Source organism: Flaviflexus massiliensis (assembly GCF_001375495.1).
GTDB lineage: Bacteria > Actinomycetota > Actinomycetes > Actinomycetales > Actinomycetaceae > Flaviflexus > Flaviflexus massiliensis.
Map to the genome: position 1 here is coordinate 232,656 of NZ_LN831056.1, position 57,671 is coordinate 290,326.

47 protein-coding genes, 2 tRNA genes and 1 pseudogene (1 of these 50 only partly in view) are annotated in these 57,671 nt (G+C 58.5%); 34 read left to right on the forward strand and 16 right to left on the reverse strand.

The window, feature by feature from the left end; translation table 11 throughout:
- Positions 1–675, reverse strand: a 675-nt coding sequence (locus tag BN1241_RS01160) for an IS256 family transposase (protein ID WP_147599190.1), incomplete at its 3' end; no start/stop codon positions are given.
- A gap of 321 nt (positions 676–996) precedes the next feature.
- On the opposite strand from BN1241_RS01160, the gene BN1241_RS01165 reads away from it, so the two are divergent.
- The 3 genes from BN1241_RS01165 to BN1241_RS01175 all read left to right on the forward strand — a co-directional run bounded on the left by BN1241_RS01165 (position 997) and on the right by BN1241_RS01175 (position 5,473).
- Positions 997–2,811, forward strand: a complete 1,815-nt coding sequence (locus BN1241_RS01165; RefSeq protein WP_054951910.1) for an ABC transporter ATP-binding protein — start codon at positions 997–999, stop codon at positions 2,809–2,811.
- Between the two features lie 2 nt (positions 2,812–2,813).
- Entirely contained in the window at positions 2,814–4,232 is a 1,419-nt protein-coding gene (locus BN1241_RS01170) for a glycosyltransferase family 4 protein (protein ID WP_187117580.1), read from the forward strand.
- Positions 4,233–4,324: 92 nt separating this feature from the next.
- Complete coding sequence (locus BN1241_RS01175) at positions 4,325–5,473, forward strand: glycosyltransferase family protein (RefSeq protein ID WP_222704359.1); 1,149 nt, start codon at positions 4,325–4,327, stop codon at positions 5,471–5,473.
- Here BN1241_RS01175 and wecB read toward each other — a convergent pair.
- Positions 5,447–6,511, reverse strand: a complete 1,065-nt coding sequence (gene wecB, locus BN1241_RS01180) for a non-hydrolyzing UDP-N-acetylglucosamine 2-epimerase (RefSeq protein WP_054951913.1) — start codon at positions 6,509–6,511, stop codon at positions 5,447–5,449. The two genes, BN1241_RS01175 and wecB, sit on opposite strands and share 27 nt — an antisense overlap.
- 78 nt (positions 6,512–6,589) lie before the next feature.
- Between wecB and BN1241_RS01185 the strand changes: the two genes are divergently transcribed.
- The 5 genes from BN1241_RS01185 (at position 6,590) to galE (ending at position 13,180) form a co-directional block, all read left to right on the forward strand.
- Entirely contained in the window at positions 6,590–7,684 is a 1,095-nt protein-coding gene (locus BN1241_RS01185; RefSeq protein WP_054951991.1) for a glycosyltransferase family 4 protein, read from the forward strand.
- Positions 7,681–8,742, forward strand: coding sequence for a hypothetical protein (locus tag BN1241_RS12710; protein WP_077138215.1), 1,062 nt, complete (start codon positions 7,681–7,683; stop codon positions 8,740–8,742). The genes BN1241_RS01185 and BN1241_RS12710 overlap by 4 nt, the downstream gene beginning before the upstream one ends.
- 129 nt (positions 8,743–8,871) lie before the next feature.
- Positions 8,872–10,176: a nucleotide sugar dehydrogenase gene (locus BN1241_RS01200; protein WP_054951916.1), complete on the forward strand. Its 1,305-nt coding sequence runs from the start codon at positions 8,872–8,874 to the stop codon at positions 10,174–10,176.
- 14 nt (positions 10,177–10,190) lie between these two features.
- Entirely contained in the window at positions 10,191–12,143 is a 1,953-nt protein-coding gene (locus BN1241_RS01205) for a DUF6541 family protein (protein ID WP_147599172.1), read from the forward strand.
- A gap of 20 nt (positions 12,144–12,163) precedes the next feature.
- Positions 12,164–13,180, forward strand: a complete 1,017-nt coding sequence (gene galE, locus BN1241_RS01210) for a UDP-glucose 4-epimerase GalE (RefSeq protein WP_054951918.1) — start codon at positions 12,164–12,166, stop codon at positions 13,178–13,180.
- A gap of 30 nt (positions 13,181–13,210) precedes the next feature.
- Here the strand turns inward: galE and BN1241_RS01215 are convergent, their stop codons facing one another.
- The gene (locus tag BN1241_RS01215; protein WP_054951919.1) at positions 13,211–14,434 is read right to left on the reverse strand and encodes a DUF4032 domain-containing protein; all 1,224 of its coding nucleotides are present in this window, start codon (positions 14,432–14,434) and stop codon (positions 13,211–13,213) included.
- Between the two features lie 28 nt (positions 14,435–14,462).
- On the reverse strand, positions 14,463–15,593 hold the full coding sequence (locus tag BN1241_RS01220; protein ID WP_054951920.1) for an ABC transporter ATP-binding protein: 1,131 nt from the start codon (positions 15,591–15,593) through the stop codon (positions 14,463–14,465).
- Positions 15,594–15,817: 224 nt separating this feature from the next.
- On the opposite strand from BN1241_RS01220, the gene BN1241_RS01225 reads away from it, so the two are divergent.
- The 4 genes from BN1241_RS01225 (at position 15,818) to BN1241_RS01240 (ending at position 19,008) form a co-directional block, all read left to right on the forward strand.
- Complete coding sequence (locus BN1241_RS01225; RefSeq protein ID WP_054951921.1) at positions 15,818–17,605, forward strand: serine/threonine-protein kinase; 1,788 nt, start codon at positions 15,818–15,820, stop codon at positions 17,603–17,605.
- Between the two features lie 10 nt (positions 17,606–17,615).
- Positions 17,616–17,999 (forward strand): hypothetical protein, encoded by a 384-nt coding sequence (locus BN1241_RS01230; protein WP_054951922.1) that lies wholly within the window; start codon positions 17,616–17,618, stop codon positions 17,997–17,999.
- A 62-nt stretch (positions 18,000–18,061) separates the two neighbouring features.
- The gene (locus BN1241_RS01235) at positions 18,062–18,874 is read left to right on the forward strand and encodes a thioredoxin domain-containing protein (protein ID WP_054951923.1); all 813 of its coding nucleotides are present in this window, start codon (positions 18,062–18,064) and stop codon (positions 18,872–18,874) included.
- A gap of 61 nt (positions 18,875–18,935) precedes the next feature.
- A tRNA-Thr gene (locus BN1241_RS01240) sits at positions 18,936–19,008 on the forward strand.
- Between the two features lie 735 nt (positions 19,009–19,743).
- On the opposite strand, the gene ppc is transcribed toward BN1241_RS01240, so the two are convergent.
- Positions 19,744–22,536, reverse strand: coding sequence for a phosphoenolpyruvate carboxylase (gene ppc / locus BN1241_RS01245; protein WP_230198222.1), 2,793 nt, complete (start codon positions 22,534–22,536; stop codon positions 19,744–19,746).
- Between the two features lie 167 nt (positions 22,537–22,703).
- On the opposite strand from ppc, the gene BN1241_RS01250 reads away from it, so the two are divergent.
- From BN1241_RS01250 to BN1241_RS01260, 3 genes are read left to right on the forward strand one after another with little or no spacing between them, the layout of a single operon-like run.
- Positions 22,704–22,913: a heavy-metal-associated domain-containing protein gene (locus tag BN1241_RS01250; protein ID WP_054951924.1), complete on the forward strand. Its 210-nt coding sequence runs from the start codon at positions 22,704–22,706 to the stop codon at positions 22,911–22,913.
- 58 nt (positions 22,914–22,971) lie between these two features.
- A complete protein-coding gene (locus BN1241_RS01255) occupies positions 22,972–25,239 on the forward strand; it encodes a heavy metal translocating P-type ATPase (RefSeq protein ID WP_054951925.1) in 2,268 nt (755 codons plus the stop codon).
- Positions 25,240–25,277: 38 nt separating this feature from the next.
- Entirely contained in the window at positions 25,278–25,616 is a 339-nt protein-coding gene (locus BN1241_RS01260) for a metal-sensitive transcriptional regulator (RefSeq protein WP_054951993.1), read from the forward strand.
- 168 nt (positions 25,617–25,784) lie between these two features.
- Here the strand turns inward: BN1241_RS01260 and BN1241_RS01265 are convergent, their stop codons facing one another.
- Positions 25,785–26,714, reverse strand: a complete 930-nt coding sequence (locus BN1241_RS01265) for an Fpg/Nei family DNA glycosylase (RefSeq protein WP_054951926.1) — start codon at positions 26,712–26,714, stop codon at positions 25,785–25,787.
- A 131-nt stretch (positions 26,715–26,845) separates the two neighbouring features.
- Between BN1241_RS01265 and BN1241_RS01270 the strand changes: the two genes are divergently transcribed.
- Entirely contained in the window at positions 26,846–27,523 is a 678-nt protein-coding gene (locus BN1241_RS01270; RefSeq protein WP_054951927.1) for a helix-turn-helix transcriptional regulator, read from the forward strand.
- Positions 27,524–27,538: 15 nt separating this feature from the next.
- Here BN1241_RS01270 and BN1241_RS01275 read toward each other — a convergent pair whose 3' ends face one another.
- Positions 27,539–28,213: a uracil-DNA glycosylase gene (locus tag BN1241_RS01275; RefSeq protein ID WP_054951928.1), complete on the reverse strand. Its 675-nt coding sequence runs from the start codon at positions 28,211–28,213 to the stop codon at positions 27,539–27,541.
- 33 nt (positions 28,214–28,246) lie between these two features.
- On the opposite strand from BN1241_RS01275, the gene BN1241_RS01280 reads away from it, so the two are divergent.
- The 3 genes from BN1241_RS01280 (at position 28,247) to groL (ending at position 30,997) form a co-directional block, all read left to right on the forward strand.
- On the forward strand, positions 28,247–28,501 hold the full coding sequence (locus tag BN1241_RS01280; protein WP_054951929.1) for a DUF3263 domain-containing protein: 255 nt from the start codon (positions 28,247–28,249) through the stop codon (positions 28,499–28,501).
- An 18-nt stretch (positions 28,502–28,519) separates the two neighbouring features.
- Complete coding sequence (locus tag BN1241_RS01285; protein ID WP_147599174.1) at positions 28,520–29,191, forward strand: LytR C-terminal domain-containing protein; 672 nt, start codon at positions 28,520–28,522, stop codon at positions 29,189–29,191.
- Positions 29,192–29,374: 183 nt separating this feature from the next.
- Positions 29,375–30,997, forward strand: a complete 1,623-nt coding sequence (gene groL, locus BN1241_RS01290; protein ID WP_054951931.1) for a chaperonin GroEL — start codon at positions 29,375–29,377, stop codon at positions 30,995–30,997.
- A 320-nt stretch (positions 30,998–31,317) separates the two neighbouring features.
- Here groL and BN1241_RS01295 read toward each other — a convergent pair whose 3' ends face one another.
- Both BN1241_RS01295 and BN1241_RS12715 read right to left on the reverse strand, forming a co-directional pair.
- Entirely contained in the window at positions 31,318–33,333 is a 2,016-nt protein-coding gene (locus tag BN1241_RS01295) for a M3 family metallopeptidase (RefSeq protein WP_077138216.1), read from the reverse strand.
- A 94-nt stretch (positions 33,334–33,427) separates the two neighbouring features.
- The gene (locus BN1241_RS12715) at positions 33,428–34,783 is read right to left on the reverse strand and encodes an HD domain-containing protein (protein ID WP_054951933.1); all 1,356 of its coding nucleotides are present in this window, start codon (positions 34,781–34,783) and stop codon (positions 33,428–33,430) included.
- A gap of 131 nt (positions 34,784–34,914) precedes the next feature.
- On the opposite strand from BN1241_RS12715, the gene BN1241_RS01305 reads away from it, so the two are divergent.
- Entirely contained in the window at positions 34,915–35,709 is a 795-nt protein-coding gene (locus BN1241_RS01305; protein WP_054951934.1) for an SDR family NAD(P)-dependent oxidoreductase, read from the forward strand.
- Complete coding sequence (locus BN1241_RS01310; protein ID WP_054951935.1) at positions 35,706–36,455, forward strand: lysophospholipid acyltransferase family protein; 750 nt, start codon at positions 35,706–35,708, stop codon at positions 36,453–36,455. The genes BN1241_RS01305 and BN1241_RS01310 overlap by 4 nt, the downstream gene beginning before the upstream one ends.
- Before the next feature lie 271 nt (positions 36,456–36,726).
- Here the strand turns inward: BN1241_RS01310 and BN1241_RS01315 are convergent, their stop codons facing one another.
- The 4 genes from BN1241_RS01315 to BN1241_RS12490 all read right to left on the reverse strand — a co-directional run bounded on the left by BN1241_RS01315 (position 36,727) and on the right by BN1241_RS12490 (position 41,915).
- Positions 36,727–38,214, reverse strand: a complete 1,488-nt coding sequence (locus BN1241_RS01315; RefSeq protein ID WP_054951936.1) for a sensor histidine kinase — start codon at positions 38,212–38,214, stop codon at positions 36,727–36,729.
- A gap of 2 nt (positions 38,215–38,216) precedes the next feature.
- Entirely contained in the window at positions 38,217–38,927 is a 711-nt protein-coding gene (locus tag BN1241_RS01320; RefSeq protein ID WP_054951937.1) for a response regulator transcription factor, read from the reverse strand.
- 261 nt (positions 38,928–39,188) lie between these two features.
- Entirely contained in the window at positions 39,189–39,947 is a 759-nt protein-coding gene (locus BN1241_RS01325) for a PspA/IM30 family protein (RefSeq protein ID WP_054951938.1), read from the reverse strand.
- Between the two features lie 108 nt (positions 39,948–40,055).
- The gene (locus BN1241_RS12490) at positions 40,056–41,915 is read right to left on the reverse strand and encodes a TPM domain-containing protein (protein WP_054951939.1); all 1,860 of its coding nucleotides are present in this window, start codon (positions 41,913–41,915) and stop codon (positions 40,056–40,058) included.
- A 235-nt stretch (positions 41,916–42,150) separates the two neighbouring features.
- Between BN1241_RS12490 and BN1241_RS01335 the strand changes: the two genes are divergently transcribed.
- From BN1241_RS01335 to BN1241_RS01360, 6 genes are all read left to right on the forward strand, one after another.
- Positions 42,151–42,525, forward strand: coding sequence for a cold-shock protein (locus tag BN1241_RS01335; RefSeq protein ID WP_054951940.1), 375 nt, complete (start codon positions 42,151–42,153; stop codon positions 42,523–42,525).
- A complete protein-coding gene (locus BN1241_RS01340) occupies positions 42,522–43,289 on the forward strand; it encodes a DUF3027 domain-containing protein (protein WP_054951941.1) in 768 nt (255 codons plus the stop codon). The genes BN1241_RS01335 and BN1241_RS01340 overlap by 4 nt, the downstream gene beginning before the upstream one ends.
- A complete protein-coding gene (gene manA, locus BN1241_RS01345; RefSeq protein WP_054951942.1) occupies positions 43,289–44,509 on the forward strand; it encodes a mannose-6-phosphate isomerase, class I in 1,221 nt (406 codons plus the stop codon). The genes BN1241_RS01340 and manA overlap by 1 nt, the downstream gene beginning before the upstream one ends.
- Before the next feature lie 86 nt (positions 44,510–44,595).
- Positions 44,596–46,032: an NCS2 family permease gene (locus BN1241_RS01350; RefSeq protein WP_230198223.1), complete on the forward strand. Its 1,437-nt coding sequence runs from the start codon at positions 44,596–44,598 to the stop codon at positions 46,030–46,032.
- Between the two features lie 272 nt (positions 46,033–46,304).
- Entirely contained in the window at positions 46,305–46,643 is a 339-nt protein-coding gene (locus BN1241_RS01355; protein WP_054951943.1) for a MarR family winged helix-turn-helix transcriptional regulator, read from the forward strand.
- Positions 46,640–48,049, forward strand: a complete 1,410-nt coding sequence (locus BN1241_RS01360) for an MFS transporter (RefSeq protein ID WP_077138217.1) — start codon at positions 46,640–46,642, stop codon at positions 48,047–48,049. Before BN1241_RS01355 ends, BN1241_RS01360 begins: the two co-directional genes overlap by 4 nt.
- Here BN1241_RS01360 and serC read toward each other — a convergent pair.
- Positions 47,994–49,082 carry a phosphoserine transaminase gene (gene serC, locus BN1241_RS01365; RefSeq protein ID WP_054951944.1) on the reverse strand — a complete coding sequence of 363 codons (1,089 nt, stop codon included), beginning with the start codon at positions 49,080–49,082 and terminating at the stop codon, positions 47,994–47,996. The two genes, BN1241_RS01360 and serC, sit on opposite strands and share 56 nt — an antisense overlap.
- Before the next feature lie 78 nt (positions 49,083–49,160).
- Between serC and BN1241_RS01370 the strand changes: the two genes are divergently transcribed.
- The 6 genes and pseudogenes from BN1241_RS01370 to BN1241_RS01390 all read left to right on the forward strand — a co-directional run bounded on the left by BN1241_RS01370 (position 49,161) and on the right by BN1241_RS01390 (position 53,667).
- Entirely contained in the window at positions 49,161–49,841 is a 681-nt protein-coding gene (locus tag BN1241_RS01370; protein WP_054951945.1) for a metal-dependent transcriptional regulator, read from the forward strand.
- A gap of 84 nt (positions 49,842–49,925) precedes the next feature.
- Complete coding sequence (locus BN1241_RS01375) at positions 49,926–50,726, forward strand: C40 family peptidase (protein ID WP_054951946.1); 801 nt, start codon at positions 49,926–49,928, stop codon at positions 50,724–50,726.
- A gap of 1,302 nt (positions 50,727–52,028) precedes the next feature.
- A pseudogene (locus BN1241_RS13540) lies at positions 52,029–52,181 on the forward strand (NlpC/P60 family protein); the annotation flags it as partial.
- Positions 52,182–52,307: a hypothetical protein gene (locus tag BN1241_RS13390; protein ID WP_261795451.1), complete on the forward strand. Its 126-nt coding sequence runs from the start codon at positions 52,182–52,184 to the stop codon at positions 52,305–52,307.
- Positions 52,308–52,472: 165 nt separating this feature from the next.
- Positions 52,473–53,396, forward strand: a complete 924-nt coding sequence (locus BN1241_RS01385; protein ID WP_054951948.1) for a universal stress protein — start codon at positions 52,473–52,475, stop codon at positions 53,394–53,396.
- A 199-nt stretch (positions 53,397–53,595) separates the two neighbouring features.
- A tRNA-Arg gene (locus BN1241_RS01390) sits at positions 53,596–53,667 on the forward strand.
- A gap of 874 nt (positions 53,668–54,541) precedes the next feature.
- Here the strand turns inward: BN1241_RS01390 and BN1241_RS01400 are convergent.
- Entirely contained in the window at positions 54,542–55,786 is a 1,245-nt protein-coding gene (locus BN1241_RS01400) for an IS256 family transposase (protein ID WP_054951995.1), read from the reverse strand.
- Between the two features lie 867 nt (positions 55,787–56,653).
- Here BN1241_RS01400 and BN1241_RS01405 point away from each other — a divergent pair.
- A complete protein-coding gene (locus BN1241_RS01405) occupies positions 56,654–57,115 on the forward strand; it encodes a hypothetical protein (protein WP_054951950.1) in 462 nt (153 codons plus the stop codon).
- A gap of 256 nt (positions 57,116–57,371) precedes the next feature.
- Here the strand turns inward: BN1241_RS01405 and BN1241_RS01410 are convergent, their stop codons facing one another.
- Positions 57,372–57,671 carry the 3' portion of a recombinase family protein gene (locus BN1241_RS01410; RefSeq protein WP_082418149.1) on the reverse strand. Its footprint extends 279 nt past the window's final position, so 300 of the gene's 579 nt are visible here — the last part of the coding sequence; its start codon lies off the right edge, out of view; the stop codon is at positions 57,372–57,374.

A 57,671-nucleotide genomic window follows, 5' to 3' on the forward strand; every position in this document is an offset into this window, starting at 1 on the left:
AAGTCCGCGGGCTTTTAAGTCCTGGAAGAAGCCTTTCCACGATGCGTTGGATTCCGCAGTGGCGACATGTATGCCGAGCATTTCGCGGTAGCCGTCAGCGTTAACACCGGTGGCCAAAAGTACGGAGCATTTGACCACCCGGCCGCCTTCGCGCACTTTGATCGTCAATGCGTCGCAGGACAGGTAGGCGTACCCGCCGGGATCGAGTGGGCGGTTTTTGAAGTCTGCGACCATCTCGTCGAGTTCTTCCGACATGCGCGATACTTGGGATTTCGACATGTTGGAAATCCCAAGTGTTGCCACCAGGTCATTCATCCTACGGGTGGAAACCCCTTTGAGGTAGCAGGTCGCGATCACAGTCGATAAGGCTCGTTCGGCCCGTGAACGTCGCTCTAACAGCCAGTCCGGGAAGAACGCGCCGTGGCGCAGCTTCGGTACCGCCACATCGATCGTGCCGACCCGGGTGTCGAGGTCTCGGTGACGGTACCCGTTACGGTGGTTGACCCGCTCAGCAGAAGCGACGCCGTATTCAGCCCCGCAGACGGTATCAGCCTGGGCGGAGAGGATCTGGTTGATAAACCCTTGCAGCATCTGACGCATCAGATCCGGGGAAGCCTGTGCCAGCAGATCGTCCAGATAGGTTGCAGGGTCGATAGAATGCGGAGCAGCGGTCATCGTTACGTGCCTTTCGGTGAGATGTGGTAGTTGAGTCGAAAGGTTACTGACGGTGGCCGCCCCAATATTTCCCAAGGCCCACCATCAGAAAGCGTTACACCACACTAAGGGACGCAACCTTCTGAAATCTGATTTTGAGTACTTTCTGAATTAACTACGGTTCTCTCGTCGGGGTAAAAACGTGGAGCCCCGATGAAACGGAACATGATTTGCCTACATGCTCAGCTCGGTTGTGAGTAATCGTTACTGAACTCTCGTTAGGGAAGTATTGAGATTCTGATGAGTACAATGACCTCAGTCGCAAAATAGCAAGGATCACGCGTGAAAAAGCTTCTTCGAGTCGTCAATAAGTTACTGGACTCTTTGCCAGATGGTTCCCGCCGTTTTATTCGCACCATTGCATCTGCACAATCGGCACTGGCTCTGTTGGATATTGCGGCGCTCGGGATGCTCGCTCTCCTCATTTCTCCTATGCTCTCGGGATCAAGTGTGACGGTCCCGGTAATTGGCTGGACGCTTTCGGAGCCGGGCGACTTCGGGATTGCGTTGGGGTTCATCTGCGGACTCATTTTGTTGAAAGACCTGCTCGGTATCTTGGTTCAGAGACTCTCGACCCAGCGATTTGCAAGATTTGAACAAGAGCTGGGCGCCAGATTGCTGGACTCGTTCTTTTTTGCTCCCTGGCTCGATCGACTGTCACGGAACTCGACAGATCTAGTTCGGTCCACTGATGTTGGCGTTGCCACAACGGTTTCTGGAATCCTTATTCCATATACGCAGTTAATGGGCGAGATTGCTACGGTTACCGCAGTTCTTGTTGTCCTCCTTGTTGCAACGCCGGCAATGGCAATAGGCGCCATAGTGTATTTCTCATTTGTTGGATTTTTCCTTGCGCGCTGGGTGCTGGCTCGGTCAGTGAAAGCCGGTCAGGATAACAGAGAGTATTCGACACGTTCCGTGCGCCTGATTTCAGAGATGGTGCAATCTCTGAAAGAGGTAACTCTTCGTAGCAAGGCCGATGAAATTGAGGACGTTGTCCTTGGAATTAGGCAAAAGGCTTCCTTAGCAAGAGCGAACCAAACATTCCTCGGATCAGTGCCGCGATACATCCTGGAGATGGCACTAATTGGTGGATTAGCTCTTGCCGCACTTTACGGTTACAGCACATCTGGTATGGGGGGTGCCGTCTCACAGCTTGCACTCTTTGGAGTTGCGGGTTTCCGTCTGGTTCCTGCGGTTACGAGATTCCAAACGATCATGTCGCAGACAGCGTCAGCAATGCCGTTCGCGGAACGGGTTCTAAATGAGATTGAACTAGGCAAGAAACATCGTGCTGCTTACACCGTGAAACAGAGCGGAACAGTACTTGATGAACAGATTGAGAATCTGCGACTTGAAAAGGTGACTTTCCGATATCCAACCGCTAACGCCGATGCTGTGAAGGACGTGAATATTACGCTCCCGTTTGGATCATCATTGGCACTGGTCGGCGAATCTGGATCTGGAAAATCTACGCTTGTCGATATTATTCTTGGCCTGCTTGAACCAACTGAAGGCGCGCTCTACTTGGATGATGTTCCAATGTCTGAAGCAATGGCATCGTGGCAAGCTCGAGTTGGTTATGTTCCCCAGCAGGTTGCTATTTTCGACAATAGTGTCGCTCACAATGTTGCCTTGTCTTGGCGGGAAGACAATATTGACGAGGACAAAGTTCGCCGTGCTCTCGAACGTGCCCAGTTGCTAGATGTAATTGAAGCACGTCCCGAAGGTATCTGGGGACGAGTAGGTGAAGGCGGCATTAGCCTGTCAGGTGGTCAACGACAGCGCCTTGGAATAGCTCGTGCTTTGTACACGGAACCGGAAGTTTTAGTCATGGATGAAGCTACCTCCGCTCTCGATACAAATACTGAAGCGGCGGTCACTGAGGCCGTGAAAGTGTTGTCGGGTCAAGTGACAACCATTGTTGTTGCCCATAGGTTGGCCACAATCAGGCACTCAGATCAAGTCTGCTTTATGAAGGATGGTCGAGTGACTGCTAGTGGTACATTCGACGAAGTTGTGGAGAAGGAGCCTGAGTTCGCGCGTCAAGCGATTCTTGCAGGTCTGGCAGGTACGGAAGATGAGGTTGGACTATGACATTGAGTAATGACGAGGCCGGCAAAAATACAAAGCTATGGAAGCAGGGACGGCCCGCGCAAATCGCTCAGCTCGTTGCGCACGAGGTATTTAACGATTCTAGAGTCCTTAAAGAAGCGACATCAGTGATTGATGCTGGTGGCAAAGTACAGATCATTGGTCGTGCGCTTCCGAGTACAAATATGGCTGAAAGGTATTTGCAGGTCGAAGGGAAGTCCGTTATCCGAATTCCCGGCTATTCTATGTACTCGATATTGCCTGAGAAAGCCTTGAATAAGCTGAGAAAAGCATCTGGCATGGATGCTAATTCAATTGCCATTCTTAGTCAGAACAGTCAACCAGATGGACAGTCGATTAATGCGGCAAATGAAACACCTGAAGCAAAGGGGAAGTCTTCATCAAGACGAACGTCCTCGCAACGAATTTTTAAGCTCGTCAAAGATGGCGGTTACCGAGTTGCAAATCTCATTGATGCACCCGTAGGCCTGGCATCTTGGTGGCTCAGAGTCGTTTCGGAGTTGCGGAAATCGAAGCCGGACCTGATTCACTGCAATGATGCGAACACATTGATTCCCGGGTATCTTGCGTCGAAGGCCTTGAAAGTACCTTTTGTTTATGACTCGCATGAGCTTTGGCGCCATCGAGCAACCCGCGAGAATAGAATTATTGCTCCTCATGTTGAGGCCCTGATTGAGACCTTCGCTGCGCCTCGTGCTGCCGGAATAATTACTGTTTCGCAGTCGATCGCAGAGTGGCTCGAATTAGAGTATAAGCTCCCAGAGATGCCAACCCTCGTACGGAATGTTCCAGAGACTATGGAAACCGAAGTCCCAGGAAGTCTACGAGAAATGGCCGGACTGGGTACTGACGACAGAATTTTCTCGTATTCGGGAAGCATAAATCCCACGCGAGGTATCGAAATTGCAGTTCAGGCACTTTCTATGCTCCCGAACAAGGTCCATTTCGTCATGCTGGGCTATGGGTCTGCTGACTACTCCAAATCATTGAATGACCTTGCGGTATCATTGGGGGTCGAAGATCGGATTCATATAGTTGGGCCAGTGCGAGCAGATGAAGTTGCTGGCACCTTATCTGATTCTGATGTTGCATACATTTACCTAAAATCAGACATCCTGAGTCACAGATTTGCACTCCCGAATAAGCTCTTCGAAGCTATTGCTGGCGGACTTCCCGTGGTTGTATCCAACCGTCCGGAAGCCGCGAATCTTGTTTCTGAGCTTGGAATTGGCAGGATCCTTGAAAGCGACGAGCCTGGGGTACTCGCGAGTGCTGTCCAAGCTGTACTTGATGATGGTGCGCAATATCGTCACGCAACGTCTGAGGCGCGCAAGGGCATTAGTTGGGGAAATGAAGCGGCGCGAATGATTGATCTTTATGCCAAAGTTCTTCATGGGCGCTAACCAGATAGAGTTTACGATTCGTTGTCGCTAGTGCGAACTAATCCAAATGGTGTTGAATGTTCTGTCAAACTATTCGGGAAGATGGAGAAGAATTGAATTCTAAGAAGCGGCCGTCCCTCTTGATAATTTCATATTCTCCAATTGTCTCTGATGCTAGGGTTTTCAAGCAGGTGCGACTCTTTTCGGACAGATATGACATTACGACTTGTGGTTATGGTCCGGCGCCCGAGGGTGTGGTTCGGCATATTCAGATTCCGGATGAGTTGATCTATTGGAGAAAAGATCGGAAACTCCTCATGGCGCGTCAATACAAGTCTGTTGTGAAACGGCAAGAAGTTAATAGCTTTGTACTTCCGCAGCTCTTGGATAAGAAATTTGATGTTATCCTGGTTGATGACCTCGATCCCGTGCCGGTGGCCCTGAAGCTGATACCAAATGGTGGGGTGCATGTTGACTTGCATGAGTACTCACCAGGACAGAAGCAGGATGATTTGAAGTGGCGAGCCTTTGTTGCGCCCTACGTTTCGTGGGTGGTTCGGAATTACGTCACCAAGGCAGATTCTGTGACCACGGTTTGTGAGGGTATTGCAAACGAATATAGGGAGCAGTTCGGTGTTGAAGCGAGTGTTGTTGTAAACGCAACTGCGCTACATGATCTTCAGCCACAAGCTCCGAGTGAGCCACTAAGGCTTGTCCATTCCGGCGCCTGCCTTCGAAATCGCAACCTGCACGTGATGATTGATGCCATGGAAAAGGTGGAATCTGACCAATTTACTCTCGACTTCTATCTCACTCCAAACGATCCGGGTTATCTTGAGGAACTAAAACAACGAGCTTCGCAGGTCAAGGGTGTGACCATTACTGATCCGGTTCCTATGGAAGAGCTCGTTCCTCGACTCAATGAGTACGACATTGGAGTGTTCTTGCTCCCGCCCGTTAATTTCAATTACAAGTTTGCGCTCCCAAACAAGTTTTTCGACTTTGTGCAGTCCAGATTGGGGATTGTAATCGGGCCGAGCCCAGAAATGGAAAGGCTGGTGCACCGCTACGATCTTGGCGCGGTGACGGAGGAGTTTACTGCGGAGTCGCTTGCGCAAACTCTGTCCACTATCACTAAGCAGGACGTGGAGAAATGGAAGATTAATTCTGACCGTGCAACTGCGGAACTTTCCGCAGAGCGCCAGTCTGAGGCATGGGTTGAAGCTATTGATCGGTTAGCGGCCCGAGCTCGAAAGAACTGAAACAACTCGGTCAGCAGCGTGACCATCACCGTAGGGCGTTGCATCCGTTGATTGCGGCTTTTCTCGGGTAGCTGCCTGAATGATCCCATCTGGTTCAACGAGTTCATTCCAGCCAAGCTCTACTGTCTCGACCCACTCGGTTTGTGGGCGAACGGTCGTAGTCAGTACTCGAAGGAGGAAAGCTTCTTTCTGGAGGCCACCGGAGTCCGTAATAACTCCGCGCGCCCTGCGAGCTGAGGCGAGAAGGTTCGCGTAGGAGAGTGGTTCATGCAAATACAATGAACCACCACTGAGGTCTAAGCCCTGATCCTTTGCCTTTGCGACTGTTCTCGGGTGCGCGAGGAGGACGACGGGGTGGTCCAAATTCTGCAAGCTCTGGACGATAGCAGCCAAGCGGGTGGGATCATCTGTGTTTTCGGCGCGGTGGATGGTTGCAAGGGAGTAGCTACCATCTGTAAATCCAAGTTCCTCAGCAACCGGCGATGGGGTATCCCCAAGGTTTGCGGCCTCTGACATGAGCACATCCGTCATGACGTCGCCAACGATGACGGTCTTGTCTGCGAGACCTTCGCTGGCAAGATGATCGGCTGCCACCTGCGTGGGAGCCAGGAGGAGATCGGACGCATGGTCGGTCAGGATCCGGTTGATCTCTTCGGGCATGGCGCGATTGAATGATCGCAAGCCAGCCTCGAGGTGGGCAACGGGAAAGTGTAGTTTTACGGCAGAAAGAGCTGCCGCGATTGTTGAGTTCGTGTCACCGTAGGTTAGGACCCAGTCGGGCTGCAGATCAGTGAAGACCTCATCGAGCTTTGCAAGCATCGCTCCGGTCTGAACGCCATGGCTACCCGAGCCGACACCGAGGTGCCGATCAGGAGCCGGGATACCGAGCTGTTCAAAGAAAACGTCGGACAACATCGGGTCATAGTGCTGACCCGTATGAACGATCTTGTGGTCTATACCCGCTCGTGCGGCCGCGTGGGCAATCGGAGCAAGTTTGACGAATTGGGGTCGTGCGCCGACCACGCTTACGATCTGCATGCGTTTGATTCTATGGCATCAAGTGACGGGCCTTCGGGAATGTGCTGGTGTCACATTCTCGACGGTACTATGTGGGGTATGCGTGTCTTAGTGGTAACGACGTGGTTCCCGTCGAGAAAGGCTCCCAGCTCGGGTGCTTTTGTCGTGAAGGATGTTCAAGCGATACGGGCCGAGGGAGTCGATGTTCGCCTTATTCACCTGGTCAACCCGAAATTCGATGATGGTGATAGGCAATTTGTGTATGAAGGGATTCCGGTTATTCGGATTCCATACAGCCCGCTGAACCCACTTCATGCCATGAAGGCAGCAGACATCATTCGCCAATATTCGGCGGGTGCAGATCTAGTGCACTCTATGGCGATCTCTTCCCTACCTGCCACGATGAGGGTGAAGAAGCCATGGGTCCACACGGAACATTGGTCGGGTTTGACCAATCCTGATACCCGATCGTCAACGCTCAATGCGGTGATGCCGATTGTTCGGTCGGTGTTGAAGAAACCGGACTTCGTAACCGCTGTTTGTGAATATTTAGCACAACCTATTCGCGAGATTCGTGGTGAGCGTGCCGTAGGAATTGTTCCCTGTATTGTCCCCGCAGCCGACGAGATTGTTGAACCAGTTTCCGTTGAGGAGGCCGGAGAACTCCGCATGGTCACAGTCGGGGGATTGATCAAACGTAAGAATCCGATGATGGCATTGGACGTGACAGAAGAACTTCTCCGCAGAGGAGTCAATGCTCGGATGATTTTTGTTGGTGAAGGACCGCTACGAGAAGAAATTGAGAAGAGAGCCTCACAAGGTACTCTCCGGGGTCATGTCACCTTGACCGGGAATCTTAACCGAGCCGGAGTGGTTGAGTCCCTGAACGATAGCCATGTATTCCTCGGCCCCACCAATGGTGACAACTTCTTTGTTTCCTGCGCAGAATCCATTGCCCAGGGAAGGCCTGTTGTCGTTTCTGACAAGGGAGGACAAGGAGAATATGTGCGACCTGTAGCCGGCAGGGTCCTATCAGATGCAACCGCACAGGAGTACGCCGATGCGGTTCAAGAAGTAGTTGGATCTGCGTCTGCGCAGCAGATTGCCGATTCGATTGGTGATGCTTTCCATCCCCACTCGGTTGGTCGAGGATATCGGGAAGTCTACGAGTCCCTTGTGGGTGGACTCGTATGACCGCCAGAGTCGACTTCGTTATTGCCTGTCATTCACCAAAGAGGCCCATTGGCAGAGCTGTAGCTTCCGTTCTTGACGGGAATGCTGAGGATGTTAACCTCATTGTCGTTTGCCACAACGTTGCCGTTGAGGAAATTAAGAATGTGATTGATGAGCGGTATCGTTCGAGCATTATGTTCCTTCACCTTGAGGATGGCATCAGATCTGCTAGTGGACCATTTGAGCATGGAATGAACAGCGGAAGTGCCGAGTTTGTTTCCATCATGGGATCCGATGACACGTTGGAACCGGGTGCTATTGCACATTGGTTAGATCTTGCTGATTCAACTGGTGCGGAAGTGGTAATTACCCGGCTCAAGCTCGAAGGTAATCCAGTACATACCCCGCCGACGCGCCCCACCTATTCAGGACTTGCTGACCCGGTGCGAGATCGGCTTTCATATCGCAGTGCACCTTTAGGGCTTGTCTCAGTTGAGGCTAGAAGGCGATTGGGTGCACAACTGGTGTCTGACATGCAGGTCGGGGGTGACGTGCCTTATGTGACGAACCTGTGGTTCAACACGAAGGTTGCGGTACAACGTAATGGTCCCGCCTATGTTATCGGAGAATCAGCGGCCGACCGAGTGACGTACGTGTCGCGATCAATCGGGGATGAGTTCAGATTCATTCAGCACCTGCTTGATGCAGGCTGGTTCGCAAGACTGACTTACCGGGAACGGGTTGCTGTTTGTGCGAAACTCCTGCGAATTCACATCTTTGGTGTAGTTCTCAATAGGGCAACTGATTGGTGGACGGATACCGAACGGAAGAATCTAGCAACCGTGACGGAGCGAATCCTTGAAGCGGCTCCGGGGGTTGGAGATAGACTTTCGATTGCTGACAATCGCCTACTTACCGCGATCAGGTCACGATCGATTAGTCATGAGGAAATGCTCCGGCGAGCACATCAGCGCAGGCGGCACGGCATGCCATCAACACTTGTACCTGCTAACCCTGCCATGCTTTTCGCGAGAGAGGCACCTTTGCGTTTCATGGTGGCGTCCTTTTTAACGAGATAGGTAGACAAGCAAGGCTATTGTTACGTGCGTTTCACCAAGAAATTCGTGTAACGGGTAAGCGTATACTGTTTTCAGTTCTAAACTTACGCATCTGCAGGGTGAGGTGCGTTCTTAATTTGAGGAGCATTCATGCGTATTGCAGTCGTTGCGTTGGGAAAGATTGGGCTGCCGCTGGCAGCCCAGTTCGCAGATGCTGGACATGAAGTCATCGGTGTCGATGTTTCGCAAAAGGTTGTTGACTCGGTCAACTCTGCGAAGGAACCTTTCCCCGGCGAAGCGCACCTGCAGGAGTACCTTGAACGCCTCGTCCCTGCCGGCAAGTTGAAAGCAACCACAAACTACGCAGAAGCCATTCCTGGTGCGGATGCCATTGTTCTCGTTGTTCCACTCTTTGTTAATGACGAAACTTGGGAACCCGACTTTGCGTGGATGGATGCTGCAACGAAGTCGCTCGCTGAGCACCTGACCCCTGGCACCTTGATCTCGTACGAAACAACCTTGCCTGTGGGAACCACCCGCAACCGGTGGAAGCCGATGATTGAGGAGATCTCCGGCCTCACCGAGGGCGAAGACTTTGATTTGGTCTTCTCCCCGGAACGTGTTCTGACCGGCCGAGTCTTTGAAGATCTGCGACGCTACCCCAAGCTCGTGGGTGGACTCACCGAGTCCGGAACCGAGAAGGCTGTGAAGTTCTACGAGTCGGTTCTGACTTTTGATGAGCGTCCTGACCTTAAACAGCCGAATGGCGTGTGGAACATGGGTAGTGCTGAGGCGGCTGAGATGGCGAAGCTCGCGGAAACCACCTACCGTGACGTCAACATTGGGCTAGCCAACCAGTTCGCGGTCTATGCGGATAAGGAAGGCATCGATGTTGACCTGGTTATTGATGCCTGCAACTCCCAGCCTTACTCGCATATTCACCGTCCCGGTATTGCCGTTGGTGGTCACTGCATCCCCGTATACCCGCGCCTGTACCTGTCCACAGACCCGGATGCCTCGATCGTCCGTACCGCCCGCACGTTCAACGCCGGCATGCCCAACTACGTCGTGTCCCGGGTTGAGGAACTGATCGGTAGTCTCGAGGGACTCAAGGTTGTTGTTCTCGGTGCTTCCTACCGTGGTAAGGTGAAGGAAACAGCTTTCTCCGGTGTGTTCGCAACTGTCGATGAACTACGCCAGCGCGGTGCGCAGGTTGTTGTGCATGACCCGATGTACTCCGATGAAGAGCTTGGCGGCTTCGGGTGGGATGCTTACCACCTTGGTGAGGATGTTGACGTGGCGATCGTTCAGGCCGATCACGAAGAGTACAAGACTCTTAAGTCTTCCGATCTTCCCGGTGTTCGCCTGCTTGCCGATGGTCGTCGCGTCACAGACCCGGATCTGTGGAAGGGCGTTGTCCGGGTCGTCATTGGTGACGCTGCGAACGACTCGTAGGCATAAGCTCAATAATGGAGCTGGCAAGCTGGACACTGGTAGCCCTTAGCCTGCTTATTCTTGTGGGCCCGGGCTATGTCGTAGCCCGGGGGCTACGGTTACCGCCAGCAGTTGCGATTGGGGCGGCCCCGCTCGTCGCCGTTGGTGTGGTCACGGCGCTGTCGCTCGTGCTTCCCGCGAACTTGGGGAGCGGGCAGCCGTGGAGTGTCACGCTGTTTGTGACACTGCTTGTCCTGACCATCGGTGGGGCTTTCTTCTGGTGGAAGCACCGCGAGACTGTTGAACGTGAACACAGTTGGGTTCTTACAGTAGCGGTTATCGGTTCCACCATGATTGCCCTGTTGATCACGGGATGGCAGATCAGGAATGGCATGGGGGACTTGTCAGTCCCTCTGCAGCGACGTGATGCTCTGTTCCACTACAACGCCATCGCCGGGATCCTTAACGGTTGGGGAACCGTTGACCCGCTTCATTCCACCGGCTGGATGTTCGGTCGCGAGGGATCGGCCGGATACTATCCGAGCGCCTACTACGGACTTGCCGCCGTACTGCCGGGATCGAGTGGCGTCTTGGCTGGGAATGCCACGGCAATTGCGGCTGTCTTTGTCTGGATCATTGGAATGGTCTCGCTCGCACGTGTGGTCTTGCCAAAGCTACCCGGTGCTTGGATCGCAACACCACTTCTGACAGTAGTTGCCATTTCATTCCCGCTAGTACCGTTCTTTAGGCACGGTCAGTGGCCATTCGCGCTCTCGCTGGCCCTGCTGCCCGGGCTTATTGCCGTTTCGCTCCATGTATTGTCGACAAAGTCTCGACTCGGACTTGTTGGTATCGCTTTCGGATTCGTTGCTATCGCGGGAGCGCACCCTTCAGGACTGGTCCTCCCGGGAATCCTCGCACTTGTCGTAGTTGCCCTTCAAGTTCTGACGGCGCTGGTGGCAATCGCACGAAAGCAAAAGAGTGTTCAGGAGATTGCCGTCCCCCTTGCACTGTCCGCTTCTTTCTTGGCAGTCGCGGCGGGAGTTATCCTTGTTGCCTCGGGGAATGAGCGGCTTCTGGCGATGGGAGCGTATCCACGAGACCAAACACCTGCAATCGTTCTCTTGAAGTCATTGCTTGGGTGGGGGCACGTTGATCCCTTCGAGCCTTACCCCGTCTTCAACTCGACCCTGCTTTTCGCGATAACAATTCTTGGTTTTATTGTTCTCGCCTACTTCACCCTGTCTCGGTATCTCCTCATTACAGGCCTGATCCTAACCGGAATCCTAGTTCTCACCTCGTCCACCTCCTCACTGGCGGACTTCTTGGGAGCTGTTTGGTACGGCGATCCGGAACGGATCACGGCAACCATTGCTCCCATCATTATTCTTGCTGGGGCTGCGGCCATCGGGGCAGCCGGGGCAGTTCTTGCTCGATACATTTCCGCAAGAGAGGACTTGCTGACTGCCGCAACAGCTGCAGTGCTAGTTGCCCTCGTCGTAGTGCCGGTGTGGGTGCACCGTACCGATGTTCGAACGAACATTGTCCTCGCGGAAAACTATTATCCGAACACGGCGAACAAATACATGATCGGTGGCCCGGTCTGGACTGAGGCTGATGTGGATATCTGGAATGAATGGGCTCGGATCGTTGGTGATGACACCGTCTTCGGTGACCCAGCCACAGGTAGCGTTTTCTTGCCAGCATTGAAGAATATTCGCACCGTACCGGCGACGAGCAGTATGGAGGACTTGCCTCCAGAGGGGCTGGAAGCAGCTCGAGGGATTCGGGGTGAGGCGGACCTGTCTGAGGGTAGTCCCGGATGCCAGTTCATCATCGAGAATAATATTCATTGGGTTGTTGTTGAACCATCGATGGGGACGCGCTTCCGCAATAGGTTCTTCACACAAGCTTTTGTTGCCCGAACATCGGAAAAGGTTGCTGGCGAGGGCGAAATGGGACTGTGGCATGTCACTGAGTGCTGGTAAGTAAGGGGAAAGAGTAACAGGTGAAGGTACTGGTCACCGGCGGAGCCGGATACATTGGGTCGCACACGGTTGCGCAGCTGATTGAGTCGGGGCATGAGCCGGTTATTGTCGATAACTTCTCTAACTCTTCACCGGGAGTCCTGCTAAGGATCAACGAGATCACCGGACGAGAGATTGAGTTCCACGAAGTTGATCTGACCGATACAGAAAAGACACTGCAGGTCTTTCAAGAAGTGCAGCCCGAGGCTGTTATTCACTTCGCGAGCCACAAGGCGGTGGGAGAATCAGTAGAGAAGCCGCTACACTACTACCGCAATAACTTCGACTCATCGCTCTCGGTCGTTGAGGCGATGTTGGCGGTGGGATGTAGAAATATCATCTTCTCCTCCTCAGCCACCGTCTACGGTGATGGGGATGTTCCCATGCAGGAGACCCAGGAATACCTGCGGTCGGGGAGCCCGTACGGCCGTACGAAGATCATGATTGAACAGATGCTTGGCGACATTGCCGAGGCTCACCCCATCAGGGTCGCTCTGCTGCGCTACTTCAATCCCGTTGGGGCCCATCATTCCGGTCTTATTGGTGAAGACCCCCTGGGTATTCCGAATAACCTCATGCCCTACATCTCCCAAGTCGCAACCGGCCGCAGGGAAAAGCTGACCGTTTTCGGCGGAGACTATGACACTCCCGATGGGACGTGCCTGCGGGACTACATTCACGTGGTTGATCTTGCTGAGGGGCATGTCAAGGCGCTTGAACTTATCGCTCGAGGAGATGTCGCGGTCCGCGCATGGAATCTTGGTCGCGGTGAAGCAGTCTCCGTTCTTGAGCTAGTCAACGCCTTCCAGGAGGTGTCCGGTAGGGAGATCCCCTACGTTATTGGTCCTCGCAGGGCAGGGGATTTGCCGTCCGTGTGGGCGGACTCCAGCAGGGCTCGTGACGAGCTGGGGTGGAGTGCCGAACGGACCGTTGTGGACATGTGCGCCGATACGTGGCGTTGGCAGTCAATGAACCCTGACGGGTATAGGGCATCCTAGCGCCGGGCTCCCAGACGGACGTTGAGCTGTTTACTCGGTGACTTGTCCGAGCAGTGCTCGTTCATCGGGCCGGTGAACGAGGATGGATTCGATGTAGGAGCGGGTCGAATAGGCCATGGATACGTCGTGTCCAGCTGCTTCTGACATATACCAGCGGTGCTCGAGGAGCTCGTGATAGAGCTCTGCGGGCTGGAGTCTGCCGCGAAGATTGACCGGGACGGCGTTGACTGCGGGCTGAAAGATATTAACCAGCCAGTCTCGTGCCACCACGGTCAGGTCCTGATCACCTCGGCCTCCGAGTGCCCGGTATGACTTGATGTCGTTAAGGAGGCGGCGGGCCTGGTTCTCTTCGACATTCATGCCCGTCAAGCGCATGATTTGACGGTTGTAATGCCCAGCATCCACCACCTTGGGTTGGATGGAGACGGAGCTGCCCGAAGAGTCGGAGCTCATCGCGAGCTCGCCCACGTCAAACCCGAGCGAGTTGAGGCGGTTGATGCGGTCGTCCACTCGCCACCGTTCCGTGCTGGCAAAGGAGTCCACTCGAGTCAGTTCACCCCAGAGGGTGTTGTAGCGTTCTTGGAGTCGATTCCCGAGCCCCACAACATCCGCATCCTCGTCGAGCATCTCACCCGACTGCAGGTCCATGAGCTCACCAATAATGTTGGTGCGAGCAACGTCAATGTCGTAGGCGCGTTTACCGGGGGAGAGGTTCTCGTGCAGCTCTCCCGTTTCAGCATCCACCAAGTAGGCAGCGAACTCCCCAGCATCCCTCCGAAAGAGCGTGTTGGAGAGTGACACGTCACCCCAGTAGAAGCCGAGCAGGTGGAGCCTGACGAGCAGAATTGATAGGGCATCGATGAGCCGGTTCGCGGTCTCGGGTTTCAGCCACTGCCCAAACAGTGCCCTGTAGGGCAGGGAGTAGGCTAGGTGCTCGGTGATGAGCGCCGCCTCGAGAGGTTTCCCATCTTCCCGAATGCGGCCCGTGACGACAGCGAGCGGAGCGACTGCGGGTGCCCCGATCCTGCCGAGGTTCCGCAGCATGTCGTATTCGCGGTGGGCTACCTTTTCGCCGATCTCTTTGATGGCGATAACCCGCCCATCAAGGTGAACGAAACGCACGATGTGGCGGGAGATGCCGCGGGGGAGTGCGGCAATGGTCTCTTTGGGCCACGCCTTGAGTGGGATGTGCCAGGGCAGGTCGAACAGTTCGGGTTCGACTGACGCGGCAGTGATTCTCAAGGACGTGGACACAAAGAGCTTTCGGGCAGGGTGCGGCTGGTTAGCCGCGGGAGATGGTATTGCCGGTGGCGTGGCTGAAGAAGTAGCCGGCACCGGGCTTGAGCTGAACGTGGACAACGGTGTCCGGCTCGGGAACGACATTGGGAGGGATGCGAATAACGACCTGGTCGGAGCCGTCACCGGAACCAAACTTGTCTGCCTCGTTCTCAGAACCCAGGATGTTGCCGTAAATGTAGGCGTCGGAGCCGAGCTCTTCGACAAGGGTGACCTTGACCGGGATGGTGAACTCGGATCCCTCACCGATGAGTTCGAGGTTCTCGGGACGGAAGCCCACAACAACCTTGCCCTGATCCTCGGAGGTGATTCCGGCACGGACGCTGTCGGGGAGGGGGATCGTGGCATCGCCGTGGGTGGCGGTGTCGCCCTTCACGGTCCAGGTGCCGATGTTCATGGCGGGGGAGCCGATGAAGCCGGCCACGAAACGGTTGGCGGGAGCGTCATACATCTCCCTCGGTGTGCCAACCTGCTGGAGCAGGCCGTCCTTGAGGACTGCGATCCGGTCGCCCATGGTGAGCGCCTCGGTCTGGTCGTGAGTGACGTAGACGGTGGTGATGCCGAGGCGGCGCTGGAGGGACGCGATCTGGGTGCGGGTTTGGACGCGGAGCTTCGCATCGAGGTTGGAGAGCGGCTCGTCCATGAGGAACACGCGGGGCTGGCGCACGATTGCGCGGCCCATGGCAACGCGCTGGCGCTGACCGCCGGACAGTGCCTTCGGCTTGCGGTCCAGGTAATCTTCCAGGTCGAGGATGCGCGCTGCTTCCAGGACGCGTTCCTTGATCTCTTCCTTCGGGGTACCTGCGATCTTGAGGGCGAAGCCCATGTTCTGTTCCACGGTCATGTGCGGGTACAGCGCATAGTTCTGGAACACCATGGCGATGTCGCGATCCTTGGGGGTGATATCTGTAACATCCTTGTCCCCAATATAGATCCGGCCCGAATCAACCTCCTCCAGGCCCGCGAGCATCCGCAACGATGTGGATTTACCGCAGCCGGATGGGCCGACAAGGACGAGGAATTCACCGTCCTCGATTTCTAGGTTCAGCGAATCAACCGCCGGTCTTTCCGAACCGGGATAGATGCGCGTGGCATTGCTAAAAGTTACCGTGGCCATTGAAGGTCCCTTCACCGGCAGGTACGTGCCGGACGATCCGTTGTGAAGGTGTCTGCGCCGTAGTCGACACTGACACGTTCGCGAAAGGGGGTGAGCACAACATCAGTGTTTTGCTTCGTTCTTAAGCGAACTACTCAATAGTGCCGTTTTTGATCCCGCAATTTCAAGTGAGAGGTCCCCAATGAACACAACGTTCCAAGCTGAAACTCAGGTACCGTAGAAACGTGCAAGAACGTAGCGAAATTGGCGGCTACCAGCTGATACAGAAAATCGGTTTTGGTGGCATGTCAACCGTATACGAGGCGCTTGATGGTGGCGGAGATCGCGTTGCCCTCAAGCTCCTTCATCCGTCAATCGCAGCCGACCCAAATTCGCGTGACCGGTTGCGTCGAGAGGTGCGCACCCTCCGCCAGGTCACCGGCCCCTATGTTGCGCAGGTGATGGACGCGGAAACAGAAGACGAAGAAGCATTTCTCGTTACCGAACTGATTGACGGCCCGACCCTGTCCGTTGACGTGTCCGAAAACGGAGTATTTGTCGGGAAGGATTTGGCCGACCTCGCCACGGAACTTGCTGAAGCACTGCAGGCCATCCACTCCAAGGGAGTACTGCACCGTGACCTCAAACCCTCGAACGTCATGATGAGCCAGCGCGGCCCCGTCCTTATCGACTTCGGGATCGCTCAGATTGCTGAAGAGTCGAGACTGACCATGACGGGCATGCTCGCCCACACTCCCGGATACGCGGCCCCCGAAGTGCTGAACGGGGAGGATCCGACCACGGGAGCCGACTGGTGGTCCTGGGCCGCGACCCTCGCATATGCGGCAACTGGACATGCCCCTTTCGGTACGGGGCAGAGCCCGAAAGTAACCCGCAAGGTCCATACCGGTGAATGCGACCTGACCGGGGCCGACCCGGTGGTTGCCTACGCGCTCGAAGCAGCTCTTAATCCGCGTCCCGATCGGCGGCCCGCGCCCGCCGATGTCATCGGGATGCTCAACGGCACCATTGCGGTCAGCGAAGAAGACCTGGCCCTCGGCCCCGCCTACACCGGCACGTTTCCTCGGGCCCAATACATGGAGTCCCAGTCGCCCCACATTGCTGAAGCCACGGAGCATGTGGATGGGTATCAGAACCAGCCCCCGTACTACGCTCCCCAGGCCCGCCACGCGGTTCAGTACCCGCCCCACGATCAGCGGCACGGCTACCCGGTCAGCACCCCGGTTGAACAGACACAGTCTCAGTCCCAGCAGGCTCACCAGGTTGAGCAGCGTAGTGACGTGCAGCAGGCGCCGCCACCCAGCATCCCACCCCAGGGAATGAGCCAACCGAGCCCCTACGATCACTCCGGGTCCGCAGTGTTCCATCCCAGGCAGGACTCTGCCGTGGTCGCGCATGCACGCTTTGATCCGCGCTTCTCACGCAACCCAAATCCCATTCCGGATTGGTTGAAGCCCGCCCCTCGCAGGCCGTGGCTCACTCTCATGCTGTGGATCGTGTACACGGCGTGGGCGGGCGTGCTGCCCATCATCATGATTGGGCTCTTTTTCGTTTACATGCTCATCAGCTCAATCGTTGGAGTCTCCCGGCAGGCACTCATCCGATCCCGTCTCGAGCGGGGTGGGCGATTCCGGGCGGAGTCAATGACGGTGCTCGGTAGGCTACCGATCTCCATTCTCGCCGGTGGAACCCGCACCCTTGCCTCGGTCGGTTCCGGCATCGTCCTCGGTGGTGCGCTTGCCTGGCTAGGCTTCGCAGCATTCGGACTTGATGAGATTGTGTGCGTTGCGTCCGGTGCCCTGATCGGCACCTGGCTTGCCTGGGCCTACCCGACGAGCGCCCCGTCGCGGGAAACCACACGCTACCTGCTTGCAAGCATCGCCCCGTCTGCGGGTTACCGCCTGTTCTGGCTGGTGCTCGGGGTTGCGCTCCTCTCGCTCGCACTACCGATTTATACCAACGGTGGGGGACCGGACTGGGTCCCGTCATCCACCCCTTTCATTTTCAATTAGACTGAGCCGCATGACGACCCGTCTCCGACTGCTTGCCGCCACGGTGCCCACACTCGTGGCGGTTCTCATGGTGGTTGGAGCCGAGTGCACGAGTGCAACACATGCCGCCTTGCACCACCTCGGTCTCGTTCATGCGGATCCGGGATGTGCGAGCGGAACCGCTCTCGGCCCCAGCTTTTTACAACTGGCAGGTCTCGCGCTTCTTATTAGCTTCGGTGTGCTCGCGAACTCTGTCGCGGTCCAAGAAGCGGCGGGCGCCTACCTGCGCCAGCTCTTCGGTGCCGTAGAGCCGCTGGTGTTGCCCGATCCGGTGCCGGTTACGACCGGCTACATCCGGCCAGACTGCTGGCAGGGCCCGGACAGCGTCGGATCGAGGGACCCACCACTATCTTGACCCTCCCTCACATTGGGCAAGCGACCATCAGCAGTTAAGAAGAAGTTTAGAAAGAAAAAATCATGGCCAATAAGACCAAGGCAGACCGTCGGGCAGAAGCCCGCGAAAAGGCGCGTAGACTCCAGGAGCAGGAAGCTAAGCGCGCGAAGCGCAACAAGCTCATCACCATCCTCGTCATCGTCGTAGCGATTGCGCTCGTGGGTGTGGCGATCTGGTCGATCGTTTCCAATGGCAACAAGGATGATGCGAACGGCCGCCCCGACTACGATCCCGTAGCAGTCCAGGTGGAACCGGTCGTCAAGGAAAACACCGAAATCACCACCGGCTTCGCAATCATTGGCGAAAACGCTGAACTCTCGGCCGATGCGCCTCGTGTCGACATCTACTTTGACTACATGTGCACCTACTGCAACGACCTCGAGCAGTGGAACGGTGCCGACATTAATGACCTCGTTGCTGAAGCGGATGCCGAGTTCGTGTACCACCCGGTTGCGATCTTGAACAACGACTTCTCCGCCAAGGGTGCCGCGGCCTTCAAGTTCATTGCCGAGAACTCGCCCGAGCACCTGGCTGGCTTCCACAAGAATGTCTTTGAAGACACGGACGCTGTTCTCAACGGCCGGTCCTCTACCCTCCCCGACTGGGGCAATATTCGTAATGCAGCATCCGATGCTGGGGTTCCCTCTGACATCGTTGACCGCATTGAGGACGAGGCTGACCTGGAATGGGCGAACACCGTGACGACAGAGTTTCTCAAGGAATACCGTGGCACCCCCACGGTCCTCGTGAACGGTGAAGAGACAACGGCCTGGGCCAACAATGACTTCAAGGCGATGCTCGGTCTGGCCGAGCCGAAGGACTCGACTCAGGAATAGAGATCACAGCACGCGGGTTGGCATTGCCAGGCTCAAATCTGGCAGAATTGATCCGCGTCGCGCCACCTTAGCTCAGCTGGTAGAGCACCCGCCTTGTAAGCGGACGGTCGTCGGTTCGAATCCGACAGGTGGCTCTGCAAGGCCCCGGCATTCGTCACAAGCGAGATCGGGGCCTTGTTCTATTTCCCGGCCACCGTGCGCAGCTACTTCGTTACGGGACACCATTCATCAGACGTGACTGATGGTGGTGAGGAGTGAGAGTGGTTGAGCCTCTGGGGGCATTCACGATAGCTCCGAACGAAGGTGATCTGGCAGTGCAGGCAGCCTTTGTTTCTTCACCCTAAGGGTGCGTAAAATGTTCCAGATCGCAGGGCGGTGCAAGCGACGTTAGAGACTTCTCCCAATCAACGGCCTTGCAGTCGTCGGTCCCAACCTGTTTATGAGGGTTTTGGAATAGAAATGAGGGGCATCCGTTTAATGGGATGCCCCTCATAACTGGTGTGGCCTGATTAGAGAATACCTTGTTTTACCCACATATGGCTAGGAATTGTATATTCATTCGCGAAGTGTGAATTGTACTATTTTCTTTCGTGTTCGTATCGATGCGTAATATGCACATATTTACGGTCTCCTATTCAGCATTTAGGGGGTTGCCTCGCGTGGGTATTCGCCACGATCGGGATGTCTTGGGCGGATGAGGCGATAACCCAAGGAACTAAAGGAGACAAAGTAGGCTTAGGCAGATCCTGGCAGGGTCGAGCAACGCTGCTGGTTTCTCGGAGAGTTCGACAAGCTTGTTGTGAGTTGAAATGACTGCGCCCCGGGGCTCGTGATGAGTGTCCGGGGCGCAGGTTGATCGTGTGTACGGATCAGCCGGTGTTCCTCATGCCGGCGGCAATACCGTTGATCGTGGTCAGCAGAGCACGCTTGATGTCCTCTCCAGCGCCATCTTCGCCGAGTTGGCGGATGCGGGTGAGTAGGTTGACCTGCATGTAGCTAATCGGGTGGAGGTACTGGTCGCGGACCTCGAGGGTGCGCTTCAGGACCTCGTTGGAGTCGAGGAGCTCGTTCTCACCGGTGAGGAGCGCGATCTCCTCGATGGTGATCGCAAACTCTTCCTTGATGAGATCGAAGAGGTGCCAGAGGCGTTCGGGTGCGAGCGAACGCACGTAGTGGGAGGCGATGCCAAGATCGGTCTTCTTCGCGGTCATCTCCACGTTCGAAATGACGGCACGGAAGAAGTGCCAGGTCTGGTACATCTCCCGGATCTCATTCTCCTTGCCGGCCTCGCGGGCAGCCCGCAGGGCGGTGCCGACACCGAACCAGCCGGGGATGATTTGGCGGGACTGGGTCCAGCCAAACACCCAGGGGATCGCACGCAGGCCATCGAGGCCCTTGTCTGCGGTGGTGCGCTTGGAGGGGCGGGAACCGATGTTGAGCATGCCGAGCTGTTCCACCGGGGTGGTGGTCACGAAGTACTCGGGCAGGTCCGGGTCATCGATGAGGGAACGGTAGCGCTGGAAGGCGGCCTCGGACATGGTGTCCATAAGCTTGTCGCGCTTCTCCTGGACCTCGATCGCCGAGCGGGCGACGCGGTGCAGGCTGGAGCCTTCGAGGACCGCGGCAACGGTTAGTTCGAGGTTCTCGCGAGCAAGTTCAGGGTGCAGGTACTTGTCTGAAATAACCTCGCCCTGCTCGGTGAACTTGATGGCACCATCGAGCACGCCGTAAGGCTGGGACAGGATTGATTCGTAGGTGGGGCCACCACCGCGACCAACGGAACCGCCACGGCCGTGGAAGAGACGCAGGTCAACATCGTGCTTGGCGCAGATGTCACGCAGGCGGCGCTGCGCCTGGTGGATCTCCCACTGGGAAGTGAGAACGCCCGAGTCCTTGTTGGAGTCGGAGTAGCCGAGCATGACTTCCTGGATGTTGCCGCGCAGGCGAACGATCTCGCGGTAGGACGGGTCTTCGAACAGGCGCTCGAGAATGTCCCCCGCCATGCGCAGCTCACGCACCTCCTCCAGGAGGGGGACGAAACCGATATCGGCTCGGCCGGAGTTGTTGCCGTTCGGCATTTCGATGAGGCCGGCTTCGCGGGCGATCACGGCGGCGGCAAGGATGTCGTGCGCGCCGTGGGTCATGGAAACAATGTAGGTCTCGGCAATGTCCGTGCCGTAGATCTTCTGGGCCTTCGCGACCTCCGCAAAGGTCTCGTACGTGTTCTGTGCCGTATCCGTGAGACCCAGGGTGCCGTTGTGTAGGCCGGGGCCGGCTAGGGGCCGCTTGGAGGCAAGCTCTTCACCGAGAAGAACGGTGCGCTGCTCGTCCGTCATCTCCCCGTACGTCACATCCCCATCCGACAGGCGGTCGTAGAGCTGTTCGAGGAGCTCGTGGTGCTTCGCGGAGTGCTCGCGCACGTCGATTGCTGCGAGCGAGAGGCCGATGCCGCCGAGGGTGCGGCGCAAGTCTCCTGCGAGACCGTTCGCAACGAGCTGGGATCCGGTGCGTTCCAGTGCGCCAATGAGGAGCGCAAGATCGTCACGCACTTCCTGGGCGTTGGCGTAGTCGTGGCCGGGCACGTGGTCGGAGGCCTCGTTGATACGCTGGCGGGTGTTGAGGTACTTGCCCTTCATGAGCTCAATCTTGAGGCGGTAAGGCTCTTCCTTGAAGAGATCAACAACGAAGGAGGGGAACTTGGGTAGGGCCTCAAGGTCGGCCTCAATGGAGTCGAGGAGGGCCTGGTCCGGTTCGACAAGGACGGAGGAGATCGACAGGACCTGCGAGCCAGCATCCAGCTTCTCGAGGGCAAGGTCGATTGCTTCGTTGGCTTGGAGGCGGAGAATCTCCGCGGTCACGGCCGGGGTGACGAACGGGTTGCCGTCGCGGTCACCACCAATCCAGGAGAAAAGCTTGAGGGGCTCTACAGAGGGGCTGAAATCAACGCCAACTGCCTCGAGCTCGGCGGTCAGAAGCGCAACCGTGCCGGGCAGAGCATCCGTGTAGAGGGACTTGAGGTAGTAGAGGAGGTTGCGTGCCTCATCGACCGGGGTGGGCGCGGTTTGGCGGAGCTCGTCGGTCTGCCACAGGAGCTCAATGGCTTCGGCGAGGTCGCGGTCTTGACGGCGGCGTGCCGCCGTGCCCTCAACGGTGTCGATCGAGAGTACCTCGAAGAGCCTGCGGAGCTTCGTGAGGACCGCGCGGCGCGATGCTTCTGTCGGGTGCGCGGTGAAGACGAGACGAATGTCGAGGGACGCGGCAATGCGGTCGAGTTCTTCCGTACCCAGGGAGGAGGTGATGCGAGCAACGGCGCGCGAGATCCAGTCTTCGTTATCCTCGCGATTGTTGCGGCTGCGAGTGCGCTGATTCTGCTCGGCCGTGTTGGCTAGCTGGAAGTAGAGGGTGAAGGCACGCACGAGATCGGTGACCCTGTCCATGGGCACATCCCGAAGCTCCTCCTCCATCTTCTCAAAAACAGCAACCCTGTTATCTGACTGCTGGGCTTCTTTCGCGAGCTGGCGAATGCGCTCCACCTGGTTGAGCAGATCCTCGCCCTTTTGTTGGGCCAAGGTCTTACCAAGCATGCTGGTGAGGCGTCGGACGTCGGCGCGGAGGGCAGCATCTTCCCCGCCACGCTCGTCACGTTCAATATTCTCTGACACGTGTCCTCCTAGTCTTTTGGACAATCGCAACTCTAAACCACAATTCGCTACTGGTGCCCCTCTGTCCAGCCGTGCTTTAGGACATACGTCCCATTGCGACATACCCCTGCGGGGTATAACCTGGGTGTGGAATACCCGCAGGGGGTATCCGTACCGAAAGGGAAAACATGACTGCCACTGAATTTGATGTCACGGGAATGACATGCGGACACTGCGAGGCCAGCGTTCGTGAAGAAGTATCGGAAATTGCTGGTGTTGAATCCGTTGAGGTCTCGCACGTAACCGGCAAGCTCGTCGTCAACTCGTCCGCTCCGATCGCCGATGCTGACGTGATTGCTGCCGTTGACGAGGCCGGCTACACCGCGGTCCGCGCCTAAGTCGCAACCTTTGATTTGCGCTATTCAGTTTCCTTTCCGCTCCTAGATTAAGAGGGTAATGATGTCCAAGAGTCTCTCTATCGACTCGATAGAGCTTCAGGTCGGTGGCATGACGTGTGCTTCCTGTGCGAACAGGGTGGAAAGGAAGCTGAATAAGCTCGAGGGCGTTACCGCCTCGGTCAACTATGCGACCGAGAAGGCAAGCGTTGAGATCCCGCAGGGCTACGATCCTGCCCAGCTAATTGCCGAGATTGAGGCAGCCGGTTATTCCGCCACCCTTCCCGAGCCGCCGCGTGATGAAACGTCAGATTCCGGCTCCGATGAGGAGCCGATGGATGCGGAGATGCTCGGGCTGCGTCAGCGCGTCATTGGTGCCGTCATCCTCTCCGTCCCGGTCATTCTCATCTCCATGATCCCTGCCCTGCAGTTCCCGAACTGGCAGTGGCTCATGCTGACCCTCACCGCACCCGTTGTCGTGTGGTGCGGGTACCCGTTCCACAAGGCCGCCTGGACCAACATCAAGCACGGGGCGACCACGATGGATACGCTCATCTCCCTCGGCACCATCGCAGCCTTCGCTTGGTCCCTCTACGCCCTGTTCTTCGGAACTGCTGGCGAGAAGGGGATGACCCACGGTTTTGAATTAACCCCCAGCCAGGCATCCGGTGAGGGAAATATTTACCTCGAGGTTGCTGCCGGCGTCATCATGTTCGTTCTGCTCGGCCGCTACTTCGAGAAGAAGTCGAAGCGCGAGGCCGGTTCGGCCATGAGGGCGCTCATGGACATGGGTGCCAAAGACGTGTCGGTCCTGAAAAACGGCACCGAAGTGCGCATCCCCATCTCCCAGCTCGCAGTAGGCGACGAGTTCGTTGTTCGTCCCGGCGAAAAGATCGCAACCGACGGTGAAGTCATCTCGGGTGCCTCCGCCGTGGATGCTTCAATGCTCACCGGTGAATCCGTGCCCGTTGAGGTGGGCGTGGGTGACCTGGTGACCGGCGCAACGGTCAACGCCGGCGGGCGCCTCGTTGTCCGTGCCACTCGGGTTGGGTCCGATACTCAGCTGGCGCAGATGGCGAAGCTTGTGGAGGATGCGCAGTCGGGTAAGGCTGACGTGCAGCGTCTCGCTGACCGCATTTCCGGCATCTTCGTCCCCATCGTCATCGCCATCTCCCTCATCACCCTCATTGGTTGGCTTGCTACGGGCCACAGTGCGAACATGGCGTTCACCGCGGCCGTTGCGGTCCTCATTATCGCCTGTCCCTGTGCACTCGGGCTTGCGACCCCGATGGCACTCCTGGTTGGAACCGGGCGCGGAGCCCAGCTCGGCATCCTTATCAAGGGCCCCGAGGTCCTCGAACAAACGAAGGCTGTTGACACGATCGTGCTCGACAAGACCGGCACCGTCACCACCGGAATCATGACACTCGAGCAGGTCCGCGTGTCCGGAACCGATGAAGAGACTTTGCTGAGGTATGCGGGTAGCCTCGAAGATGCTTCCGAGCACCCCATTGCCAAGGCAATCGCCGACGGCGCGAAGGCCAAGCTCGGTACCCTCGCCCCGGTTGAGAATTTCCAGAACAGGGAAGGTCACGGAGTTTCCGGAACAGTTGACGGGACCACAGTTCTCGTTGGTAAACCCACCATGCTCGCAGAGTCAGGCATGCCGCTTGGTGGCCTCGAGTCTGTCTTCCACGAAGCGCAGAACGAGGGCAAGACCGTGGTTGCTGCCGGCTGGGACGGTCAGGTGCGAGGAGTCCTCGTGGTAGCCGACCAGGTCAAGCCCACCTCCCAGGAAGCCATCCAGCAGCTCAAGGATCTCGGCCTCGACACGATCCTGCTGACCGGTGACAACGACAAGGTTGCTCGCCACATCGCTGCAGGCGTGGGCATCGACAACGTGATCTCCGAAGTGCTTCCCGAAGACAAGGTTGCCGTTGTCCAAGACCTGCAAAAGCAGGGCAAGGTCGTGGCCATGGTTGGTGATGGCGTCAACGACGCCCCCGCCCTCGTCCAAGCAGACCTTGGTCTCGCCATGGGAACCGGCACCGACGTTGCGCTTGAGGCTGCCGACATTGCTCTCATTCGCGGCGACCTCCGTAGCGCAGCCGACTCGATCAGGCTCTCCCGCAAGACCCTCTCAACCATCAAGGGCAACCTGTTCTGGGCATTCGCCTACAACACTCTTGCCATCCCCTTCGCCGCCCTCGGCATGCTCAACCCCATGCTCGCCGGCGCAGCCATGGCATTCTCGTCCGTGTTCGTTGTCTCCAACTCGCTGAGGCTCCGCGGATTCAAGGCCCACGCAAGACAGGAGGTAGCGGCATGAGCCAGGACATCACAACAGACCAGGCGACCGGTGCCGGCATTGACAACCCGGAACAGGCATCTCAAGAAACTGAGACGCACTGCCACGACCACAACGGTCACGGCTACAGTGACGACAAGAAAAAATACTTGGCTCGCCTCCGCCGTATCGAAGGCCAGGCCCGCGGCATTCACCGCATGGTTGATGAGGACGTGTACTGCATCGATATCCTCACCCAGATCTCGGCACTCACGAGTGCCCTGGAGAACGTGGGTCTCTCCCTCCTGAAGGATCACCTCGACCACTGCGTGGTTGATGCTGCACGCAAGGGTGGGAAGGAAGCCGACGACAAGATCGATGAGGCCATGGCCGCCATCACGAGGCTCGTCAAGTCCTAAACAAGCAGGTACGCCTGCTCACGCAAACAATCCGGAAGACTACCGCGTAAGAAAAGTCGTCAGGTAATTCGCGTGGAAAGAGCTGAGGGCCGGTCCCAAAACGGGACCAGCCCTCAGCCATGTCTAGATCAATTCATAAAGTACAAACACCACGAGGCGCGGCTGGGTTCAACGCTGGCATCCGGGGCACCAGAACAAGCGCCTTCCTGCCATCTCCATCTCCGCAATCTTCGTCCCGCACCGCCAGCAATCCCGCCCGTTGCGCTGATAGACCGCGAATCTGGCATCCGCCTCATCCGCCGGATCCTCAGGAGTGTATTCGGGTGGGATCGTTTGGATGATGCCGTCCCGCTTCCCCTCGTTCATGGCACTCACCAGGTCATCCCACAGCAGCCCGAGACGGTGGGCGGAGACGCGGTTGCCGGGGCGAAGCGGATTGATTCCCACGCGGAACAGGCAGTCGGCCCGATAGATATTGCCCGGGCCTGCGGTCACGGCCTGGTCGAGAACCAGCTGACCAACGGGAACCCTGCGCTTGCGCACGAGCTGGATGAAGCGCTCGCGGTCACCTGGATTGTTGCGTAGCGGGTCGGGGCCTAGCCTGCGCAAAATGGTGCGAACCTCGTGGCCCTCCAGAACTCGGCACTGATTCGGTCCCGTCAGGTCCGCAATCCCGTGGGGTTGGGCGAGGCGGATGCGGACGGTGTCGCGAGGAGTAGGTGGTTCCCAGTCATACACCGGCCTCTCATCGTCACCCTCGACCGGGCGTTCGCGTTCACCGATCCGGCGGCGCGGTGCACCGATCGTGTCTTCTGCAATGAACTCGTGGTCCCCATCGAATGACCAGGAGCCGTACAGGCCGAGGTGAACGTGGAGCCAGTCGGGGCCATCCTCGCCGAGCTCCACGGTTGTTTCTTCGGGGAAGAAGGGCATAAAGAAGTGCTTTCCCCAGGCTTCTGCGGGGAGGGCGAGTTGACCGTTGAGTTTGGCTGCTCCCTGGGAAAAGCGGCCCTGCGGGGATGTGACGGTGGGCCGCTGTCCTGAGAAGAGTTCTGTCAGTGCTCCGGCGAGCCGGTGAACGGTGTGCCCCTCAGGCATGTGACTCCTTTTGCGTTTCAGCCACGGTCATGACTCCACTGATTCTCGCTCCTTGAGTCACGAGACCCAGAGATGGTTGCAGTTCGCGTGGTATTGTCAGGAAAGATCCGTAACTATTAAGGGAGGGTACCATGGTTGCGACACCGAGGCGTGGACCGCGCCCGATGGCGGAGGCTCTGAACCAGGCGGCTTTGCTCACCCGCCAACAGAGGCGTCTACTCGATGCTCTCGTCGATTTGGGTAAGCCAGCCACCGTTGTCGATTTGTCCCGTGAGGTCGATTCGCACCCGAATACGGTCCGTGAACATCTCGCAGTCCTCGAAGACCACGGTCTTGTCACGGTTGCGACCATGCCCTCCACGGGACGCGGTAGACCCAGGAAAGAATACCGGGCCACGGCCGGCAGCCAGGGTGCTCCCGCCCGCCACCTTGTTGGACTCATCAACTCCGCGCTGCGGAGCTTCCCGGCAGAGACCGCCCACCACGATGGTTATCGGTGGGGCCAAACCTGGGGCGAAAACGTGGTGGCAAGCGGCCTGCTCGACACCAAGGAAGGCACCGAGGAGGGCATTACGTCGCTCATGGCGGACATGGGCTTCGCCCCGCGCCCCTTGCAGACCCGCCCAGCATGCCTCAGCCTCACCCAGTGCCCGCTCCTGACGGAGGGTCAGGAGGTTCCCGCGGGGCTGTGCGATATTCACCAAGGCATGCTCGATCAAGTGATTGAGAAGAAGGGGCTTTCCGCCCGGGCCTTCGTCGAGCCTTTTGCGGAACCGGATGCGTGCCGCCTGACGATCACGGTCGAATAGGACTGGGCTCGGCTACTAGGCCAGCCGCCAATCAATCCCCGTTGCTCCCTGTTTTTCGAGCAGTTCGTTCGTGCGGCTGAAAGGTTTGGACCCGAAGAACCCACGCGATGCTGAGAGCGGGGAGGGGTGGGCCGAGGCAATGATTGGGGTGTCCCCCAGGAGGGGCGCGAGTTCTTGCGCCTGCCTGCCCCACAGAATCGCTACCAGTGGCTGATCTCGTTCCGCGAGCGTGCTGATTGCGTGATCCGTCACCGCTTCCCAGCCCTTGCCCCGATGGGAGGCGGCGCTGCCGGGGCGGACGGTCAGGACCCTGTTGAGAAGCATGACTCCCTCGTTCTGCCAGGGCGTGAGATCGCCCGACGGGGCGGGCGGAATCCCCAGGTCTGCTTCGAGTTCTTTGTAAATGTTGGTGAGGGAGCGGGGGAGCGGGCGAACGGCTTGCTCAACCGAGAAGGATAGGCCAACGGCATGACCCGGGGTGGGGTAGGGGTCTTGGCCAACGATCAGAACTTTCACCTGAGAAAGTGGGGTGCCGAATGCTCGAAGGACGCGGTCTCCCGCGGGCAGATACGTACGTCCCGCCGCCAGCTCAGCTCTCAAGAAGTCCCCCATGGCATGAATGTTGTCTTCGACCGGGGCGAGAGCTTCGGCCCAGTCCGGTGCCGTGAGATCCGTTAGTGAGTTCGCCATGCCATCAGGTTACGATGAAACGTTGGAGGTGGCATGACCGAGTTGAGTGAAGAAGATCTGGCGATCCTGGATCTGGAAGAAAACTGGTCAACCGAGTTTGAAACGAAGGCCGAAGCGATACGGCAGACGTTCGGATGGTCGACAACGCGTTACCATATTCGGCTCAACCTGCTCCTCGATCATCCGGATGCCATCTACTCCCGCCCCGTCACGGTCTCCCGCCTGCGGAGGCTGCGTGATGGTCGGGCTGGGGAGCGCGGTGGTACAGGTGCGCATTCTCCTCTTTAACGCGATAAAGTAGGCGGCGTGGAGCAGTATCCAAGGGATGAATTTGACGAGTTAGCGCAGTCTCGTCAGGTGCGCGGGGCACACCGGAAGAAGCGTAACCCGTGGCGCATCGCCATCCCCTTCCTCTCCGTTCTTGTTCTCGCACCGCTTGCTGGCTGGGGCCTTGTTGAATTGTGGAGCCAGGACGGCATGACCAACCCGTTCATCGAGGAAACCACAGAGGATACCGACGAGAAGACTCCCGAGGAAACCCCGGAAGAAACCCCGACAGATGGGGAGGCCACGACCGTCCCGGGTGACGAAGAAGCCACAGAGGACACGACTGGCCCCGCTGATGAAACCGGCGATGACGAGGCACCTTCCGAAGAGCCAACAGAGGAAGAAACCGAGGCAATCGAAACCCTGCCGCCGGTTGAGGGCGTGGCCTACGATTCGTCCGTGCTCGTCTACAACGGCACCGGGATCCCCGGTGGCGCAGACCAGGCCGTTGAGGCCCTACGACTAGCCGGATACACGAATATCACGGTCGAGGATTACGCGGCCGCAAACCCGGCAACCACCGCCCTCTACTTCGCGAACAACGACCTGTATACAACCGCCCAGAACGTGTCCCAAACCCTCGCGATTGACTATTGGGCGGAGTCGGGCGGCATGACCGGAGCGAACGATCTTCTCATCGTGATTCGCTGACAGATGAAACCCTCCCCCATCTTGCACTCGAGGGTTGAGAGTGCCAGAATCTTATTAGCACTCTCCAGGTGAGAGTGAAAATTTTCGGCCGATGAGGTCAGTGAAACGATCGGAAAGTCCGACTGTTTCCTGGTCGTCCGTCGCGGGCGTTGGCCGATCACCACGTGGAGGATTATCACCGCTATGGCTAAAACCATTGCTTTTAACGAGGATGCTCGTCGCGCCATGGAGCGCGGTCTCAACACCCTCGCAGACACCGTCAAGGTAACGCTTGGCCCCAAGGGCCGCAACGTCGTTCTCGACAAGAAGTGGGGCGCACCCACGATCACCAACGATGGTGTGTCCATCGCCAAGGAGATCGAACTCGAGGACCCCTACGAGCGCATCGGCGCCGAGCTGGTCAAGGAAGTTGCTAAGAAAACCGACGACATCGCAGGTGACGGCACCACCACCGCAACCGTTCTCGCCCAGGCTCTCGTCCGCGAAGGCCTCCGCAACGTTGCTGCTGGCGCCAACCCCATCGCGCTGAAGAAGGGCATCGACACCGCTGTTGCAGCGATCACCGAGCGCCTCCTCGTCAACGCCACCGAGATCGAGACCCGCGAGCAGATCGCCTCGACCGCCGCAATCTCCGCAGGCGACGCCACCATCGGTGAGCTCATCGCCGAAGCCCTCGATAAGGTCGGCAAGGAAGGCGTTGTCACCGTTGAAGAGTCGAACACCTTCGGTCTCGACCTTGAACTGACGGAAGGTATGCGCTTCGACAAGGGCTACCTCTCCCCCTACTTCGTGACCGACGCTGAGCGTCAGGAAGTTGTCCTCGAGGATGCCTACATCCTCCTCGTCGAGTCGAAGATCTCGAACGTCAAGGATCTCCTGCCCCTGCTCGAGAAGGTCATGCAGACCGGCAAGCCCCTTGTCATCATCTCCGAAGACATCGAGGGCGAAGCACTCGCAACCCTCGTCGTTAACAAGATCCGTGGAACCTTCAAGTCCGCTGCCGTCAAGGCACCCGGCTTCGGTGACCGCCGCAAGGCAATGCTCCAGGACATGGCGATCCTCACCGGTGGCCAGGTCATCTCCGAGACCGTCGGTCTCAAGCTGGAGAACGCTGACCTCGACCTGCTCGGTACCGCACGCAAGGTCGTCATGACCAAGGACGAGACCACGATCGTTGAGGGTGCTGGCACCAAGGAAGCAATCGATGGTCGCGTGGCACAGATCAAGGGCGAGATCGAGAACTCGACCTCCGACTACGACCGTGAGAAGCTCCAGGAGCGCCTCGCCAAGCTCGCCGGTGGCGTCGCCGTCATCAAGGCCGGTGCAGCTACCGAGGTTGAGCTGAAGGAACGCAAGCACCGCATTGAGGACGCAGTCCGCAACGCGAAGGCAGCCGTTGAAGAGGGTATTGTCCCCGGCGGTGGCGTGGCCCTGATCCAGGCAGCCAAGGAAGCTCTCGTTGACCTCGGTCTCGAAGGTGATGAAGAGACCGGCGCGAAGATCGTTTCCATCGCTGTCTCCGCACCGCTCAAGCAGATCGCTGAGAACGCTGGCCTCGAGGGTGGCGTCGTTGCTGAGAAGGTCGCCAACTCCGACAAGGGCATTGGCCTCAACGCTGCAACCGGCGAATACGTCGACCTGCTCAAGGCTGGCGTCAACGACCCGGTGAAGGTGACCCGCTCTGCCCTGCAGAACGCCGCCTCCATCGCATCCCTGTTCCTCACCACCGAGGCTGTTGTGGCTGACAAGCCCGAGCCCGCTGCACCTGCAGCACCCGGTGCTGACGACATGGGCGGCATGTACTAAGCAGACCCAGTTCGATAAGAACTACTGGCTGAGGGGAACGGGGAAACTCGTTCCCCTCAGCCATATCTACCGCCTGTTTCTTGTTTTCTCGTGGTTCAGACAGTTTTCTCGTGGTTCAGGATGTGGATGAACAACGGAACAACAGAATTTTCGTTATTGCCCGGACTTGTTAATAGCCGGGTGATAATCACTGACTGGTTAGAAGGGCTTAAAACTGGTTTGAGGTAGTAAAGGAGGGTGCCCCGCACAATCACAACCGTGCGGGGACACCCTCGTTTTAGCTTCAGCCTGTTCTTTTGTGGTTCTCTACAGCTGCGTGCTTAGAGGCCGCGGCGTTCGAGGAGGGCTTCGGCGCGGGGTTCGCGGCCGCGTACGGCCTTGAATGACTCCATGGGGTCGCGGGAGGAACCACGGGACAGGAGCTCGCGGCGGAGGATGGTGCCAGCCTCACGATTCAGCCCACCATCACCATCCTTTGCTCCTTCGGTCATGAACCACTGCTCAACGTCGGCCACGAGCACTTCGGCCCACATGTACGAGTAGTAACCAGCATCGTAGCCACCACCGAACGTGTGCTTGAAGTACGCGGTGCGGTAGCGGGGTGGAACGAGGGAGTGGAATACTCCGAGACGCTTGAGAGCGGTCTCTTCGAACTCTTCGATCTGGGAGGCGGGTGGCACGTCATCGGTGGTGAGGCGGTGCCAGGCCTGGTCAAGCAGAGCGGAGGCCACGAACTCGGTTGTGGCAAAGCCCTGACCGAAGGTCTTCGAGGCTGACAGGCGGGATGCGAGTTCGGCGGGAAGTGCCTCACTAGTCTCGACGTGGGTGGCATAGTTCGCGAGAACCCTCGGATGGTAGGCCCACATCTCATTCAGCTGGCTCGGCATCTCCACAAAATCACGGGGCACCGCAGTGCCCGACGTTGACGTGTAGTACGTATCGGACAGCAGGCCGTGGAGGGCGTGACCGAACTCGTGGAACACAGTTTCGACCTGATCCCACGTGAGGAGCAGTTCCGTGCCCGGGGCCGGTTCGTCGAAGTTGCAGTTGTTTTGAATAACCGGGAGGGTACCGGCACGGCGGGACTGGTGGACGAGGCTGTTCATCCACGCGCCACCGGACTTGCCCGGGCGAGCAAAGAAGTCGGCCTGGAACAAACCAATCGGGGTGCCGTCCTCGTCGAGAACCTCCCACGACTTCATCGGATCCACGTAGGTGGGGATGTCGGGGCGGAGATTGAAGGTGATCCCGTAGAGCTCTGTTGCGGCAAAGAAAATGCCCTTCTCGACAACGTTGGTGAGTGCGAGGTAGGGGGCGAGAGCGGCATCATCAACCGCCACCTGGCCGCGAATCTGCTCCTGGTAGTGAGTCCAGTCAGCAGCCGTGATCTCGTTGTCACCAGCAACGGACTTCAGTTCCTCAAGCTCCCGATCCACAGCCGCGGTGGCCCTTGCGCCAACCGTGGACAGAAGGTCGATGATTGCCTGCGAATCCTGGGCCATGCCACGCTGTGCCACAACCTGAGCGTGGTGGGGTGCGCCAAGCAACTCGGCGCGTTGCGCGCGCAGAGTGGCGATGTCATGAACGATCTGGCGAGTATCGGAAGTCTCCACTCCGCCAAGCCCGCGGCTGATCGATGCATCAAGCAGAGCCTTCCTGGTCTTTGGCGAGACGAGGTCAACGAGCTGGGGCTGGTTCGTGAAGTTGAGGAGCGGCAGGCGGTAGGTGCCGTCGCACTGTTTGAGGGAGGCGACCTGTTCGTCGGTCATGCCATCAAGTTCCTCGCGGGAGGAGACAACGAGGGCGTTGTCGGACATGGCACGCGTGGCACGCTGACTGAAGCTGATCTCGAGGCTCGACAGTGCGGCGTCGAGCTCCTTGAGTTTTTCCTGCTTCTCGGCGGGCAGATCAATCCCGTTCTGACGGAACTTCTTCAGTGTCTCGGATACGACATAGCTTGTTTCTTCGTCTGCTCCCTCGAGGTCAATCGAGTTGTAGCGGTCGTACATGCGGCGATCGAGCCAAAACAGGTTGCCGTGCGCGGACATTTCCGGACCCAGTTCTGCCTGGATCGCATCGAGTTCATCGCCACCGATGGAGGAGAAGAGGGTATAGGCGGGCATGAGAACTCGACTGAATTCATCACCGGCCTCGTCCACCGCAACGAGCGTGTTCTCGACCGTGGCGGGTTCGGGATTGCTCGCAATCTGCTCCCATGCTTCCTTCTGCCGTTTCATGGCCTCCCGGGCAGCGGGAAGTATATGGGAGGGCTTGATCTGCCCCCAATTGGGTACGCGGTAGGGAAGCTTTGATGGGATTAGAAGTGGATTCGTCATACCCCGATGCTAGTCCTTCGCCGCATTCGGATTCGAGGCGGGCCTCAAACAATCAGTGGTTGCTTATCCCGTTTCAGGCTATGAGCGATGCGGGCTAGTAGTTGGGTTCCCTCTCAAACCCAGCCCGTCCTGAGCCATCGTCTTCCTCCCAATCGGGAGTTGATGCGGAGCGCGGTGAACGCTCAGGGTGACGGTGCTCGTGGCGGGGCGGAGCAATATCGAGCTCCGGGACCTCGTCGCTGCCGGACTCCTTCTTCGCATTGCACATTTGCTGCCTGCGAATGAGCCTCTCCTGCATCTGGCGCGCAATCTCGTCACGTTCCGCCTTCTTCTTCTCAGCGGGAGTGAGTTCCCGAGGAGCCGGCCCCGGATCTGCCTCGTCGGGCAGGTCCTCCAGGGAGGATAGATTGTCGGGGCGGCGGATCGCACCCTGGGCGAGAGGACGGGGGAGCGGGTCGTGCGCCGGTGACGGCTCAACCTCCAAGTCCGACATTTTCTCAAACAGTGAATGAGGGGCTTGGGGATGCTTCTGCTCGTACTCTTCTGGAGAAAGCGCTCCGTCCTGCTCCGAGGAGGAGTCGTTACCTAGGCCAGAGTTCGCACCGGTGTCGCCGTGAGAATCGGAGGCAGAGCTTGGGGATGCCGACTCGGGTGCTGATTCGGAGCCCTCATCATCCACACCACCCGCGACAGGGTGTTCCCAGGCGGCCGGTGGCTCGGTTTCGGCGGGGATGGCGGGGGCGATCTTCGCAAGCTTCGCTTCGACCCTGTCGAGTTCAGCCATCAGGTTCTCCCGTGCGGGAACCTCCCACTGGCGGCCAAGTGGTGAAAGAAAGAGATGCTTGCGGGCAAGAAGCTTCCCAATGATCTTCTGCCGTGCACGTAGGAAGTCCTCCTCGGGAATATGCTCGTACTCGGCCTGAACCGTCTCCAAATACTTGGCGTACTTCTGAGGGCCGGCAGCGAGCCCACCAAGGTGAGCATCGCGCAGGGCCAGCTTGTCGATATCAATCGCATTGAGGGCCGTGGTTGCCGAGGGGTCGGCTTCGCTCGGTTGCTTCTTCAGCCCAATAATAAGTTCGGCAATGCGATCAACGGACTTGGTCGACAGACCAAGGGAACTCAGTTCGTTCTTTGCTACGGCAGCCGATTCAATTTCGTTCTCGCCACCGTTGCGCGTGTACGTGTCCTTCTCGGCAGTGGAAAAGACACAGCCGTGATAGAAGGCCGCAAGGCGCACCAGATCGGGATTGTGGGTCTCCGGTGCGAGTGTGGTGACACGGGACAGAACATCGCACACGTGGTGCAGATTATGGTGGTGGCGGGTGGGGCCTGCCCACATTTCCAGCAGGCGCTGCCCTGCGGCCGTGATCTCCTGCTCGGATGCCGTTGCCCCGGCTGCTCGTGCGCTACGCACGTACGTGGGGAGAAGCCACTGCGGATAGTCCATCTGGAGTGCATTGCCTTTCTGCGATCATCCGGAAGTCTAGACCCTATCGCGCGAGTTCGCGACTGACCATCGTCACGTTCTGTGCTTTCGTGCACTAACCTAGGTGGAAGATAAGAAAGGAAGGATCAGCCATGGCGACCAGCACCGAACCTCGCTTGACGGGGCGTGCTCTCATCACCGGCGGCACCTCCGGTCTTGGGCTTGAATTTGCTCGGCAACTAGCCGAGCGCGGCCTCGACCTCGTGCTGGTGGCGCGTAGCGGTGACCGGCTTGAACGGACCGCAAAGCAGCTCGAGTGGCGCTACGGTGTCGCGGTTGAGACGCTGAAGGCTGACCTCGGCGTGGAGCGTGATCGGGCACTGGTCGCGGAGCGCCTCTCGGATAGTGAGAAGCCCATCGAAGTCTTCATTAACAATGCTGGTGCTGGCCTGTACGAGCCCCTCGTGACCACGAACCTTGACATCCACAAGGAAGGGTTGACTGTCATGCTGTGGGCCGTGCTTGAGCTCGGTGCGGCCGCGAGCGTTGCCATGAAGGAACGCGGACACGGGGTCATCATCAACACGGCATCCGTCTCCGGCTTGGTGCCCATGGGCGGCTACTCCGCCATCAAATCCTGGGTGAAAACCTACTCCGAATCGCTCTACCTTCAGCTCCGCGACCACGGCGTCCATGTCACGGCCTTCATGCCTGGCTGGGTGCGGACCGAATTCCACCAGCGCACCGGCGTTAAAACCTCTTCGATTCCCGATTTCCTCTGGCTCCAGCCGGAACGGGTTGTCAGCGAATGCCTGGCGGACACCGAGCGTGGAAAAGCTATATCAATCCCCTCGAAGCGATTTAAGGTGATTGCCTTCCTGGCGCAGAGCGGACCCAAATCGGCCGTACGCTCCGTCGTCAGCAAGATCAATAAGGGGCGTCAATGAGCCAGCTGCATCCGCTACGCCAATACACGTCACGGCGTCACAGGTCCCTCCGTTCCTTTATTCGGAAGACCGTCGCCCGTCCCCTCATCACCACCATCCTCTCCACCTCCATCGAAGGGGAAGAATCGGTGGCGGGGATGGAAGGTGCCTACATTGTTGTCGGCAACCACTCGAGTCACCTCGATGCGCCGATGATGTTTACGCTCCTGCCGGAGCACATGACCGAACGACTCGCCACCGGGGCGGCAGCCGACTACTTCTATCGCCGGCGCTTTATCTCCCGCCTCACTGCGCTCTTCTTCAACACCTACCCGATTGAACGCAAGGGCAAGGTCAAGAAGGTCACGGGTAAGGGGCTGGAAATGAAGGAAGGTCCCAGCCCCGCGGCCGGCATGACCGGGCGCCTCCTTAAAGCCGGAGTCCCGATCCTGATTTTCCCCGAAGGCACCAGGTCGCGGGATGGCCGGATGGGCGAATTCAAGGCCGGTGCCGCTGCTCTCTCCCAAAAACTCTCCGTCCCGATCGTTCCCGTCGCACTGATTGGCGGACATGACGCCATGCCCGTGGGAGCAGTCTGGCCAAAGCTCGGCCGGCCCCGGGTCAAACTCGTGCTCGGCAGCCCCATGACCGCACTGCCGGGTGAAACCGTGGAACACTACAACGCCCGCATCCGCGCCTGCGTCTTCACCATGCGAGCAACCGGACACCCACACACCGGCGAAGGCGTGGACCTCGACGCCGCGTAACAAGCCTTCACAGTAAGCGCATAAGCAGCAGTGGGGTGCCCGGTCTCGATCTAAATGGATCGTCACCGGGCACCCCACTTGGTACTGGTCATGTTGGTATTCACTTGCCTGGCACTCATTAGGTTGGTGCCTATTACGCTTGTGCATACCCGAAACCTGCGACCGGCAGTAAGTACTGAATCCAGGCCTGCCGGCTGGTGATCGATCAGCAATGTGCGCTCGAGCCGGCCCGTGTGATTGATCGAGTGAGACTCTGAGCGCTCGCGGATCCCTATTCGGGCAGGTCGTCCTCACGCGGGGTGGCGGGGGAAACGATGCGTTGCCCCGAGCTGGTGCTGTTGAGGATGGGGAAGTTGAGGGACACGGTTGTGCCGCCCCCGGGAGTTTCGGAGATGTTCGCTGAACCGTGGTGGGCGGATGCAATCGAGTGAACGATGGCAAGTCCCAGTCCCGAACCACCCGAAGCTCGCGACCGTGACGTGTCGACGCGGTAGAAGCGTTCAAAAACCTTCTCACGGTTCTCGGGCGGGATGCCGGGGCCGTGATCGCGCACCTCAATAACCGCCATCGTCACCATTCCCGTTACTGCCCGCACCTGTTCCGTACCGACTGCAACATCAACCGTTGTGCCGGGTGGGGTGTGCTGAAGGACGTTGGAGAGCAGGTTCGAGATCACCTGGGTGATCTTGTCCCGATCAACGAGGGCGATCACTTCGTCCGGTTCACCACCGAACAGGCCCGTGACCTGTGCGGGATAGTTGGAGGTTCGTGCCTGGAAGTCCAGGACTGCGCTGAGGGCGAGGTCGGTGAGGTTGGCCGGAGCAATATTGAGGGGGCGGGATTCGTCGAGGCGTGCGAGCTGCAGGAGGTCTTCGACCAGCCCTCCCATGCGGCGTGCCTCGGATTCGATCCGCTCCATGGCCTGATCGACCTTGTCGGGGCCGATCCCTCCCATGCGATATAGCTCCGCATAACCCCGTACCGAGGCAAGCGGGGTGCGTAGCTCGTGGGAGGCATCGGAAACGAACTGGCGGACCTTGCTTTCGGAACGAGCACGTGCGGTCATGGCGCTTTCGATTTGGCCGAGCATGATGTTGATCGACCCAGCAAGGTGCCCCACTTCGATCCCCATGTTTTCCGTTGGCACGCGGATAGTCAGGTCGCCCTGGGTGATCTGACGGGTCGTGTGCTCGATGATGCGAAGGGGTTTGAGGGAGTGTTGAACAATGACATAGGACAGGAGCGCGCCGACGGCGACGATGACGACGGCGATGATGAGCAGGATGAGCATCATCTGCGTCTTCGTGTCCTCCAAATCCGAGAGCGGATAGGCGATCGCGACCGCGGGGAACTGTTCGGACACGGTCGGCAGGTAGATCGCCCGCCAACTCGTATGCAGCTTTGTTCCGGGTATTGTCTGCGGCTTTGACGGTTCACTGTCGAAGACGACTGTGACGTCCTGCGGGGTGCCGTAGCGCTCCTTCATGGACGGCGACATGTAGTGCCAGTCAGCGCCCGCGGAGTTCTGGACGTAAATGTAGTAGGGGGAGGGAACAACCTGAACGTTTGTCCCCGCCAACGCGTTAAAGGTCTGTTGCGCGACCGTGGCACCGGAGGACTTGAGGTCCTCGTCCACCTGGTTGGTGAGGACCTGGTTCATGACCGTCATGGTGCTGACGAACACCCCACCGAGTGCGAAGGTGAGGACCAGGACGTAGAGAGCAACAAGCCTGCCGGTCAGGCTCTTTTCGTTACGCAAGATTACTTCTCGCGCAGCACGTATCCGATAGCGCGCTTCGTGTGAATGAGAGGCGTCACCTCAACCCCGAGGGCCGCGGAAGAGTCGATCTTGCGACGCAGATAGGAAATGTAGGACTCGACAATTGAGATCTCACCATCCCAGTTGTAGTCCCACACGTGATCGATGATCTGTTCCTTCGAGACCACACGCTCCGCGTTAATCATGAGGTAGCGCAAAAGCTTGAACTCGGTCGGGGACAGTTCAATGCTGACACCTGCGCGGTGCACCTCGTACGAGTCCTCGTTCAGGACGAGATCGGCATACACAATGTTGCCTTCCTCCCGTTCATCGCTCGTGCGGCGGAGAATGGCGCGAATGCGGGCCACGACCTCCTCGAGGGAGAACGGCTTCGTCACGTAGTCGTCACCGCCCACGGACAGTCCGCGCACCTTGTCCTGAATGTCATCCTTTGCCGTGAGGAACAGGACGGGAAGATTTGGTTCGTGCTCCCGGAGCTTCTTCAGCACTTCAAAGCCGTCCATGTCCGGCAACATGATGTCGAGGACAACAAGGTCGGGGTGAACGAACGACACCTGGGAAATAGCCTCGTGCCCATCCGCAGCGATGCGCACATCGAACCCAGCGAAGGTCAGGGATGCGCTTAGGAGCTCACGGATCGACGGCTCATCGTCAACAACAAGAATCTTTGCTTCTGCACTCATAATCGTCATCTTCTTAAAGTTTGCTGGATGCCCGCTGTGAAACCGGGTCAAGTTTCCTCAATGTTCCACCCATGACTCCCCACCCCGGTAGGGGCGCTCCGTGGCTTTGCAAAAATTTCCAGTTTTCTTCGGGACTCGGTCCAGAAAGTTAAGCGAAGATTAAGTCGTTCGAATCAGACGGACAAGAATTCAGATCAGAATTCAAGTGATGAAGTGATACAGATTGGGGACCCCGACCGGGGTCCCCAATTCATTCTGCCAGGGCAGAGATTAGTAGATGGTGGTGTCGCCAGCTTCGATGCTGGGGGTTTCCTTCTTGCCGGCCTTGAGAGCGGCAAGGCGTGCCTCTACCTCGGTTGCCTGCGAAGCATCCTCGAGTTCAGCGAACTGATCAAGCAGGGAGTTGCCCTGGAGCTCAGCACGACCAGCCACGGCTGCCTCTTCGCGGCGGATTTGCTCCTCGAAACGGGAGATCTCCGAGGTCGGGTCGAGAACGTTGATGGATGCCATGGACTGCTGGACCTGTGCCTGAGCCTGCGCGGACTTCTGGCGAGCAACGAGAGTGTTGCGCTTCGACTTGAGCTCTTCCAGCTTCTGGTGCATGGTCTGCAGACCATCCTTCAGCTGATCCACGACCTGGTTCTGGGAGGTGATCATCGGCTCCGCGGAACGGGCCTCGTTCTCGGCATTGATCTGCTTCGTGATCGCAACCTTCGCAAGATCATCGAATTTCTTCGCGTTCGCATCATCACCGGCGGAGCGGAACTGTTCGGCACGATCGGAGGCGGCAATGGCCTTGCGGCCCCAGTCCTCGGCTTCGGCAAGATCTTCGGCGTGGTCTGCCTCTGCCAGGCGGAGGTTACCGATCGTGACTGCGATAGCGTCCTCTGCTTCGGAGATGGAGTTGGTGTAGTCACGCACGAGCTGGTCGAGCATCTTCTGAGGGTCTTCTGCACGATCGAGAAGCGCGTTGATGTTGGCCTTTGCGAGCTGGTTAATGCGTCCGAGGATGGATTGCTTTTCTGCCATGATGAACCTTTCGTTGGAACGATGTTGTTGGGCAAACTAGGTGGATTGACTGGAACAGGTTTGTGATTGGAACTAGGTATCGGGCTGGTGTACTTGGTGGAAAGCGAACTAGAAGTCGATGCCGCCACCGAAGCCTCCGCCACCGCCTCCTCCGCCTCCGCCGAAGCCTCCGAAGCCGCCACCACCGAAGGAGCCGGAACTGAATCCGCCACCGCGGTTGCCGCCCCCGAAACCGCCGGAGAGTATCGAGCCAATAATGAGCCCCGGGATCATGCCATCAAAGCCACGCTCGTCATGGTGGTGGCGTCGATAACCACCGTGGTAGTCGGGGCCCGAATTGAAGTCGTTCCTGGCCTGGGTTTCGGCTTGACGGGCGGAGGTTTCCGCAGCCCGGTAGAGGGAGAGCTGCTGCTGGAAGTCTCTGCTCTTCTCCGCGCGTGAGATGTTGGACATCGCGGTGGAGAGGGAGGTGCGGGCGGCGGAGCCGACGAATTGGCGGTTGGCGTTGATGAAGGAGTCGGCGCTGCGGACCGCGAGCTCGGCAGAGGCGCGTGCGCGGTCAACGCCGCTGGCGAGACGACGCTGGTTCTCTTCTTCTTCGCGGACGCCGGCGAGCGCCGCATCGATCAGCGTCTCTGCTTCCTCGAGGTCGCGGAGGGCCTTGATCGGATCCGTTTGGCTGTTTGTTGCGTAGGCGAGGGCCTGCTCGGCGTTGACCTTGCGGGCGTGGATGATCGGGTCTTCCCCACCGAGGCGCTTGGCGTCTGCCACGTCGGAGGAGAGAGAGGCGATGGCGGCCTGGAGGTCCTGCTTCGCCCTATTGAGGGTCTGATCTGCCTCGTTCACTTCCGTCAACAGTTTCGAGGCCTGCTGGACGTGGTCTTCGGCGATGCGGGCGAAGACGGAGGCTTCACTGCGCTGATTCTGCTCAACCTGAGCCTTACCCTTCGTGACAGCTTCCCGTGCCGCACCGAGCAGGCTTGTGATCTGTCCCGGGTAACCCTTGATGGTTTGGAGGGCGGCAGGCGGGAACTTGTAGGCGAGGTTGTCGATCTGGGCCTGGGCGGAAGAAATCTGGGGGCCAATCTCTGAGATTCGGACCTCGAGTTCGGCGAGCACGTCGTGAACGCGGGCGTTCATATTCCGCAACCTTGCGAACTCCTCTTCCTGCTCCCCAATGTACTGGCGGGCCTTAGCCGTGTGCTCGAGGATCCCGGTGTAATAGCGGTGCTGTTCCTGCGGTGTGTCTGGAATGTTGTCGTCCAGGAGCTTGCGGAACTCGAAGGCCTGACTGACCTCTTCACGTGCCTTGGTGAGGGCCTCGTCGAACTTGACGGTGGCCTGGACACCGAATTCGGCGCGCGCGAACTCGAGCTCGGCAGCGGATTCACGCACCCCATCGTCAGCTTCGATGAGGGCAGTGGCTGCCCGCTTGCTGAGAGCCTCGAGAGACTCGGCCTCCCGCTGCTCCTTTGCCTTGCGGTTGCGGGACTTGCGGAACATTGAAAAGCCGATGAGGGCGAGAATAGCGACAACGACAATTCCTAAGACGACACCGATGCCGGTGCCGCCACTAGAGGACTCGGCTGACAGCTCATCGGTGATGGTGGTGATGGCAGCATTCCAGTCGCCCTCACGCAAATCTGGTCGGGCCGTGATGATCGCGGCTTCAACATCGTTCGCGACATCCGGATCCAGCGCCCAGTAGCCAACTTCCGTCGTGTCGGTCGCGATCGCAATGAGCGCATCGTCCTGATCGAGGACCGAATTGCTGGACTGTGAAGCCCACTCGCTCGGTCCGAGGTTACCGAAATCGGGAACGAAGATGACGTAAACCTCGTGTCCCGTCTCGTCAGCGAGCTGGTAGAGAGCGTCCTCGGCAGCGCCCTGATCAGCAACAACACCGTCGGAATCAGTTAGCAGGTCCGTGGGGCGGAACGGCTCAACAGCGGGGAAGTCTCGCATCATCAGGCGGCCTTACAGGTCGGGGACTCACGAACAGGGGTGGTCTCGGCCGAAACGGCTGGAGAGCACTGCTGTCAGTTTAGCGGTTTTGTGGTTCCCGGCACATTGTTGAGGATTTTAGGGTGAATGTTTCGCAACCGGCTAACTTGCGGGGCAAAAACGGCCGCTCAGGCGGCGGTCAAGTTCTTGCCCTAGACGGTAGACTGGAACAGTATCTCTATAACAAGAAGGAGCTGACGTGCCTACAGGCAAGGTAAAGTTCTTTAGCCAGGACAAGGGCTTTGGTTACATCACCGGCGATGATGGCCGTGATGTGTACTTCCCGGAATCCGTCCTCCCGGTCGGAGTCCGCCCCCGCAAGGGTGCCTCCGTGGAGTACTCGGTTGCCGAGGGCCGTCGCGGCCTGCACGCCCTGTCCGTAGAGGTCAAGGAAGCACCTGTCTCGGTGGCCAAGGCGAGCCGCCGCAAGCCCGAGGACATGGTTCCCATCATTGAGGACCTGATTAAGATTCTTGATTCCGCTTCGGGACAGTTGCGCCGCGGCCGCTACCCAGAGGGCGGTCACCGCATCGCCCAAGCCCTCCGTACCCTCGCGAGTGAGTTTGACGCATGAGCCGACTTGAACCCGTCCAGTCAGTGACGAAGGAAAAAACCCTCGCTGGCGCGGTCGACATTGCGCGCACCGCGCTCATCGAGATCACGCCCGAAGAATCCATCGGCGAGCACCGCGGCGTGGTCCTCGAAGGGGAGCGGGTCCTCACCCATGCCTTCGACTGCGTCCTGCCCGGCTACACCGGCTGGTACTGGGCGGTGACTGTTGCGAGAGCCTCCCGCTCCCGCAAGGTCACGATCAACGAAATGTCGCTCAAGCCCGGCCCGAACGCCCTGCTTGCACCCGACTGGGTGCCGTGGGCAGACCGCCTCGAACCGGAAGACGTGACGGGGACCGAACCGCTCCCGTACCGTGCTGATGACTACCGGCTCGTCGAAGGATTCCAGGACACGAGCGACGATGCTGACCAGCTCCAAGAGTTTGAGCTGGGACTCGGCAGGGAACGCGTGCTCTCGATCGAGGGCCGCAAGGAAGCATTCTCCCGTTGGTACGACTCAGACCGCGGCCCCAACAATCCCTCGACCCGAGCGGCGAAGGGTAATTGCTCGACATGCGGGTTTATGATGCTCATGGCGGGCTCCGCCCGCAGCCTCTTCGGTGTGTGCGCGAACGAGTGGTCGCCAGACGATGGCAAGGTCGTGTCACTCGATCACGGCTGCGGCGCCCATTCCGAAACGGATGCGCCCCGGCAAAAGAAGCTGTGGGTTCAGACCGAGCCGGTCATTAACGAATCCGATATCGAAATCGTAGAAAGCTCGAACTAATGGAGCGGCTACGGGGAGCAATTAAGGACTACGCCTGGGGCTCTGCCGTTGCGATCCCCAAGATGTTTGATCTGCCACCAAGCCGTGGCCCGGTCGCAGAGATCTGGCTCGGCACCCACCCGCTGGGGCCGGCCGAACTCGCGGACGGCATCGTCTACAACCCGGAGGGCAAACCGGCCGAGCAGAACCTTCTTGATTACATTGATCGGGACCCGGAAGGTTGTCTCGGAGCCACCCTGTCGCGCGTGGGCAGCTCCCTGCCCTACCTCCTGAAACTCATTGCCCCCGACCAACCGCTTTCCCTCCAGGTGCACCCCTCCCGCGCCCAGGCGCGCAGGCGCTTCGACGATGAAGAAGCGGCGGGCGTCGACATTGCCGATCCGGAACGCAATTACCTCGATCGCAATCACAAGCCGGAACTGCTTCTCGCGGTCACCAAGTTCGAGGCGATTGCCGGGTTTAGGGCGCCGAGGCGGGTCATGGAAGTGGTGGGCGGACTGCCCTGCACGATCGCCGACACCCTCCTAACGTTCCTCGCGGATGACATGTCGCCGGTCGGCATGAGGGCCTGCTTCGAATACCTGCTGAGCGATGAGACCAGGCCGAGCGTGGAAGAGATCGACGAGCTGGTGCAGGGATGCCGCGAGCGCCTCCGCACCGGCACCTCACCGTCGGCCCGCGCGGACCGGATCGTCAATCACCTGGCGGCCTACTATCCGGGCGACCCCGGAATTGTTGCCTCCCTCCTTCTTAACCCCGTGACCCTGCAACCGGGTGAAGCCCTGTTTGTGCCCGCGGGCACGGTCCATGCCTATCTTGCTGGGACCGGGGTGGAGATCATGGCGAACTCCGACAACGTGCTTCGGGCCGGACTTACTTCCAAGCGCATCGATGTTCCCGAGCTGCTGGCCACGGTCGACTACACGGCCGCCCCGCCGATCCGCATCGCCCCCGAGCACGTGAGTGAGGTGACGCGCACCTACTACGCTCCGGTCGATGATTTTGAGCTGTCGGTTACGGAACTCATGGACTGGACGACGAAGCGACCGCTGCCGGGTCGGGGCCCCCGAATCCTGCTCGCACTGTCGGGTGCGATCGAGGTTTCGACGAAGGAGCAGGGAATCACATTGAACCTCGGCGAGGCCGCCTTCGTGAGGGCCGATGAAGGAAACCTGCAGGTCCAGGGCGTGGGCACTCTGATTCAGGCCGACATTCCCTAACTACTGTCTCAAAGTTCGGACTCTTTTCTTCTCATTGGGTGAGATGGGAGTTTGTTGGGAACGTTTTTTCGTCAACTATCGGTGGAGTGAACGAACTACTGAACCGCACGTTTAAAATCACCGAACGTGGCTCCTCCGTGGGTCAGGAGCTCCGTGGTGGGCTCGTCACCTTCTTCGCGATGAGCTACATCCTTGTCCTCAACCCGATCATCCTCTCCACACCTGACTCGACCGGGCACTTCCTGGGCGGCGGCACCGACGGTGCCAACACCCCCGCCATCGCGGCCGGTACCGCTCTCGTGGCCGGTGTCATGTCGCTTCTGATGGGTACGGTCGCCAACTACCCGATGGCGATCGCAGCCGGACTTGGCCTGAACGCGATGCTGGCCTACACGGTCGTCTCGCTCCCGGGAATGACGTGGGCGGATGCCATGGGCATCGTCGTCCTCGAAGGTATCGTCATCCTGCTTCTCGTGCTCTCGGGCCTACGGGAAGCTATTTTTAAAGCAGTTCCCGGGTTCCTCAAGACCGCGATCTCGGTCGGCATCGGTCTCTTCATCGCCCTCGTTGGCCTGGTGAACGCCGGCATTATCCGTCCCGGTTCCGGAACCCCGCTCGATCTTGGCATCAACGGTTCGATCGCGTCCTGGCCGCTCATTGTCTTCATCATCGGCCTGCTGTCGATCATCGTCCTCATGGTGAAGAAGGTGCGCGGCGCGATCCTCATCGGCATTGTAATCGCGACGATCTCCGCCATTGTCGTTGAGGCGATCTTCAAGCTCGGTGCCCAGGGCCCCGATGGTTCGAACCCGACCGGTTGGGGGCTGACCGTTCCCTCCCTCCAGGGCTCGCCCGTCTCGGTTCCCGAATTCTCCACCATTGGTGTTTTCTCCATCGCCGGACCCTTCGAGAAGATCTCGGTCATTGCCGTCCTCGTTCTCGTCTTCTCCCTCATGCTCGCCGACTTCTTCGACACGATGGGCACGATGGTGGCCGTTGGTTCGGAAGGTAATCTCCTCGACAAGGATGGCAACCCGCCGCGCATGCGCCAGATCCTCGCCATTGACTCCCTTGGCGCTATCGCCGGCGGCGCTGGTGGCGTCTCCTCGAACACTGCCTACATCGAGTCTGCCACCGGCGTGGCAGACGGTGCTCGCACCGGTCTCGCCTCCGTCACCACGGGCATCCTGTTCTTGGCATGCACGTTCTTGGCGCCGCTTGCCGGCATGGTTCCCTACGAGGCTGCCACCCCGGCACTCGTTGTTGTTGGCTTCCTTATGATGCAGCAGGTCGGGCAGATCGACTGGCAGGATCTCGTCGTCGGCATTCCCGCCTTCCTGACGATCGTCTTCATGCCTTTCGCCTACTCCATCACCGTCGGTATCGGCATGGGCTTCATCTCCTACGTCATCCTCGCAGCGGTTGCTCGCCGCAAGGTGCACCCGCTCCTGTGGGTCGTCAGCATCCTGTTCGTGTTCTACTTCGTGCGCGGACCCATCGAGACCGCCCTCGGCCTCGCCTAGGAGAAGTGGGAGGGCGGCAGTCACCCTTATTGATCTCTGCCAGATCTCTCCATGCTCTCCATGAATTGAATACAGCGCCAGTGCGCCACCCATCCGGGTGGCGCACTGTGCATTGCACGCCGAAACCCACGTGACTGTGATCGAGTAGATGCCATCCTGCTATGGTTTCCGTGGCTAATAGTTTGCTAAACTAAGTAATCGTGCTTGATCGTGATGACGTTGGAGAATCCTTAAGGGTAGCGGTCCTTCACATGTCCCGATCGGTTCGGGGAATGGCGAAGGTTGGCGAGTCACGCTATTGCGTTCTTCGGGCTTTAAACCAGGGTCCTATGAGCATGAGTGAATTGGCGCGACACGAACGCGTTTCCATGCCCTCCATGTCCAAACTCATTGCCTCCATGACCGACCAGGGGTTGGTCGAGAGGGTGCGGGACGAGGCTGATGGCAGACGGGTTGTTGTCAGCATGACCGAGGAGGGCCGCGACACGCTTATCGAGGCAGCATCGTCAGGCACGGCAGGTATACGAAACTTTCTTCAGGAATTAAAGGAGGATGACATCCTCGTCTTGGCCCGCGCAGCGGAGCTCATGAGGGGGTTGCCTACCACGTGAGTCGCACGTTTCTTTCGCTCAAAATCTATAACTACAGGGTATGGTTCTTCACGGCCATTGTCGCCAACACGGGTACGTGGATGCAGAGGGTGGCACAGGACTGGCTCGTTCTCACCGAACTGACGGACAATGATGCCTTTGCTGTCGGTGTGACAACTGCGCTCCAGTTTCTTCCACTCCTTCTTGTTACTCCGTATGCGGGGGTGCTTGCTGACAGGTATGACAAGCGGAAGATCATGTACGTCACCCAGTCCCTCATGGGCCTTCTTGCCCTCGGGCTGGGCGTGCTTGTCCTAACCGACCATGCCACCGTTGAACTTGTCTACGTTTTCGCGTTCGTGCTCGGCACCGTGTCCGCTTTTGACACCCCGCCCCGCCAAGTCTTCGTTTCCGAACTTGTTCCCCCGTCCCATCTGGCCAACGCAATCGGTCTCAACTCGGCAAGCTTCAACTCCGCGCGCCTGCTCGGCCCCGCGGTCGCCGGCCTCCTTATCGCCGCTGTCGGAACCGGCTGGGTCTTCGTGATCAATGGCTTCTCGTTTGGTGCGACCCTCATCGGCCTCATGATTATGAGGTCGAAAGACTTCCACAGCAGCGTGCCCCAGCCCCGCGCAAAAGGGCAGATCCGGCAGGCAGTATCCTACGTTCGGCACCGCTCCGACATTATCGTCATCATGGTCGTGGCCGGTGTTGTCTCCTGCCTGGGCCTGAACTTTCAGCTGACGAGCGCGAGCATGGCATCCGAAGTGTTCGGTAAGGACGCGGGCGAGTACGGCCTACTCGGCTCGATCATGGCGATTGGATCCCTGACCGGTGCGCTCATGGCGGCGCGCAGGAAAGAATCGCGGGTGCGACTGGTGGTCATGTCGGCCTTTGGCTTCGGCATTGCTGCCGGGATCAATGCGATGATGCCGACCTACTGGACCTACGCCATCTCCTGCATCCTCGTCGGCTACTTCACGCTCACGATGCTCACCTCTGCGAACATGGCAATCCAGAGCTCCGTTGATCCCGCGATCCGCGGGCGGATCATGGCGCTATATCAGGTGGTGCTCATGGGCTCCACCCCGATCGGCGCCCCGATCGTCGGTGCCATCTCAGATGGCGTTCACCCCCGCTGGGGCATCGGTATTGGCGCCATCTCCGCACTCGTCGTGTCCGTGGGTGCGCTGATCTGGGCGCGCAAGAACTGGCGCGTGACCTTCGAGTACCGCAGGGACGAAACACCCCACCTCCTCATCATCGGCCCGGCCGAGCACGCTGAGAACAGGGCCCGTCGGGCCGCCGAGAAGGCGAAGCGCCGCACGAGCGAACGAACGCTCGATGCGACGACATCGGAGATGGCGGCGATCAGTTCGTCGACAGTTGCTGTCCCACCCAGGTCAGCGACTCCAGAAGAGCCCTAACCTCACCCGGATCCGTTGCCGGGAAGGTAGCGATCCGCAACTGGTTACGCCCCAGCCCACGGTAGCTATCAATATCGACAATTCCCGATTCGCGGCAGATCCGTGAGATCTCACCGGCCGGCAGATCCACATCGACCGTGACAACCACCTGGGATCGAACGGACTCGTCCACGAACGGGTGAGCCCACTCGGTGCGCTCAGCCCAGTCGTAGATGAGGCTCGAGGATTCCTTCGTCCGAGCATCCATTGCTGACAGCCCACCCTGCTGCATCATCCACTCGAGCTGAGCATGGAGCAGGTGCAGGGTGGCGAGTGCCGGAGTGTTGAGAGTCTGGTTCTGCCGGGAATTCGTCAGTGCCAGGTTGAGGTTGAGAATGTCGGGAACCCACCGCTCGGCGGTGAGGTGCTCGATGCGGGAAACTGCCGCGGGGGAGAGGACCGCAAGCCACAGCCCACCGTCTGCCGCAAATGCCTTCTGGGGAGAGAAGTAGTAGACATCGGCCTCGGCAGGGTCGTAAGCAACAGCACCGGCCGACGAGGTCCCATCAACGACGGTCAGCGCCTCATCCCCGCCCACCCGCTTGACCGGCAACATCGCACCCGTCGACGTCTCGTTGTGGGGATAAAGGTAGGTGTCCACACCCTCCTCGCTCGTAGGCAACGCGGCAGCGCCCGGCTCCAGCTTCGTCACGATCGGTGAACTCACGAACGGGTTCTTGTCGATCGCAGAAGCGGCCTTGCTAGAGAACTGGCCAAACGTCGAGGCCTTCGCCTGATCCTCCACCAAACAGAACGGGATCGCATCCCACAGCAGCGAAGCACCACCATTACCCAGTGCCACCTCGTAGCCATCGGGAAGATTAAAAAGGTGAGCGATACCTTCTCTAATTGAGCCCAGGATGTTCTTCACTGGAGCCTTCCTGTGGGATGTTCCCATCCAGGAAGGGTCTAAGCTCAGATGAGAAGACGGAATGCGGGAAGGTCCCGATCCGAATCGGCCGTCACTGGGAAGAAGCTCGCGTGGAATCGTCATGTCATGATCTTCGCAAACTTCAACGAATTTTTACCGGGTGTCCAGATAATATGGACGGAGTCTTGCGTAGGAGGCATTGTGGCAGATTTGATTGATACCGGGGAAATGTACCTCAAAACTGTGTACGAGCTTGAGGAAGAAGGGATCCCACCCCTGCGGGCCCGCATCGCCGAAAGACTCGACCACTCCGGACCCACGGTATCTGAAACCGTCAATCGACTCTCCCGCGACGGCCTCCTCAACATCAACTCCAGCCGTCAACTCGAACTCACCACCGAGGGACGCAGGAAAGCTACCGAGGTTATGCGCAAGCACCGACTCGCCGAACGCCTCCTCACCGACGTCATTGGTCTCGACTGGCAGTACGTCCACGAGGAAGCCTGCCGCTGGGAGCACGTCATGTCCGACCGGGTCACGAGCCAGGTGGAAAGCATGCTGGGCGATGTCAGCATGGACCCGTATGGCAACCCCATCCCCGCCATGACCGAAGGCCCCGGCAACCTCGTCGCCCACGAAAGCGGACTCGTGTCGCTCGCTGAACACGACTTCACCGACACGGTCACCGCGACACTCCGACGCATCGCCGAACCTCTCCAGGTTGATGTTGATCTTCTCGGCTTGTTCCAGAAGGCAGGGATCCTGCCCGGCCAAGAGATTACCGTCGTGAAATCAGGGGAAGGTCTCACCATCACCGGCTCGCAATCGACCCTCAACAGCCTCCCCGGCAGCATCGGCAAGCACCTCTTCATTGACGCCTGAGTCACAATTTGTAATTCTTCGTGACACTTTTGTTATCTTCCGTTATTCTCTTGTGTGGTAGAACAGACCACGTTCAGGAGAATCATGACCAAGCGTTCCACCGGCCGCCACGCGGCTACCAAGGTGCATACATCATCCGCGGTTGCCGTCGCAGCAGTATCGGCAGCGCTGGGAATGACGGCAACAGCCGCCGTCGCAGCCCCCTCATCGGAGAGCGACGCTAGCCCGGCCAAGCCCCTCGCCCTCGACACCGTTGAGGCGCCGGAAGCATCCGTCATCGACGTTGACCTTCCCGCCGAGGCTGCCGTTGAGTTGACCGACATCACCGTTTCCTCGACCGAGGCCCCGGAGCCCGTCGTTGAGGAGGTCGAAGAAGTCGTTGTCGAAGACACGGTCGTTGAAGAAACCGTTACCAACGAGGCACCCACACAGGTCGCCCCCCAGGAAACTGTCGTTGACGAGGCTCCTGCCACCCAGGCAGCACCTGCACAGACCCAGGAAGCTGCGGCAGCGCCGGCCGAGGTAGCACCCGCTCCCGCTCCCGCACCTGCAGCATCTAACTCCTCAGTCGTTGCTATTGCACGCCAGTACGTTGGTGCCCCTTACGTTTACGGTGGCAGCACCCCCTCCGGTTGGGACTGCTCCGGCTTCACCTCCTACGTTTTCGCACAGGCTGGTATCTCGTTGCCTCGCTCGTCCTCGGCACAGGCCGGCTCCGGCACGATCGTCTCCGCCTCCCAGGCGCAGCCCGGCGACCTCGTCTACTGGCCCGGTCACATCGGCATCTACACCGGTAATGGCATGCACATCGCTGCACGCAACCCTTCCTCGGGAACCTACGAGGGCCCGGTCTACGGAAGCCCCACCTACATCCGCGTAGGCTAAGCTGCCAGCCACCACGGCTCGCACCAAACTTCACCATTCAGGGAGGGGCATCGCCCCTCCCTGAATCACATCCCCAGCTCCGAGCTTGCCCGGTCGCGTCCCTACCTGCAGAGGGAGCGACTCCCGCTCACACAGTACTCGGATGGTTGCTCCAGGTAATGGTATGGCAGAGTAGCAAGCGTTCGTTCCACGCAGGTGCAGCAAAGATTGTCCAAGAGTCGTGAGGGACGATCAGTTTCAGGTCCATTCTTCTCGCAGGTTCAGCAACGATGCTGGTCTAACTTCCGGGATTGCGTGCTAACCGGAAACTTGCCACTGGCTCGTGATGCAATCTGGGACCAAAGGGTAGCGAAATCAAACTGTTATTTTCGCAAGTTCAGGTCCTGGGCAAATGTAGAAAATAACGAAAAACTGGAGAAAGTAGCGGGAAAAATGCTGTAACAAGCATGGTGTGAGACACATTTATAACGTTTTGTGACTGCGGTCGCGGGACCTTTCGTTGAAAACAAGCGGTTCTGGAAAACGAGGTCACGGTCACCGCAATAAATTGTTATCGAAGCGTGACATCACCGTTTCAATATTGTTATAGTTTTGGAAGTTCGAACAACGGACCGATGTCAGCTCGGCATCAGCAAGACCTTAAGACGAATGAAACACGCGGGCTCGCCCGCATGGAGAAAACAATGACCAAGTCCCAGCGCACCGGCCGTCACGCGGCAGCTGCTCCGATCAAGCCCATGGCCGCGGGAGCCGTTACTGCAGGCGCCGCAACTGCGGGCCTTCTGTTCAGTATCACCGTCCCTTCGGCAGTTGGCTCTGAAGAGCAGATCGACGCCTCTGAGCGTATTGAGCTCGCTGAGAAGCCCGTCGAAGAAACTGCGGCGGAATTTACAGTCCAGACCGATGGTGCGAAAGACTTCGCCCTCGATGAGGTCTCTGTAACCGCGGAAGCTCCCGTTATTGAGGAGCCCGTCGTAGAAGAAGTTGTAGAAGAAGAGGTCGTAGAAGCTCCGGCTGAGACGACCGTGGTTGAAGAAGCCACTCCCGCCGTCACGGAAGAGCCCGCCGCTCCCGCTGCAGTAGCCCCCGCTGAGACCGCTCAGACCCAGGTGGCAACCACCCAGCAGCAGGTAGCCGCACCGGCTCCCGCCGCACCGGCTCCCGCCGCACCGGCTCCCGCCGCATCGTCCGGCACCGGCTCGACCGTCGTCGCAGTTGCTCGCTCCTCCGCCCCCCGCCGCATCGTCCGGCCCCGGCTCGACCGTCGCCGCAGTTGCTCGCTCCTACGCGGGCGCCCCCTACGTGTGGGGTGGAACCAGCCCCGCCGGTTGGGACTGCGTTGGCTTCGTCAACTACGTTTACGCCCAGTCGGGCGTTGGCGTGCGCCTGTCCAGCTCCGCCTACCCCGGTGTTGGCACCCAGATCCCTGCTTCGCAGGCACAGCCCGGTGACCTCATGTGGTGGCCCGGCCACCTCGGCATCTACACCGGCAACGGCATGCACATCGCGGCCTGGAACCCCTCCATGGGAACCCAGGAATCCGCAGTGTGGGGCTCGCCCACCTACTTCCGCGTCTTCTAAGACATTAGTTACATAGGGGAGCAGCCCATCGGGCTGTTCCCCTATTGTCGTCCCCACCGCCTCTCGTAAAGTAGTGGGCATTTTTGTAGGTTGCGGATTGGTGGAGATCGTCGCGGGAGCCTCCCCGGCCTGTAAAGTGGTGGCAAGCACGTAGAGGAGGCCACCATGGCACATGAGAATGTGGTAGCTGTTGGAATCGATGGCTCGGAACGATCTGAAACTGCCCTGACCTGGGCTATTGAACAGGCGCAGCGGAGGAACGCGAAACTTCACGTCGTGACCTCGTACGAACTCCCCACCTACACCGCGCACACCTTCGAGGGTGCCGCCACCTCCATGGACTCACGCCTCTTCGAAGCCGCCAATGACTATCTCGACAGGGCGATGATGAGGGCGCAGAAGGCGGGAGTGGAAACCACCTCCTCGCTCGAGACCGGTGACCCCGCAGCGGTTCTTGTTGAACTGTCCAAGAAAGTTGCCACCGTCGTCATCGGCAGCCGCGGCAAGGGCTCCTTCGCAGACCGGCTACTCGGCACAGTATCTAGTGCCGTTCCCGCACATGGCTACTGCCCGACCGTGGTGGTTCCCGAACAGTCGCAGGGCTCCTGCCTCCCCATCCGCCACATCGTCGTAGGCGTTGATGGTTCTGAGGCCGCCAACATCGCCCTTGAACGTGCCGTATGGGAGGCGGAACGGTGGAAGGCGAAGCTCACTGCCGTTGCGACCGTCAACACCTCCTCGATTGCGTGGATGCCGGGGGCAGGATACTCCGTCGATGTCCTTGATGATGTGCGGAGCGGACTCGAAGTCGTTGTCGAGAAGGCAACCGAAGGCTACGACATTGACGTGCGTACCCACGCACTCGAAGGCAATCCCGCCGCCCTCATGGCGGAATTCTCCACAGCGGTTGATCTCCTCGTCATCGGCACTCGAGGTAGGGGAGGGTTTGCCGGCTTGCTGCTCGGCTCCACCAGCCAGGCGGTCCTGCACCACTCGACCTGCCCGGTCATGGTGGTTCCCAAGCGCATCCGCCCCGGTGACGACGTACCCCCGACGGTTACGGATGTCCCGTGGAAGCGACCCGAATAGTCCAAGTCGGCTTGGAACAAGTAAGCTGCGTTGCCCCGGCAGGCTAAGGAAATATTGGCGATGTTGAGGCAAAGCAGTCTCTCAGGACACCCTCAAGCAACCGTGATGCGTGGTGCCTGGCCCGCACCGTGCAGTGTCGTGTGATGCTCATCCCCCCGAATAGGACCGATGCACACGATTCGCTAAACTGGGGGAGTTCGCCCTTGTAGCTCAGCGGAAGAGCAATCGCCTCCTAAGCGATAGGTCGTTGGTTCGAATCCAATCGAGGGCACAGATCGGCCAGGGATTTGCAAAGCTTTTCTCTGATTCTTACCTTTTGACCTTCACCGTAGCGTCGCTTAGATGCTACGCCTTCGTGAGGAATTCCAGAGATTTTGTGGCTAAACCTATTGCGGCATCCAGTGTTGCGATCATTTTGACGGTTGGATCTGGTGCGAATATCGTCTCGCTATAAGGGTGATTCACGCATCGGCACCTAAGTTAAGGTAGCGGCAATTCTCAAGGCAGTCCGCCTCATCATCGCCATTCAGAATGTTGATCTCATCCTTGATGCCGTGAGCGAAGTCGGCGAACTCATCATCGGAAATATGGCAAGTCTAAACCAAGAAGTCCGTGGCTAAGAACTTTCCGATGACGTACGTCAAACTGTGCAAGACATTGGAAATATCGACAAGGCTCGAATGATGATTGTCCTGTTCTTCCCATTCATACTCTCGAGAGTTGCGGGGTCGCCGTGAAGATCATGATCTTCATTCGTTTCGCCGAACTGTAAATTCTCTCTGCGGCGGCCGCCTTGTCACTGGCCTTCCTGGGAAATCAGGAAACGAAGTCAATCACGATTGGCTACCTTCGACGGTACGGAGGAGCAGTCCTTCACGGGGTCATGATCATGGTGATCATCTCGATCTGCAGCTTCTTCCAGCTCAAAAACCTCAACCTGTCAGCAGCAACGAGCGACAACCTCTTATCAACTGTAATGAGCCCGTTCGCCTCCCTCCTGGTCGGCCGGTCTTTTTCCTTTACCTCATCTGCGGCTTTCCAGGCTTACTCGATCGATGCTCGGAGATGGATAGCATGGAATAGATTATCGGTCAAGTCCCTTTGAGTGGTGTGGCGGGTTTTCCTTCGTTTTGTTGGTTTGGGGGTTAGGCGCTGAGTTCCAGAGGTTCGTCGTTCACCTCGATCCCGTTGTCGTCTACGGTTTGGAAGCGGCTTCGGGTGAGGACATCGAGGCTGAGGTAGCGGCGGCCTTCAGCCCATTCATCAGTCTGCTCGGCAAGGACCGCACCGACCAGGCGGATGATCGCGTCCCGGTTGGGGAAGATCCCCACCGAATCGGTACGGCGACGGATTTCACGGTTGAGGCGTTCATTGGGGTTGTTGGACCAGATCTGGGCCCACACCGGGCTCGGAAAGGCAGTGAAGGCAAGGATGTCCGCCCGAGCAGCGTCTAGGTGATCGTGCACGGCAGGGAGTCTCTCGCCCACGTCATCTAAGAGCCGGTCGAACTGGGCGTGCACGCTGGCCGCGTCGGGCTGGTCATAGACCGAGTGCAGCATCGCTTTGACTGCTGGCCAGTAGCTCTTGGGTGTCACGCTCATCAGATTCGCGGCGTCATGGGTCCGGCACCGCTGCCACGAGGCGCCCGGCAGGTTTGCTGCGATCGCCTGTACCAGGCCCGGGTGAGCATCAGAAGTCACCAGTCGGACCCCGGTCAGGCCACGGGCAACCAGGTCAGCAAAGAAGCTGTTCCAGGCAGTGCCGGTCTCTGACGTTGCTACACGTAATCCCATGACTTCACGCCTACCATCAGCGTTGACACCGGTAGCGATGAGGACGACCGCGTTAATCACACGCCCGCCCTCGCGCACTTTCATCGTGAGCGCATCAGCAGCGACGAACGTGAACGGACCGGCCTGATCCAAAGGTCGGTGGCGGAACTGGTCCACGTGTTCATCCAGGTCTGCGGCCATGCGTGAGACCTGCGATTTCGATAGGGAATGGATGCCGAGGGTTTTCACGAGCTTGTCCATCCGCCGAGTGCTTACGCCGGCGAGGTAGCAGTCAGCAACAACGGTGATCAGTGCTGTTTCGGCTCGTTTTCTGCGTTCGAGGAGCCAGTCAGGGAAATAGGTGCCAGCCCGCAGCTTAGGGACGGCGACGTCGATGGTGCCCACCCTGGTGTCTAAGGGGCGGTGGCGGTAGCCATTGCGCTGGGTGATCCGGTCGGGGCTGGGTTTACCGTATTCGGCTCCGACCACGGCATCCGCGTCGGCTGAGAGCAGGGCGTTGATCATGGTTTGAAGCAGGTCGCGCATGAGATCTGGAGATGCTTCGGCCAGGGCTTCACTTGGCAGGCCTGCAGGGTCGATAATATGAGGAGCGGTCATCGTGGTGATGTCCTTTCGAGTGAGAAGTAGAAGGCTTTCTCGAAGGACTCCGACGGTGACCGCGTCCATGTCAGCAACGACGCACACGATCACCGTGCGGTTACACCACTCTAAGGGGCACTACTATGCGGGGCGTCCGCTTCGCTCTGGAGTCACCGTGAGCTTGCCAGGTGGCAGGATTTCATCTGCAGGTTTCACCGCGACCGCAGCTGACGGTAGTCGCTGGCTCATCACGACTTTTCATGAAAATGGTGGCAAGAATGCGAGTATTGTCGGCCAAACCGTTAAGCATGGCGAGCAATATATAGGGAAAGTTCGAGAGTCACACAAAATTGAACCAACTGGTGTTGATTGGACACGCGTTCGAATTAGCAACCCGTACTGGCTCGGAGGCTCGAAGGGATGGCTTTCAGGGCCAACCCGAACTTTTGCTGGTATTGCCCGTGATGGGGGCCCGGAGATGGTCTTGCTCAACAATAGTCCCGTTGGCGTCTATTATTACACTGCCGGTAGCGTGGGGGTAGCAAGAGGAGATGTAGTATGCCTCCATGCTCGTCGAACTCGTTCGGGTGACATGTGCGGGACAGTGGGAGGCTATCCAGGAGGAGTCCTCGGACCCCGGGTGAGGGTAGATAATTATGATGCGTGCCGCGGTGACTCCGGAGGTGGATGGGTCTATAAGAATCCCCAAGGGTATCGCGTCGCAGTTGGGATACATAAGGGTGGTAAGGAGCTTTGTCCGTTAGTTACTGGCGGTTCAGCAAATAGTGGATCTGGTCACTCTATTTTTACTAAGATCAGCGCAATCCATCTCTATATGGATGCTACCGCAGGTCAAAATTTCAGGATCGATACGAGACAGGTGCCATGATGAAGTTGCAACAGGTTGTGCTAGCCGGGATGATCGGTATTGCTCTGGTCGCTTGTTCTTCATCTCCCGAAGTTCTCAACTATAAAACGGGACCTAAGAAGCTCTCTCAGGCTAAGGTTGGGGATGAATTCGCTCTTGAGCATATTGCGCTCAGCTACGAGGATGATGCGGATGCTATGGAGCTCTGCTACTCGGTTGACGAGTCCGGTTTTGGAACTGAAGATGAGATCATGCCCGAGGACTTTCTGACTGAATGTAGTTGGCCGGATTTGCTGATTCCGGTCCCGGAGAATTACGACTTCGAGGGCAATGGATTTACTCGCAAGGACGTTGGCAATGATAGTCTTCCGTCCGGTTGGGATAGGGGGGCGGATGTCACCGTGAAGATCACGGATACGTCGGGTACCATCCCCGAGGCCGAGATCACCAGCCTGACCGATCCCACGCGGGACTGGTGACCTGTGGGTCCCGGTAACTGTCTACGGCCTATTCACTGTACTTCCCGCCAGATTGTCATCGCTTAACAGTCGTGGGCCTCCAGCTGGATGCGAGCATAACGCTCATATATCTTGCTGGAGGCCCACATTTCCAACTCAAGATGACTCTGGTCACCAAGGAAGAATGTGCTCGTGGTCTGCGCCGCATATAAAGGCTATAGGTCAAAATTGGTGTCTTGCTGAATTTGTAGTTGACTTGACCCTCCATGGGCTCATGCTAGCTACCGTTTGTATCTGGCTGTTCTAAAGCGGATAAACGTCGATGTATTGTTGTTTTGGAGACACCGAATTTTTTGGCGAGCATTAATAATGATGCTCCTTCTTCTTGGAGTCTGCGGGCTAAATCAATCTCAATGAGGCTCATGACTTCTGGTCGGCCGAGCTTCTTGCCTCTCTGTTTTGCTGCTTCAAGCCCTGCCATGGTTCGTTCTCGGTTGAGTGACCGTTCCATTTGAGCCATGGCTGCGAAGACATGAAAGATAAACTCCCCACCGGGAGTCGTTGTATCGAGCGGCTC

Excerpts from the sequence above, each read along its gene's own strand:
- wecB (WP_054951913.1), bottom strand. The coding sequence starts at position 6,511 with ATGCAGATCGTAAGCGTGGTCGGCGCACGACCCCAATTCGTCAAACTT.
- BN1241_RS01185 (WP_054951991.1), top strand. The coding sequence starts at position 6,590 with ATGCGTGTCTTAGTGGTAACGACGTGGTTCCCGTCGAGAAAGGCTCCC.
- BN1241_RS12710 (WP_077138215.1), top strand. The coding sequence starts at position 7,681 with ATGACCGCCAGAGTCGACTTCGTTATTGCCTGTCATTCACCAAAGAGG.
- BN1241_RS01200 (WP_054951916.1), top strand. The coding sequence starts at position 8,872 with ATGCGTATTGCAGTCGTTGCGTTGGGAAAGATTGGGCTGCCGCTGGCA.
- BN1241_RS01205 (WP_147599172.1), top strand. The coding sequence starts at position 10,191 with ATGGAGCTGGCAAGCTGGACACTGGTAGCCCTTAGCCTGCTTATTCTT.
- BN1241_RS01220 (WP_054951920.1), bottom strand. The coding sequence starts at position 15,593 with ATGGCCACGGTAACTTTTAGCAATGCCACGCGCATCTATCCCGGTTCG.
- BN1241_RS01230 (WP_054951922.1), top strand. The coding sequence starts at position 17,616 with ATGACGACCCGTCTCCGACTGCTTGCCGCCACGGTGCCCACACTCGTG.
- BN1241_RS01235 (WP_054951923.1), top strand. The coding sequence starts at position 18,062 with ATGGCCAATAAGACCAAGGCAGACCGTCGGGCAGAAGCCCGCGAAAAG.
- BN1241_RS01250 (WP_054951924.1), top strand. The coding sequence starts at position 22,704 with ATGACTGCCACTGAATTTGATGTCACGGGAATGACATGCGGACACTGC.
- BN1241_RS01255 (WP_054951925.1), top strand. The coding sequence starts at position 22,972 with ATGATGTCCAAGAGTCTCTCTATCGACTCGATAGAGCTTCAGGTCGGT.
- BN1241_RS01265 (WP_054951926.1), bottom strand. The coding sequence starts at position 26,714 with ATGCCTGAGGGGCACACCGTTCACCGGCTCGCCGGAGCACTGACAGAA.
- BN1241_RS01270 (WP_054951927.1), top strand. The coding sequence starts at position 26,846 with ATGGTTGCGACACCGAGGCGTGGACCGCGCCCGATGGCGGAGGCTCTG.
- BN1241_RS01275 (WP_054951928.1), bottom strand. The coding sequence starts at position 28,213 with ATGGCGAACTCACTAACGGATCTCACGGCACCGGACTGGGCCGAAGCT.
- BN1241_RS01280 (WP_054951929.1), top strand. The coding sequence starts at position 28,247 with ATGACCGAGTTGAGTGAAGAAGATCTGGCGATCCTGGATCTGGAAGAA.
- groL (WP_054951931.1), top strand. The coding sequence starts at position 29,375 with ATGGCTAAAACCATTGCTTTTAACGAGGATGCTCGTCGCGCCATGGAG.
- BN1241_RS01295 (WP_077138216.1), bottom strand. The coding sequence starts at position 33,333 with ATGACGAATCCACTTCTAATCCCATCAAAGCTTCCCTACCGCGTACCC.
- BN1241_RS12715 (WP_054951933.1), bottom strand. The coding sequence starts at position 34,783 with ATGGACTATCCGCAGTGGCTTCTCCCCACGTACGTGCGTAGCGCACGA.
- BN1241_RS01305 (WP_054951934.1), top strand. The coding sequence starts at position 34,915 with ATGGCGACCAGCACCGAACCTCGCTTGACGGGGCGTGCTCTCATCACC.
- BN1241_RS01310 (WP_054951935.1), top strand. The coding sequence starts at position 35,706 with ATGAGCCAGCTGCATCCGCTACGCCAATACACGTCACGGCGTCACAGG.
- BN1241_RS01320 (WP_054951937.1), bottom strand. The coding sequence starts at position 38,927 with ATGACGATTATGAGTGCAGAAGCAAAGATTCTTGTTGTTGACGATGAG.
- BN1241_RS01325 (WP_054951938.1), bottom strand. The coding sequence starts at position 39,947 with ATGGCAGAAAAGCAATCCATCCTCGGACGCATTAACCAGCTCGCAAAG.
- BN1241_RS12490 (WP_054951939.1), bottom strand. The coding sequence starts at position 41,915 with ATGATGCGAGACTTCCCCGCTGTTGAGCCGTTCCGCCCCACGGACCTG.
- BN1241_RS01340 (WP_054951941.1), top strand. The coding sequence starts at position 42,522 with ATGAGCCGACTTGAACCCGTCCAGTCAGTGACGAAGGAAAAAACCCTC.
- manA (WP_054951942.1), top strand. The coding sequence starts at position 43,289 with ATGGAGCGGCTACGGGGAGCAATTAAGGACTACGCCTGGGGCTCTGCC.
- BN1241_RS01355 (WP_054951943.1), top strand. The coding sequence starts at position 46,305 with ATGGCGAAGGTTGGCGAGTCACGCTATTGCGTTCTTCGGGCTTTAAAC.
- serC (WP_054951944.1), bottom strand. The coding sequence starts at position 49,082 with ATGACGATTCCACGCGAGCTTCTTCCCAGTGACGGCCGATTCGGATCG.
- BN1241_RS01375 (WP_054951946.1), top strand. The coding sequence starts at position 49,926 with ATGACCAAGCGTTCCACCGGCCGCCACGCGGCTACCAAGGTGCATACA.
- BN1241_RS13390 (WP_261795451.1), top strand. The coding sequence starts at position 52,182 with ATGTGGTGGCCCGGCCACCTCGGCATCTACACCGGCAACGGCATGCAC.
- BN1241_RS01385 (WP_054951948.1), top strand. The coding sequence starts at position 52,473 with ATGGCACATGAGAATGTGGTAGCTGTTGGAATCGATGGCTCGGAACGA.
- BN1241_RS01400 (WP_054951995.1), bottom strand. The coding sequence starts at position 55,786 with ATGACCGCTCCTCATATTATCGACCCTGCAGGCCTGCCAAGTGAAGCC.
- BN1241_RS01405 (WP_054951950.1), top strand. The coding sequence starts at position 56,654 with ATGATGAAGTTGCAACAGGTTGTGCTAGCCGGGATGATCGGTATTGCT.